Raw genomic sequence first — 57,671 nt, forward strand, 5'->3', positions numbered from 1 at the left:
GCCTGAGTGGGCCTGGTTCGGGGGTCGTTCGGGCCTGGAACGGGCATGGACGGGACCTTGTGGGGGCTTGTTCGAGAGCCGGAAGAGCCTTCGAATGCACGAGCTTCGTGAAGTTCTTCACAAGGAAAAAAGGCCCGCAGGGTGAAGCGGGGGGCCCTTCGGGGCGCTCGGGGCCCCTGCGGGCCCTTTTTGTGCGAGCGTTCGTGCGATTGTCGGAGGCGCGTGGGGTACCCCGGTAGGTATCCACGAACCCGGTGGTCTACTCCGTTTTCAGCCTGAGAGGCCAGTTCAGGACGGGTGAACAACGACTCCCGTTACACGGTGGTTCCCGTTCGGCGCCATGACATGGGTCACGTGGGCGGCGCAGTGTAGCAGAGGGTCCCCAGCACCTTGTGAAGGGGCTCACGAGCGTCACCCCCGGGGGTGCTGGATACTCGTTCCATGAGCACCACGGAGCGTCCCAGGATCCTCGTTGTAGGAGGTGGGTACGTAGGCCTGTACGCAGCCAAGCGCATCATGAAGAAGATGCGCTACGGCGAGGCGACCGTCACGGTTGTCGACCCGCGCTCGTACATGACCTACCAGCCCTTCCTCCCCGAAGTGGCCGCAGGCAGCATCTCGCCTCGGCACGTCGTCGTCCCGCTGCGACGCGTGCTGCCCAAGGCAGAGGTTCTCACCGGCCGGGTCACCAGCATCGACCAGGACCGTAAGGTCGCCGTCGTCACGCCGCTGGTCGGCGAGGCGTACGAGCTGCCCTTCGACTACCTGGTGATCGCGCTCGGCGCCGTCTCCCGCACCTTCCCGATCCCCGGCCTCGCCGAACAGGGCATCGGTATGAAGGGCGTCGAAGAGGGCATCGGCCTGCGCAACCACGTACTCGAGCAGCTCGACAAGGCCGAGTCCACGACGGACGAGAACGTCCGCCGCAAGGCCCTCACCTTCGTCTTCGTCGGCGGCGGCTTCGCCGGCGCGGAGACCATCGGCGAGGTCGAGGACATGGCCCGCGACGCGGCCAAGTACTACTCCAGCATCAAGCGCGAGGACATGCGCTTCATCCTGGTCGACGCGGCCGACAAGATCCTCCCCGAGGTCGGGCCCAAGCTCGGCACCTGGGGCAAGGAGCACCTCGAGTCCCGCGGCATCGAGATCTACCTCAACACCTCCATGGACTCCTGCGTGGACGGCCACGTGGTGCTGAAGAACGGCCTGGAGGTCGACTCCAACACCATCGTCTGGACCGCCGGCGTCAAGCCGAACCCGGTCCTGGCCCGCTACGGCCTCCCGCTGGGCCCGCGCGGCCACGTCGACGCCGCCCCGACCCTCCAGGTCACCGGCACCGACTACATCTGGGCCGCGGGCGACAACGCCCAGGTCCCGGACGTCGCCGCCCGCAAGGCCGGCGTCGAGAACGCCTGGTGCCCGCCGAACGCCCAGCACGCGCTGCGTCAGGCCAAGGTCCTCGGCGACAACGTCATCTCGGGCATGCGGGGCTTCCCGCAGCACGAGTACTCGCACTCCAACAAGGGTGCGGTGGCGGGTCTCGGCCTCCACAAGGGCGTCGCGATGATCGTCATGGGCAAGATGAAGATCAAGCTCAAGGGCCGGCTCGCCTGGTACATGCACCGTGGCTACCACGGCATGGCCATGCCGACCTGGAACCGCAAGATCCGCGTCTTCGCCGACTGGACCCTCGGCATGTTCCTCAAGCGCGAGGTCGTCTCCCTCGGTGCGCTGGAGTCCCCGCGCGAGGAGTTCTACGAGGCCGCCAAGCCGGCGCCGGCCCCGGCCGCCCAGGCCCCGGCCCAGAAGGCCAAGGCCTCCTGACGCGGCGCGAGCCGCATCACGCCTGAGTACGACCAGCACGTCCCCGAAGGGGCCGCCCGCCATCCGTGGTGCGGGCGGTCCCTTCGGTGTTTCCGGGTGCGCCCCTGACGCCCTCCCGCGGGCTCCTCTCGGCGCCTCCGCCCCTCCCTCGGCGCTCCCGTCCCATCCACCCCTTGCGACACGCCGGCGGCCCTTCCCACGGTCTCCTCGTGCCGTCCTCGGGTGTTCCTTGAGCCGCCTCCGTGAAGATCGTCGGGACAGGGCCTAACCGTTGCCGTAAATGGGTAGGCCGTCCGGTCGGAACTTATGGAGGTGCCTGCCATGACCGACGCCGCGCCGCGGCTGGCCGCGCTCACCGAAACCCTGCTGGGCGCCCCCGTGCCCGTGCGCATACGTGCGTGGGACGGCAGCGAGGCCGGCCCGTCCACCGGACCGACCCTGGTCCTCAACCGCCGTCGGGCGCTGCGCCGCATCCTGTGGAAGCCGGGCGAGCTGGGGCTGGCCCGGGCCTGGGTCTCCGGGGACCTGACCGTCGAAGGCGACCTGTTCGAGCTGCTGGACCGGGTGGCCGGACTGCTGTGGGAACGCCCGGCCGCCCCCGCGCCGGCCCCCGCGGCCCCGGTGGCCACCGGAGTCGCCAGACGGGCCGCCCTGCGCTCCGCCCTGCGTTCTTACCTGCCCGCCGCCGCCTCCGGCGCCGCCGTGACGGCCGAGCAACTGCGCGACCCCGGGGTCCGTGCCGCCGTACGCGACCTCATCGCCCTGGCCCGGCCCTGGCCGGCGCCCGCGCCGCCCCCGGAGGAGGCCGTCCGCCGCGGAGGCGCCATCCACAGCAAGGGCCGCGACCGCCAGGCCATCAGCCACCACTACGACGTCGGCAACGCCTTCTACGAGCACGTCCTGGGCCCGTCGATGGTGTACTCCTGCGCGTACTGGAGCCCCGGCGGCACACTGGAGGACGCCCAGCGGGACAAGCTCGACCTGGTCTGCCGCAAGCTCGACCTGACGCCGGGGCAGCGCCTGCTCGACGTGGGCTGCGGCTGGGGCTCCATGGCCCTGCACGCGGCCCGCGAGTACGGGGTCCAGGTCGTCGGCATCACCCTCTCCCAGGAGCAGGCCGTCTACGCCCGCAAGCGGGTCGCCGAGGAAGGTCTGGCCGACCGCGTCGAGATCAGGGTCCAGGACTACCGGGAAGTGAAGGACGGCCCGTACGACGCGATCTCCTCGATCGGCATGGCCGAGCACGTCGGGGCCGTCCGCTACCGGGAGTACGCCCAAACCCTGCACCAACTGCTCCGCCCGGGCGGCCGGTTGCTGAACCACCAGATCGCCCGGCCGCCGGAGCCCGACGAAGAGGCGTACCGGGTCGACGAGTTCATCGACGCCTACGTCTTCCCCGACGGGGAACTCTCCCCGATCGGCACCACCGTCGGCGAACTGGAGCGGGCCGGCTTCGAGGTCCGCGACGTGGAGGCGTTGCGCGAGCACTACGCGCTGACCCTGCGGGCCTGGGTGGCCCGGCTGGAGCGGCACTGGCACGAGGCCGTCCGGCTGACCTCGCCCGGCCGCGCGCGGGTGTGGCTGCTCTACATGGCGGCGTCCGCGCTCGGCTTCGAACACAACCGGCTCGGGGTCAACCAGGTCCTCGCGGTCCGCCCGGGGAACGGCGGGGTTTCCGCGATGCCGCTGCGGGCCCGCGAGTGGGGCGCGCCGCAGGCCCGGTGATCGCGTACGCGTGACGAGCAGCGGGACACGAGACAAGGGAAGGGCCCCGCGACCGGAGTTCGGTCGCGGGGCTCTTCCCTTGCGTGGGGCCGGGGCTACTCGGTCTTGATGGCGGTCAGCATGTTGAGTCGGGCGGCGCTGCGGGCCGGCCACATGGCCGCCAGGGCGCCGACCACACCGGCCAGCAGCAGGAAGATCCCGATTCGGTCGAAGGGGACGACCAGCGCGTAGTGCGGCACCCCGTCCTTGATGGTCTGGCCGACGGCCCAGGCGATGAACGTGCCGAGGGCGACGCCGATGACCGCGCCGAACAGCGAGATCACGATGGCTTCCAGGCGGATCATGTTCTTGACCCGGCCCCGGTCCAGGCCGATGGCGCGCAGCATGCCGATCTCCTGCGTCCGCTCGTAGACGGACATGGCCAGGGTGTTGACCACGCCGAGCACCGAGATGATCAACGCCATGCCCAGCAGGCCGTACATGATGTTCAGCGCGGTGTTGATGGCACCGCCCAGTTCGTTGCGCATGTCCTGCCGGGTGGCGATGTTCATCGCCGGGTTCTTGCCGAGGGCGTCGACGAGGGTCTGCTGGGCCTTGGCCGAGGGGCCGCCGTCCATCTTGACGAAGACCTCGGGCAGGTACGGCTTCTCCTCGTGCGCGGAGAGGATCTTGTAGTCGAGCACGTAGGGGGAGAGCATGCCGTCCATCTCCTTGTAGACGGCGCCGACCACCAGATCGGCCTTCTTGTTGTCGTCGAAGGCGGCCTTGAGCACCGAACCGACCTTGAGGCCCCGCGACTTCGCCGTCGTGTCGGCGACCGCGACCTGGCCCTTGCCGAGGCTGTCCAGCGAACCGGTGACGACCTCGATGTTCAGGAGCGATCCGATCGTGGCCGGTTCGACGCCGGAGACGGAGCCGGACTCCTTGCCGCCGTCGAAGCGCACGTAGCCGGCCTGCTGCGGGGAGACCGCCTTGACGCCCGGCGCCTTGGCCAGTGCTCCGATCACGCTCTGGTCGAGGCCGCCGAAGCCGCCGGAGAGCGAGACCTTGTAGTCGGCCTTGAGTTTGTCCGTGGTCATCCGGTCCACTGCCTTGCCCATGGTCATGCCCAGCACCGACAGGGCGGTGACCAGGGTCAGGCCGATGGCCAGCGAGGCCGCGGTGACGGCGGTGCGGCGCGGGTTGCGCACGGCGTTCTGCGCGGCCAGCTTGCCGGCGACGCCGAAGACCTTGGCCAACGCCGGGCGCAGGGCCGCGATGACCGGGCGGGAGAGCGCGGGCAGCAGGACGATGATGCCGATCATCGTCAGGAAGGCGCCCCCGCCGATGATCATCTTGCCGTCCTTGCCGACCAGTGCGCCACCGAGGATGCCGGCCAGGCCGAACAGGGTGAGCGCGCCGCCGATGCTGTTGCGCAGGACCAGGGACTTGGCGGTGGCCGGCAGGTGGGCGCTGCCCATGGCCGCGACCGGGGCGATCTTGGCGGTGCGGCGGGCCGGCAGCCAGGCCGCGAGCAGCGTGACGAGGACGCCGATGACGATCGCGATCGCGATGGTCCCGGGGCTGACGACCAGTGGACCGGCCGGGATCTTCGCCCCGATGGAGTCCATCAGGGAGCGCATGCCGACCGCGAGACCGACGCCGGCCAGCAGACCGACGGCGGAGGAGACCACGCCGACGACGAGGGCCTCGGCCAGGACGGAGCGCTTGACCTGGCCGCGGTTGGCGCCGATGGCGCGCAGCAGGGCCAGCTCCTTCGTGCGCTGAGCGACCAGCATGGTGAAGGTGTTGTAGATCAGGAAGACACCGACGAAGAGCGAGATCAGGGCGAACGTCAGCAGCATCTGGTTGGTGGTGTCCATCTGCCGCTCGATGGACTTGGCCTGCTCGGCGGCCAGTTCGGCGCCGGTCTTGGCCGTGGCGTCCTTGCCGACGAGCGGCTCGACCTCGGCCAGCAGCCTGTCGGCGGTGGTGCCGGGCTTCGCGCCGACCGAGAGCTCGTCGTAGAAGCCGGGTGCCAGGTAGAGCTTCTGGGCGGTGGCGGTGTCGAACAGAACCAGCGAGCCGCCCGCGTTGACCTGGCCGTCCTCGGTGGTGAACACACCGGTCAGGGTGTATTCGGAGGCCAGGCCGTTGGAGGCCACCCGGACCTTGTCGCCGACCTTGTACTCGCCGCGCCGGGCGGTCTCCTTGTCGAGGGCGACCTGGTCGGCCTTGGCGGGGCCGTTGCCTTCGGCGAAGGCGTAGCGCGGGTCCTTGCCCTGGTCGACAGGGGCGAAGTTCGAGCCGCGGTTGGCCCAGCCGCTGCCGATCAGCTTGCCCTGGGGGTCGGCGACACCGGCGAAACCGGAGACGCGGCCGGAGACGGTGTCGACGCCCTGGAGCGCCTTGACCTTGTCGAGGGTCTGCTGGCTGATCCCCGGCTCGCCCTCCTTCGTCCCGTCGTCGTTGCGGGAGGGGCCGTGGGCGGTGACGGAGACGGCGATGCCGTCGAAGCTCTTGGCGGACTGGCCCGACAGGGCCTTGCCGACGGTGTCGGTGAAGACGAGGGTGCCGGAGACGAAGGCCACGCCGAGGACGACGGCGAGCACCGTCATCAACAGCCTGGCCTTGTGCGCGAGGACGTTGCGCAGGGCGGTACGGAACATGGTGGAGGCGTCCAGGGGGTCGGAGGTCAGCGGGGACGGGGAGGGGAAGTCCCTCAGCTGGTGCGGCCCTTGGCGTCGAAGGCCTTCATGCGGTCGAGGACGCCGTCGGCGCTCGGGTTCAGCATCTCGTCGACGATGCGGCCGTCGGCGAGGAAGATGACGCGGTCCGCGTAGGAGGCGGCGACGGGGTCGTGGGTGACCATCACGACGGTCTGGCCCATTTCGCGGACGGAGTTGCGCAGGAAGCCCAGTACCTCCGCGCCGGAGCGGGAGTCGAGGTTGCCGGTGGGCTCGTCACCGAAGATGATCTCCGGCCGGGAGGCGAGGGCGCGGGCCACGGCCACGCGCTGCTGCTGGCCGCCCGACAGCTGCGTGGGGCGGTGGCCGAGGCGGTCGGAGAGGCCGACCATGCGGATCACGGAGTCCAGCCACTGCCGGTCGGGCTTGCGGCCCGCTATGTCCATGGGCAGCGTGATGTTCTCCAGGGCCGTCAGAGTCGGCAGCAGGTTGAAGGCCTGGAAGATGAAGCCGATCTTGTCGCGGCGCAACTGCGTCAGCTGCTTGTCCTTGAGGGAGCCGAGCTCGGTGTCGCCGATGCGCACGGAGCCGCCGGAGAAGGTGTCCAGGCCCGCGACGCAGTGCATCAGGGTGGACTTGCCGGAGCCGGAGGGGCCCATGATCGCGGTGAACCGGCCCTGGGCGAAGTCGACGGAGACGTTGTCCAGCGCGACCACCTGGGTCTCGCCCTGGCCGTACACCTTGGACAGCTGCGTGGCGCGGGCGGCCACCGCCTGGGTGGCGGGGGCGTAGTTCATGGCGGTCACGGGGGACTCCTGTCGAGCGGGGTGCTGCGCTGTGGCGGGACCCTTCCATCCTCCCCGCGCACACCCCCACCCCGGATCAGCCGCGGTGCCGGTTCGGCGGCCCACTGAAGGCTGACCACGGGCGTGGCCGTCTCCTCCTTTGGTATGACTCCGCCCCCGAGGACGACGCCGAGCCCGGGGTGGCGGGTGGGGTGGCGCGGGGAGGCGAAATCCCGTCAATTGCTCGCGAGGGAGATCACCGTCAGCAACGTGCCGACCGCGCGTTATCGCACCTGACGGCTACTCAAGCGTCAATAAAATCAGACAACATCGGACAGACTCCCAGGTGGGGGCGCAGATACTACGGATAAGCTCACCTGTAGCGTTCACGGCTTTTCAACGGGGGCCGCCACGCCCTGCCCGGATGGTGGAATGCAGACACGGCGAGCTTAAACCTCGCTGACCTTCGGGTCGTGCCGGTTCAAGTCCGGCTCCGGGCACCACGCACGCAGGGCAGGGGCGCGCCGGTGACCACGGCCGCCCCGGCGGAACAACACCCTCCGCATCACCGCGAGCCCGTCGGCTTCGTCGTCACCGACTCGATGAACGCAGCCGCCTCGTGTTCGGGGACGGGGGCGTGGTCGGTGTCATCGGACCGAGCGCGTAGAGCCTGGCCGCTTCGTGGTCGTGGACTCGGTGTGGCTGGGGGAGGTAGCCGGACTCGTACTCGATCGGCATGCCGTCGGCGCGGGCGAGGCAGGCGATCGCCAGAGGAGTGATGGCGGTAGCGGTAGAACGTCATGATCGGCGGGTACTACGGCTTGCCCATCGGTCTCCCGACAGATGAGCGCGAGGTAGAAGGCCTGCACCCGGTCCCGGCGTTCAGGTAGAACTGCGGTCCCGTCGTGACCAGTTCCCGCTCCTCCTGGCGGATCTTGCAGTGACCGACTCCCGGTCGGTGGCCGTGGCCGCGAACACCGCCGAGTACACCTGCATCGCCGGCAGCCAGGACTCCCAGGTCGCGAGCCTGACCGCGTCGGCATCGCCGACGCCCCGGACGCGGGCCACGTTCAGGGACGTCATGAGCGCTCCGGACCTGGCACCATGCGACGCTTCGATCGACTCCAGAGACCGGGCCAGGGACTTCTCCATCACCGGAACGACCGCTGCCATCGCATCCGTCGGCTAGTCCTGGCGGGACACGCTCGTGACCACTGTGCCTCGCTCGGTCGGTCCGGGCCGCTTGCGGCCAGGCGGCCCTGCGCCTGGCACACGACGGTCAGGTGGGAGGCGGTGAACCGTGGAGCCCGCAAGCCGAGGCGTCCGGGCCGCCCGTCAGATCGGGAATTCGCCGAGCCACCCACGAGTCAGCAGGTGGTGCGGAAGGTAGCCCGATTCGACGTCGATGGGCATTCCGCCGTCGAACGCGTGGCAGGCGAGGGCCAAAGGCGCCAACGCGAGGTGCCCATCGGGCTTTTCGGCCCGCTTCTCGTCGGCCGTCCAGTATGCCTTGTGGAGTTCGAGTGCCTGGACGAGGAACTCGTTGAAGCCGGTGGGGTTGTTGGTGATCAGGAGGTAGAAGAGGTTGATGGGCGGGGCGAGTACGGTCTGGAGCAGGCTGGGTGGGGCGAGGGTGGCGACCTCGGGCTGCGACTTTTCGACGGCGAGGGTGAGCTTCTCCACCAGGTCGGGGCCTTGGAGCCAGTACGTCTGGAGGGCATCCACCCAGTGCTCGACGAAGGCGTCGTAGCCGCTGGATGCGATGCGGGCGAGCGGTACCTCGGCGAGCTGGGTAAGCCGCTGCCGATCGCGGCAGACCAAGGCGAGCCAGAACGTGGTCAGCCAGGTGCCCAGGTCGGCGTAGCTTGCCGGGCCTTCGGCGGGAAGCGTGCGCATCTGCCGGTTGATCCGGCATTCGACGGCTCCCTCGTCGGCGCACACGGTAGCGAAGATGGCCGACCCCAACTGGAGCGTGTTGACCACGGCTTCCCAGGTCTCCAGATTAGCCGCCCGCGGATCGACGGTGCAGCGGGCACCGAGATGCAGAAGCGCGTCGTTGAAGACCGTGGAGAGCGAATCCGGATATGCCTCCAGCTCGTCGATGTCCTGAGCCAGATTATTTCCGAGGTACTCCGCCCACTCCTCTTCCGTGGCGCCGGACGTAAAATGACGGGTCACGATCACGGTCACGGAAGAGTCCCCTTGGAAATGTCGAAGCGCCGATGGTGGTATCCATTGTACGCGTACGCGTTACGGTCGCCCTTGATGACGATGTAGTCCAGATCTCCCTTCTTCAACGCCACCTTCAGCGCTCGCGCGAGGTCTCGTTCGCTCTTGATCGTCTTACCTCGATCCTCCATTTCGCGGATGATGTCGAGGAAGTATTCCCTTGATCCCTGAGAGACCCTGCGTCCGTTGGGGAGATTCCGCCCTCCGAGCCTCGTGTCTACACTGCTTTTTGCCTCGACCACTACATATTTGCCATCCGGTCGACGCCACACCTGGTCAAACTGGTCGTTGCCGTTCTTGGGTCCGTGCAGGGTCTGTTTCACCGACCCGGGGTGGTGCTCCGCTATGTAGTGGTGCTCGGCCACGAATTCGCCGTAGCTCTCGGTCACCTTGACCATCTGCGTGTGGGATTCTTTGTACGCGCCACGGCTCTCCGACCAGAGGCCAAGTGATTCATCCGTCCCGTGGACCTTGTGGTGGGCTTCCGCGTCCTTCTTGAGCGAATCGGCGAGCTTGTCCCACTCGATCGTGAAGTAGCGGTTCCGGGTCGCTTCCTTGAGCTTTTCCAGGCGGGACGCGTCCGACACCGTGTTCGCACCCTCGTGGATGAGCGCGGAATCGATGTAGTGCGGCTTCGGAGGCTCGGGAGCGTCCTTCGCCTGCATCCAGGGGGAGCCTTCGTCCACCCTGGTGAGCTGCGGCGGGGTGAAGTTGCTCTCGTCCCTGAATTCGAGTTTCTTTCGGTTTCCGTTGTTCTTGTAGTACTCGTCGAAATATCCGGGTTCCTCGTTGGCCCGGTACACCTGGATCTCCCTGATCTGCTCCTCTGAGAGGTGCCCGGGGGGACCGTAGGGGTTGTCGCCGTGCAACATGAATTCCGGGCGCTTGACCGGCTGGTGGGGTGCCGTAGCCCCACCGGCTGCCGCATTGTCGCCCGCATGCGCCGCGCCCGGGGCGTCGGGGAGGTGGTGGCCGCCTGTGCCCGGGGTGTCCGGGAGGTGGGGGCCGCCCGTGGACGGGCCGTCGGGGTGGGCGCCGCCGGTGCTCGGGCTGTCCGGGTGGTGGCCGGCCGTGGACGGGCTGTCGGGGTGGCCGCCGATGGAGGGGGTGTCGCCGCCCGGGTGGGGGGTTCCAGGGGTGGTGTTGAGGTCGTTGCGCGGCATGCCGTCCGGGGCGTGGCCGCCCGGGGTGTGGTCGCCCGCGTGGCCGGTCGGGGTGTGGTCGCCCACGTGGACGGGGTCGGAGATGTCGGAGCCGAGGCGGATGGCGTTGTCGGCGTTGTGGGCGCCGACACCGACCAGGACGGGGGCTTCCACCTTCGGGGCGTGGGCCGTGGTCGCGCCGGGTTCGACCTTGGCGTCCTCGGCGCGCTGGAAGAGGCTGCCGTCTTCCTTGTAGAGGTTGCCCTCGTGGTCGATGTACTTCGCGGGGCTGTCGTCGAAGGGCAGCTTGACGGTGCCCGGCGGCAGGGTGGCGGTGCCCTCGGGGAGTTTGATGGTGTCGTCGGGGAGCTTGATCGCGCCCTCGGGCACGGCCGTGCCCGACGGGAGGTGAATCGTTCCGTCAGGCAGCATCGACGCCCCGTCGGGCAGCGCGAACGCGCCCTCGGAGATCTTCGGGATCTCGATCTTGCCGATGCCCTTGAGACCGGCCATCACGTCGCCGATCTTCGACAGGCCGGCCCCCGCGCCCTTGAACACGTACGTCATCGGGTCGATGGCCCGCCCGGCCTTGCCCGCGAAGGACAGCGCCTTCGCCGCGATGCCCGCCTTGCCCGCGCCCGAGGCCGCCGCGCCCGCGCCGTCGGTGAAGATCGCGGTGACCACGTTGAAGGTGACCGCGCCGGCCGCCCGCGAGGGGTTCTCGCTCCACTGGTCCCACGCCAGCATGGCCTTGCCCGTCTCCTTCATCGCGGTACGCGAATCACGGAGCCAGGACGGCAGGTACTTGCCCGGCATCGTCATGTACACCGAACCGACGCCCGGGATGATGGCGATGGACACACCGGTGGCCAGCTTCGCCAGACCCGTCCACGCCTGCTTCGTGGCGTCCCAGCCGTCGAAACCGACGAGGGTGCCCAGGCCCTTGATGGTGCCCCACACGCCGTCGACGATGACGCCCTTGCCGAAGTCGTAGGCGTGCTCCCACACCTGCCACCACGGCACCGACTCCTCCACCGCGTCGCCCCACGGCAGCGACTTGGAGTGCTTGAGCGCCTCCGCGTCATAGCCGTACATGTTCGCGCCGTGCGAACCGTCGTCGACCTTCAACGGCGTCCCGCACACCAACGCCACGATCTTGTCGTACGCGGTGCGCTCCGCGGCCTGGAACTGCGACCACACCTCGGCGATGTCGTTGCGCCGGTCGAGGTTCTCCTCGACCAGGTCGCCGTCCTCGTTCCACTTGTGGTCGCCGGAGACCTTCGACTGGAACGAAGCCGCCTCCCCCTTGAGCGTCTCCAACTTCTTCACCAGCGGCCGGATCTCGTTCGCGTACGAACCGAGCGCACCGGCGATCGTGCACATGTCACCGCTGAAGGACATCGTGATGTCCACGACCGGCTTCGTCACCGCGAACAACTGCTCGGCCTCGGGCGCCTTGTAGTACGCCGACAGACCGCCGAACGTGGTGTGCACCGAGGAGCCGGCGTTCGCCAGCGCCCCGCCGTCCCCCGACAGCGCCTTCACCTTCTCGTCCAGCACCGCGAGCTCACCGGTGAACACCGGCACCTCGGCGGGATCGACCGGATTGTTGTTGCTCACTTGCCGCCCCCCGTGGCGTCCCGCAGCTCGTCCAACCGCACGTTCTTCGCCGCGTCCTGGGCGTGCTTGGCCGCGTCCAGGTCACCCTCGATGTACTCGTTCGTCGCCTTCGCCGCACCCAGCACCGCGGCCTGGATCCGGTCCACCATCGCCTTCACGTCCGGCTGACGCTTCTCCAGGTACTGCGACAACGCCGCACCCACCGGACCCATCGTCCCCCGGTGCGCCAACGGCACCTGCCCCGTCGCCACCGGACCCTGCCGCGCCGCGTTCGGCACCGTCGCCGCCGAGCCGGGCACCGCCGTACCCGCCGCGTACGCGGCCTCCGACATGTGACCCATCAGCGCGTTCAGCGCCTTCTCCAGATCACCCGCCCGCTCCCCGGTGAGCTTCAGCTGAGACTGCACACCCTGCGGCTTGATGTCCCACGACGTCATGCTTCCCCCGTAAAACCGTCCGGCCCGACCGGCTCAGCCGATGTTGTCGACCGCGGCCTTCGCCCGCGCGATCGTCTGCGCCGCCGTCGCGTCGTTCTTCTCCAACGTCGACTTCAGCAACCGGATGATGTTCTTCACCTCTTGCGAGGCGTTCTTCCACCGCAGTTCCTTGCCGTGGTACTCATCCGCCACGCCATCGGCCGCGAAGTCCGACATCGCCGCCTTCACCTGCGCGTCCCGCGCCGCGATCACCTGCTCCAACTGCCCGATCACGACCTGGATGTTGCCCTGCGCCTCGGTCGACGCCCCCGTGTCATACGAACGACGGTCCGTGCCACCGGCCATCACACATCACACTCCCCGTGTGGTTGAGAAAACTTCCGAAGATCAGCGATCGGCGATCGGCGATCGCCGATCAGTGGTCAGCGGCCGGCGAAACGGGCCGCGTCGAAGTTCGCCGCGGACATCTGCTGCCGCGCGTTGTCACCCTGCTCGTGGTCACCGGTCCCGAAGGCCTGCTCCATACCCGACTGACCACCCAAGATCGCCGACAGTGCGGCGTTCAACTCCTTCGTGATCCCGTCCGAGTGCTCCTTGAACGAGTCGAACGCGACCTTGCCCTGACCGTTGAACTTGCCCTCCAACGGATGCGCCGCCGCGATCAACTGCCGGATCAACGTGCCCAGATCCGTACTCGACGTCCGCGATCCCGACATCAGGTTCGTCAGAACCTGCGTCCCCATGTCGAACTTCATCCCACACCCCCGTCACGATAGAACGACCATCAGTATGGCCAATTCTCTCAACATACGTCGCTCTTGCAACCTGCAATCTGCCGGTTGTGACCAAAGCCGAACATCTCAACGAGGCCCTTCAGGCGCCCTTCAGATGCCGCATCAGCAGCTCGAAGTCCTGCCAAACCGCCAGGTCCGAGGGGTCCCCGGGCAGCGGGTAGTACAGCGCGGGCCGGGTCTTGGGGCCCAGCGGCACGGGTCGTTCGGCCAAGGGCGTGTTGCGGGCCCGGTCGCCGGGCATGGCGCGGACCTCCTCCGCCCCGAGGACGAAGGCCACCGGCACGCCCGGCCCCTCGAAGCGGGGCGGAACCGCCAGGTCGCGGCGGGCTTTGCGGAGCTGTACGAGCATCGACTGGAGGTGGTGACGGGTGGCGAGCACCTCCGCGGTCCTCGTCAGCGCGTCCAAGGGGGGCTCCTCGCCCGCGCCGTAGCCGAACGCGAGGGTGACCTCCTCCTCGACGCCCGCCTTCGTGCGGCGCACCCGTACGGTGGCGAGGCCGGGGCGCTCGGGGGAACCGACCACCACGAACCAGGTCGGCTCCGGCGCCCGCGCGTAGGCGACGTCGGTCAGTCGGGCCGGGGACCACGGCAGGTTCGCCGGCTCGGCCGTGCCCCACCCGGCCGGCGGCCCGCCCGTCAGCTCCCGCCACACCGCCTCCAGGGCGCCCCCCAGGACGAGCCGTTCGTCGGCGGGGTGGACCGCGCGGAAGGTGACGGCCAACTGCCGCTCGGCGGTCTCCGCGGCCTCCCGGAACGCGGCGGCCACGGGGGTGCGCGGGTCCTCGGGCGTCGCGTCGAGCGCCTCGACCGGGGCGAAGAGCCCGGCCTGCCAGCGCAGGACGGCCCCCGTGAGGCCGTCGTAGTAGCCGTCCCGCTCGTCCTGCACCACCCAGCGCGAGGGCCAACCGCTCAGGTTCTCCCGGACGGCGGGGGAGAGGGTGGTGCCCGGCGGGGTGACGATCTGCAGACCCAGCTCGGCTTCGGCGGCGGCCCGGAAGGCGTCCGAGAGCCAGGCGGTCATGGCCACCACGGGGCGGTCCTGGATCACGACGGCCACCCGGTCGGTGAGCACGTCGACGGCGGCCTGCGCGGCGGCCGGCTCCGACGCCACGCTCACTCCCTCGGTCCGCACCACGGCCAGCGAGCGCCCCGGCTCGCGCGGCCAGGAGGAGCCGCCGGCCAGGGCGGCCAGTCGGGCCGCGAAGGTGCCCGCGAGCCGGGCGGCGTCCGCGACGCCGGTGGTCGCGCGGGCCTCCGTCCACCAGAACGGGACCGGCGGCGCGGTGGCTCCGAGCAGCCGCTCGGCCTCGCCCTCCACCTGGACGAGCAGCGGCGCCTCGATGGAGACCAGCGGGCGGCCCTCCTCGTCGCACAGTTGCACGACGGCCCCCTCGGCCGCCGCGTTCACGAGCTTGTCGGGTCCCCCGGAGAGGAGTCCGGCGAGCACGGTCCACGGGTCGGGCATCCGCTCGGTGAGGGCGACGACGTCCTTCGTCATGTGCTGGTCAGGTCCTTCGGTCGGGAGGCGGGAGGCGGACGCGATGAGTGACGCGTGGGCGCGAGGGCGCTCACCCGGGGGTGTAGACGGTCTGGATCAGGCGGCTCGACTGGCCCCGGCGGACCAGCACCCCCCGCCCTGCGGGCTGCTGGGAGGCGTACACCCCGGGCAGCAACTGGCCCTCGCTGCGGTCGCCCGCCATGACCAGGGCGGAGGCGCCCGACTCGCGCAGCCCCTGCACCAAGGGCTCGTACATGCCGCGCGAGGCGCCGGCGACCCGGCGGGTGAGGACGAAGTGCAGGCCGATGTCGGCGGCCGAGGGCACGTACGGCAGGAACGGCGCCAGCGGGGACTGTCCGGCAGTCGTCAGCACGTCGTAGTCGTCGACGAGTACGACGATCCGCGGCCCGCCGCCCCAACTGCCCGGCTCCAGCTCCTCCAGGGGCACGCTGTCGTCGGGCATCCGCCGCTCAAGCTCGGTGGCGATGCCGGCCGAAAGCCCCGCGCACAGCTTGGCGTTGTAGGCGTACCCGCCGTTGAACTCCTCCGGGACCACCCCGCGCAGACCGCGCCGGGGGTCCATGATGGCGAAGACCAGCTCCTCCTCGCCGTAGCGTTCGACGAGCCCGCCGGCGATGGTCTTGAGCAGGTTCGTCTTCCCGCACTCGCTGTCGCCCAGGACCAGCAGGTGCTGGTCGTGGCGGAACAGGTCGATCAGGACCGGCGCCAGCGCCGTCTGGTCCAGCCCGATCGGCACCCGCTTCGGCTCGGCCGCCGGGCCGGGCAGCAGGTGCGGCTCCAGGACGTGCGGCAGCACCCGTACCGGCTGGGCGGTCTCCCCGCTCCACGTGGCGCGCACCGTACGGGCGGTGCGCTCCAGCACCGAGCCCAGCTCCGAGGCGTCGGCGAGCCCGTCCGTCCGGGGCAACGCGACCTGGGCGAAGAGCTTGCCGTCGGTCAGCACGCGGCCGGGTTCGTCGGGCGAGAGGGTCTCGGCCAGCTTGCGGTCGACGCTGGACTCGCTGGGGTCGTTGAGCCGCAGCTCGACCCGCGTGCCGAAGTTCGACTGGGTGGCGATCCGTACGTCGTTCCAGCGCAACATGCCGGCGACCACGTGGATGCCGTAGCCGCTGCCGCGCTTGAGGATGTCCACGACGGCGTCGTCCAGGCTCTCGAAGTCGTCGCGCAGCGCGCCGAATCCGTCGATGACCAGGATGATCTCGGCGGAGGCGAGCTGCGGCAGCCGGCCCGCCGCGTGCAGCGAGCGCAACTGCTCGACTGAGTCGATGCCGTGCTCGCGGAAGAGGTCCTCGCGCATGGCGAGCATCGTGCGTACTTCCTCGACGGTCCGCGCCGCCCGCTCGCGGTCCGCCCGGCCCGCGATCCCGCCGACGTGCGGCAGCCCGGCCAGGGCCTGGAGGCCGCCGCCGACCAGGTCCAGACCGTAGACGCCGACCTCCTGCGGGGTGTGGGTCAGCGCGAGCGACAGGACCAGGGTGCGCAGCAGGGTGGTCTTGCCGGATTGCGGTCCGCCGATGACGGCGGCGTGGCCGCCCGCGACCGTGAGGTCGAGGAACCACTCGCCCTGCCACTGCTTCGTCGGGTCGTCGAGCACGCCGAGCGGCACCATCAGCCTGCCCCGCCGCTTGGCGAGCTGTATCCCGCGCGGGCCCACGTCGAGCGGGCCCGCGACGGTGTCCAGCGCGACCGCGCCGGGCAGCGGGGGGAGCCAGATCCGGCGTACCGGTGCGGCGGCCCGCTCCAGTTGGCCGACCACGACGCCCAGTTCGGTCGGGCCGGTCTCCCGGCGCCGGGTGGTCTGTTCCTGCGCCTGCGCGTTCTCCGGCTCGGCCAGGGTGTTGAACGCCTCGTACGGCAGGGCGAGGGGACCGGAGTCCTGCTCGTCGGCGCGCTCGACGGGGCCGCGGTAGGCGCCGGAGACGTAGCTGGCCTTGAAGCGTTCGTAGTGGCTGGTGTCCACCTTGAGGTAGCCGAAGCCGGGCAGCGGCGGCAGGTGGAAGGCGTCCGTGGTGTCCAGGACCGTACGGGACTCGTCGGCGGAGAACGTGCGCAGGCCCAGCCGGTACGACAGGTAGGTGTCCAGGCCCTTGAGCTTGCCGCCCTCGATGCGCTGGCTGGACAGCAGCAGGTGTACGCCGATGGAGCGGCCGATCCGGCCGATGGACAGGAACAGGTCGATGAAGTCGGGTTTCGCGGTGAGGAGTTCGCCGAACTCGTCGATGACCACGAACAGGTGCGGCAGCGGGTCCAGATCGGGACGCCGGTCGGCGCGCAGCGCGTTGTAGTCGCCGATGTCGGCGATGTTGCCCGCGTCCTTGAGGACCTGCTGGCGACGCTTGACCTCGCCCGCGAGCGAGGCGTGGACGCGCTCGACCAGACCGGCCTGGTTCTCCAGGTTGGTGATGACACCGGCGACGTGCGGCAGGCCGGCGAACGGCGCGAAGGTCGCACCGCCCTTGTAGTCGACGAGGACGAGGGCGAGGTCCTCCGGCGGATGCGTGGCCACCAGCGCGAGGACGAGGGTGCGCAGCAGCTCCGACTTCCCGGAGCCGGTCGCGCCGACGCACAGGCCGTGCGGCCCCATGCCCAGCTCGGACGACTCCTTCAGGTCGAGCAGCACCGGCTCGTGGGAGTCGCTGATGCCGATGGGCACGCGCAGGAAGGCCCGCTCGCCGCGGGGCGCCCACATGCCGGGGACGTCGAGGTGGGCCACGTCCTCGATGCCGAGCAGGCCGGCGAAGTCCACGGGGCCCGACAGGGGGGCGTCGATCAGCGACTCGGCGGACAGGCGCAGCGGCGCGAGCATCCGGGCCAGCCCCTCGGCGAAGGGAACCCCGACCTCGTCCACCGTGCCGTGGGCGCTGACGGGAGCCTCCTCGCGCAGGTCCTCGATGAGGACGCGGTCACCCTCGACGGTGATACGTACCCCGACGTGGCCGGGCTCCTGGATGCGCTGGTCGAGGAGGTGCAGGACGGTGACGCCCATCTCGCGCAGCCCGACGGCGTCGTCGGGACGCGGGAGTTCGACGGCGTCCTCCCCGTGCCCGTCGGCGACGACGAGCAGCCGGGAGGTCATGGACAGGGCGTCCTTGCCGGACAGTCCCCGGCGTACCTCGGCGGCGTAGGAGGCGCGGCGGCGCAGTTCGGGGCCGAGCAGGCGGGCGAGCTGCGTCGTGGACGGCGCGATCCGGCGGGCGGCGACAGGGCCGTCGAGCTGCTCGGTGTCCAGCAGGTGCGGAAGCCACTTGGCCCACTCCCAGTCCGCGAGCCGGTCACCGGGCACCGCCAGGGCGATGGCCACGTCGTCCGGGGCGTGGGTGGCGGCGGCCTGCACCATCAGCGCTCGGGCCACGCGCAGGCCGTCCTCGCGCGGTCCGATCACGGAGACGTTCCCGACCCGGTCCAGGGGCACGGTCAGCGGGAGTTCGGTGCCGGTGCGGAAACGGGCGGTCAGCGCCGAGGCCTCGTTGAGCATGAAGCGGTCGGGCGGGGTGAGGACGGTGGACCCCTGATCGGCGATCCGCAGGTCGCGGACCGGCATCTCGCCGGTCCCGACGCGCACGCGCAGGAAGTCACCGTCGACGCGGCGGCGCTCCCACAGCCGGGCCGGGTCGCGCACGATGTCGTACAGGGCGCTCGGCGGCGGGTTGAGCACGCCCGCGTGCTCCGCCCGAAGGCGCTCCTCGGCGGCGAGCTCCTCCCGCAGGTCCTCCAGATAGGCGAGGTACGCCTCCCGCTGGGTGCGGCGCGTGCGCTGGGCCTTGCCGCGCTGCGAGAAGACGAGGCCGACCGAGCCGATGACGGTGACGACGAGGATGAGGGCGCCGAGCGCCGCGAACTGGCTGTTGCGGACGACCGTCATCATCACGACCGACGACATCACGCCGGCCACGGGCAGCAGCGACATCGCGATGTTGCCCGCCTTGCCCTCGGGGAGGTTGGGCGGTGCCTCGATGGTGCGGGCCTCGGAGGCGGCCGGGGGCCTGACCGTCCTGGCGGGGCGGTGGATCAGTCGCGTGCTCATCTTCGTCGTCCGTCGTCCGTCGTCGTCGTGGTCGTCCGTCGTCGGCCGTCTCGGCCGTCAGTGGCGCTTCTGGGAGAGCTGGAACGCGTCCGCGGCGATCCGGGTGGCGGCCGTCCTCGTGGCCCGGGCGAGCAGATCGGTACGGATGGGGCCGCCGTCCGCCAGGTGGCGGTCGTGCGGCAGTACGTGGACGCTCGCCCCGGTGGTGCGCAGTGTCCGCACCGCCTCGTCCACGTCGATGCCCGCCTGCGCGGCCTGTTCCGTCAGGACGACGACCGTGCCGGCGATCACGTATGGGGGCAGGCCCTGCATCCACTGGAGCACCGCGTACGTGCTGGCGACGCCGTCCAAGGTCGCGGGCGTGGTCAGGACCCGGGCCTGGGAGGCGGAGAGCGCGACGCGGGCGACCTCGGCGGGCAGCGTCTCGCAGTCGACGACCGTCACGCCGAAGTAGCGGCGCAGGGCGACCATGGCCCGTTCGTAGGAGCGGGTGTCGAGCATGGCGCCGATCTGGCCCTGGCTGCCCGGCAGCAGCCAGGCGTTGTCGCGGAGCTGGACGAGGTAGCCGGTGACGTCGAGCAGCGACATCTGCGGCTCGATGATGTCGGCGACGTCACCGGTGGTCCAGCGCAGGGAGTCGGCGCCGAGCCGGATGGGCAGCGAGCCGAGGGCCGGGTCGGCCTCGACCAAGAGCACCGGGTCTTGGCGGTAGTGCGCGAACGTCGTGCCCAGCAGGGCGGCGACCGTGGACTTGCCCGCGCCGCCGCGGATGGAGGTGACGGCTATCTGGCGGCCGGTCGTCACCGGCTGCTGGAGCAGCTCGGCGGTGCCGGAGGCTTCGGCGACCTCGCGGGCGACGGACGAGGAAACGGTTCGCCAGAGCGCGCCGGCGGCACGGGCCAGGAAGGGCTCACCGTTACGGGGCTTGCGGCGGGCGCCGACCAGACCGGGGTCGACCGCGGGCCGGGAGTCGAGGGCGCGCGCCGGGCGGGGCCCGGCGTCGGCGGGGTGGCCCTGGGGAGGGTACGGGGCTTGGTGCTGCGGGGCCTGGTGTTGCGGCGCGGGGGTCCGGGGCGCGGCGGTCTGCGGGGCCGGGACGTACGGTGCCGGAGCCTGGGCGGGCCGGCCCTGGGCGGGCGGCGTCGGGGTGGCCGGCGTCTGGTACGGGTACCCGTACGCGCCGTCCCCGGCGCCCGTGACGGGCTGCTGCTGGTGGGGGCCGGCCGCGGGCACCGGCCGCGCGGGGTCGTGGCCGTCGGGCGCCGGGAACTCCCCGCCGGGCCCCGGCCCCTGGGCGGGGGTCACGCCCTGCGGGTCGGGCCCGACCGGCCCCTGTCCCTCGGGCAACGGCTGCCCCCCGGCGCCCCTCAGGTCGCGAAGGACATCGCCCTGCCAGTTGTCTCCGCTCGGCATCCCTGCCCCTACCCCTCTTGTACCGACCTGCCGCCCCGCCCGGAGCCGCCTGCGAGTTGACTCAGAACTTGTCGAGCAGCTGCCCGTAGACGCCGAACACCCCGACGGCCAACGGGAACAGCCCCACCACGCCGACGGATTCGACGAAGTCGGCCGTACGCCGCAGCCGCACCTGCACGTGCTCGGGCGGCTGCACGGCGAGCCCGAGCAGCGGCAGCAGCGCGGCCACGCACAGCACGACCAGCGCCCCGGTGCCGCCGCCGTGACCGATCCACAGCAGCACGAGGCGTACGAGGAGGACGGCCGCCGCGGCGAGCAGCGCCACCACCTCCGCGACCAGCGGGAACGCCCGCGCCCGCGACAGCAGCACCACGGCGACGAGCGACGGCAGCAACACGGTCCACACGTTCGGCTCCGCGGCCAGCGTGAGCAACCAGCCCGCGGCGGCGGCCGAGACGGCGGTCGCGATCGTCGCGAGGGCGAGGCCGCGGTGCGTGGCGGCGAGGGCGTTGCCCACCTGGTGGCGGCTTACGGAGGCGCCGCCGGAGCGCGTGTCGTCAAGCGCCGTCAGTCCCGAAGCCATCAGCGCGAGCCGCGGCAGCAGCCCGAGCAGCATCACGGAGAACAGGGCCATGACCGTACCGAGGCGCGCGGGTTCGTCCTGGACGGCGGCGACCGCCTCCCACACGAGCGTGATCCCGGCGACCGCGCCGGCGCCGATGAGTCCGCCGCGGCCGAGCGGGGAGAAGTAGCCGAGCATCACGAGCGTCACGACCAGCGCGCCCGCGACGGCGGCGAGCCGCAGGACCCACGGCCAGTGGTGGGCGTCGGCGGCGGTCCACGCCGTCAGCACGCCGAGGCCCCCGGAGGCGAAGAGAAGCGCGGTGGCCAGGCCCCGGTTGCCCTGCCCGAGTCGTGCGCCGACCGCGCCGGCGGCCAGCAGGACGAGAGTGACGACCAGCAGGGCGCCGGCCAGGGTGTCGAGGGCGACCTCGCGCCGGGCCAGCAGGGCGGCGGTCATCGTGAAGAGCACCGTCGCGACCCCGGCGCTGCCCCGCCGGGCGGCGGGACGCCAGCGCCAGGCCCGCAGGTCGAGGTCGTCGGCCACCAGGTCGGTCACGTCATGGACGACGGGAGCGGGCGGCGCGGAGTGGATCCTGACGAGGCGCAGGACGGCGCCGTCGGCTATGCCGGCCGAGGCCAGCGTGCTGTCCTGCGGGAGCGCCGAGCCGTCCGAGGTCAGCAACTGGCGCGTCATCGGCCGCGATGCCGCCCGGTCGTCGAGCAACTGGAGTATGTCCGGGAGCAACTGCCCGATCGGCGTATCGGAGGGCAGGACCATGTCGGCCCGGCGTCGCTCGCCGACCAGGGTCACCCGGGACAGCTGTGCTCGGGAAGTCGTTGCTGTGCTCACCACTTGCAGGAACCTACCATCGCGGTGTCGCGGGCCTTCGGGGACGAGATCTCGGCGAGGTGCCGGTGGGATGTCTACGAGTGGGATGTCTGCGAGCCGCCCGGCTGGGGCGACTTCGACACCGGCGTGGACGGTGCCTTGGACGGCTTCGGGGATTTCGACGGGTGCCCCGTCGCGGCCGGGGTCGGGCCCTTCGACGGGCCCGGGCCGGCGGCCTTCGACGCGGCCGGCGCGAGCGACGGGTCGGGCTGCTTCGGCGGCTGCCCGAACTGTTGCATCTGGCTCTGCTGTTGCTGCTGTTGTTTCTGCTGCTCTGCCTTCTGCTTCGCCAGCGTCGCCTGGATGAAGGACCAGCCGACGCACCCCGCGCAGAGGACGGCCGCGATCGCGATGCCGGCGAACAGCTTCCCGAGCCGTTCGTCCGCCGTGCGCCGCGCCCGCTGCGCGCCGAACAGCAGCGCGTCACGCATCCTGCGCCGGCGTACCGCCACCGACTCCAGCAGCTGACTGTCGTAGTCCCGTGCCATGTGCCGCCCGCCGCCTCCCCCCGTGTTTTGCCTGTGCAACATAAAGCATTTATCAGCTTTGAACACAGCGTGGCGGCTCGTCCGCGCGCCGCGCTGACACCGTCACGACATCTCCCGCGCGGTTCGCCTCGCCTTCTCCTAAGATCCTCCTCCAGCAGTAGGGTGGTTTCTTTGCGAACGCATTACTCTTGAGGCGACGGCCGCGTCCCGCGGCCACGGAGGAGTGAGATGAGGAGCAGTAACCCGGTCTTCTCGCGACGGGGGTTCAGCCGCGACACCGGCGGCTACGCGGGCTTTGACGCGCAGCAGGCCGGGACCGCGACCAACCCGTACGCGACGAACCCCTACGCGGCGGACCCCGTCACCGGGATGCCGCAGGCGCCGGCGCGCGGCCATGTGATGACCATGGACGACGTGGTGAGCCGTACGGCCATGACGCTCGGCACCGTGGTGCTGACGGCGGTCATCTCCTGGATCGCGCTGCCCGTCGACCCGGCCAACATCAACAAGTCGTACGGCATCGCCATCGGCGCCGCGCTCATCGCGATGGTGCTGGCGCTCGTCCAGTCGTTCAAGCGCAAGCCCGTCCCCGGGCTGATCCTGGGCTACGCGGCCTTCGAGGGCGTGTTCCTCGGCGTCATCAGCTCGGCCACCAGCACCTACTTCGGTGGGGGCGTGGTCATCCAGGCCGTGCTGGGCACGATGTGCGTCTTCGCCGCCGTGCTCTTCGCGTACAAGATGCGCTGGATCCGTGTCACGCGCCGTTTCACCGGCTTCGTGATGGCCGCCGCCATGGGCTTCATGCTGCTCATGGTCGTGAACCTGCTGTTCTCCCTGTTCGGCGGCGGCGACGGCCTCGGCTTCCGCAGCGGCGGTCTGGGCATCCTGTTCGGCGTCGTCGGCGTGATCCTCGGCGCGTGTTTCCTCGCCATGGACTTCAAGCAGGTCGAGGACGGCATCGCGTACGGCGCCCCGCGCGAGGAGTCCTGGCTGGCGGCCTTCGGCCTCACCCTGACCCTGGTGTGGATCTACCTGGAGCTGCTGCGGCTGTTCCAGATCCTCTCCGGTGACGACTAGGTCGTCGGGCCCGGCCGGCAGGTGTCAGGCCGGCAGGTCCGGCGTGGGGAAGGCCCCGCGAGCGATTGCGCTCGCGGGGCCTTCCCGCGTCCTGGAGCGGTACGGATCGGGGTAGGTCGGGGGACTCGGCCGGTCGGGGGACCTCGTGCGGTGCGGACGGGGGCAGGGGCTCAGCCGAGTCTGCGGGCGGCCCTGCGGAGGTCGTACTCGTGGATGATCGCCTTGGCCTGGCCGTACGAGAGATCGTGCGCGCCGCGCAGCCAGCTGACCTTCTCCTCGAACCGGACGAGGGAGGGGCCGTCGTCCACGGTGCGCAGCCAGTCGGACACTTCACGACCGGTGGTCAGGGGAATTCTGTCGATCATGTTGCGGTGTGTCTGCTCCGAGAACTCTACGGACATGGGCGCCTCCGGAGGTATCGCCTTGTTCTCTTCACGACACCGTGCCTCAGCGTTCGCCCGTTGGCAATGCCGCCGGGACGGCGCGTAAGGTCGGCCGGGTGCTTGATACTTCGCCCCTGACCGCCGCCGTCGAACGTTTCGCCGACCGGCTGAGGTCCGCTCCGCAGAGCCGGCTCCAGCGCGGCGCCGCCGCCGAGGCACTGGAACTGGCCCGCGAGCTCGCGGTGCGGGCCCAGCGGCTGGAGGACGCGGCCCGGGACCCGAAGGGGGCGGCTCCGGCGCGCGTCGTGCCGGACGCGGGCGTCTTCGTCGTCGGCGACCAGGTCGCGGTGACCGGTCAGGACCTCGCCGAGGCACTGCGCGCGGCGGCCGCGACGGCCGCACAGGACGGCGGAACGGCCCCGTCCGCCATGCTGGACGAGGCCGTGCGACTGGTGGAGCAGGCGGAACTCAGAGCGATGCGATGACGCGGTCCGCGAGGATGTAGACGTTGCTCTCCGGGTCCTCGGCGTCACCGCAGGAGAAGGTCAGGGCGTACGCGCCGGAGATCCCCGAGCCGCCGAGCAGCACCGGGGCGGTACCCGAGCGCAGGGCCTGCGCCAGGCGCTCCGCCGTCTCCCGGTGGCCCGGGGTCATACACAGCGTCGTGCCGTCGGTGAAGACGTACACGTCCAGGGTGCCCAGCGGGCCGGGGCGGACGTCCGCGAGGGCCGTACGGGCCTCCGCGAGCTCTTCCAGGCGGCTGACGGTGCGCTCGTGGTCCACGCCCGGGTGCGGGGCCTGGACGGGTACGAAATCGGGGTGCGAGGGATGGCGCCTGCGGGCGGCGGCCAGCTCGGCCGAGTCCTCCGGGTAGTCGTCCAGCAGGTCCTCGCCGAGGACCGGCTCCAGACCCACGAGGTCGGCCTGCCGGGGCAGGAACACCGGGCTGTCCTCGCCGAGACCGGGCAGACCGCCCAGCAGCGAGCCCGGGGCCTCCCCGGCGAAGCTGGGAGAGGCGTCGGCGGCGTCGCGGGCCTCCTGCGCGGCCCAGAAGGCCCGCGCTTCGGCCAGCTCCCGCTCCCGCTCCTCCGCGAGGGCTTCGGCGACGGCGGCTCGTATCTCGGCGGCGGGGGACTCCACGGCGCTGCGGGCGTGCGGGACGGCCGCGCCGCGCGGGTGGGCCGGCATCGCCAGCTCGCCGCGCAGGGCCGTGACCTGCTTACGCAGTCCGTGTACGGCGTGCAGCGCAGCGGCGCCCACGGCCGTGGCAGCGGCCGTGGTCAGCAGCAGGGCAAGAGACATGGCGCTCACTGACTAACTCCTGGTTGATTCGATCCCCCGACTTCCTACATCAGCTTGACGTGTGCTGGGAATGGCATGCAGTGCATTACGTCATGAATTGGACAGGTCGTTGGTCCCTCGCTGCCCTCACGCGCTTCCCTGACCTGCGCAAATGCCGATCCCCCAGGACATAGGTCACATCCTGGGGGAGATTCGGTCACAGCTCGGCCGCGACGGGGTTGGAACCGACTACGGAGAGTCGGCGCGGCCGGCGCCCCGTCGGGGCCGCGCCACCGCTGCGGGCAGGTGCGCCCCTCGTTCCTCGGGGCGCCCCTACCCTCCGCTACGGCTCAGCTCAGCCGCTCGATGACCATGGCCATGCCCTGGCCGCCGCCCACGCACATCGTTTCGAGGCCGAACTGCTTGTCGTGGAACTGGAGGCTGTTGATCAGGGTGCCGGTGATGCGCGCACCGGTCATCCCGAACGGGTGACCGACGGCGATGGCCCCGCCGTTGACGTTCAGCTTCTCCAGCGGGATCTCCAGGTCCCGGTAGGACGGGATCACCTGGGCGGCGAACGCCTCGTTGATCTCGAAGAGGTCGATGTCGCCGACCGTCAGGCCGGCCCGCTTCAGGGCCTGCTTGGAGGCCTCGACCGGGCCCAGGCCCATGATCTCGGGGGAGAGGCCGGTCACGCCGGTGGAGACGATCCGGGCCAGCGGGGTCAGGCCCAGCTCCCGCGCCTTCGTGTCGCTCATGATGACCAGCGCGGCGGCGCCGTCGTTCAGCGGGCAGCAGTTGCCCGCCGTGACCAGGCCGTCGGGGCGGAAGACGGGCTTGAGGCCCTGGACGCCCTCCAGGGTGACGCCGGCGCGCGGGCCGTCGTCGGTGGAGACGACGGTGCCGTCGGGGGTGGTGACCGGGGTGATCTCGCGGGCCCAGAACCCGTTCTTGATGGCTTCCTCGGCCAGGTTCTGCGAGCGGACGCCGAACTCGTCCATGTCCTGGCGGGTCACGCCCTTGAGCCGGGCCAGGTTCTCGGCGGTCTGCCCCATCGCGATGTAGGCGTCCGGGATCAGGCCGTCCTCGCGGGGGTCGTGCCAGGACGCGCCCTCGCTCTGCGCCACCGCGGCCGTACGGGCCTCGGCGTCGGCGAAGAGCGGGTTGTGGGTGTCGGGCAGGCCGTCGGAGGAGCCCTTCACCGAGCGGGAGACCATCTCGACGCCCGCCGAGATGAAGACGTCGCCCTCGCCCGCCTTGATGGCGTGCAGGGCCATGCGGGAGGTCTGGAGGGACGAGGAACAGTAACGGGTGATCGTGCAGCCCGGCAGGTGGTCCATGCCCATCTGTACGGCCACGATCCGGCCCAGGTTGTGGCCCTGCTCGCCGCCCGGCAGGCCGCAGCCCAGCATCAGGTCGTCGATGTCGCGCGGGTCCAGCTCGGGGACCTTGGCGAGGGCGGCCTGGATGATCGTCGCGGTCAGGTCGTCCGGGCGGATGTCCTTGAGGGACCCCTTGAAGGCGCGCCCGATGGGCGAGCGGGCGGTGGAAACGATGACTGCTTCGGGCATCGGGGCTCCAAGGGGGTGCGTTGCGGCTCGTACCGGACCAGCATGTGAAGTTACCGGCCCGTACCGTCGAGGTCACCGGCCTCGCGGTGTGATGAGGACCGCACCCGGGCGGCGGGCCGAGGCGCCGGACGCCGGCCGTGCCTGCGGTGACCCACGGTAATCCGCCGCCGGACGGGCCGGGCCGCCGCCGTCAGGGACCGGGTACCGGGGCGTCCGAACTCTCGGCGTTCCCGGCGCTCTCGCCCGTCTCGCCCGTCTCGCCCGTCTCGTCCGCGTCGTGCGCCTCGAACGGCCGGCCGATCGGCTCGGACTCCGGCACCCGACGGCGCCGCCGGTGCTTGAGCAGGGCCCACGGCCCGCGGGCCGGGGTGACCTCGGTGCCCGCCTCGCCGGCCGCGGCGGAGGCGGCCTTCGCCACCGGCAGCAGGTCCTCGTCCCGGGACACGTCGAGGCGGTCCGATCCGGGCCACAGTCCGAGTGTCGCGCACAGGGTCGGCAGGACCGCCATGGCGGCCGTCGCGTACCCCTCGGCGGACGGGTGGTAGGAGTCCGGGCCGAACATCTCGCGGGGATTCGCCGCGAACTCGGGCCCCAGCAGGTCGCCCATCGAGACCGTACGGGCCCCCAGCGCCACCACGCCGATCGTCTGGGCCGCCGCCAACTGGCGCGAGACCCGCCGGGCCAGCATCCGCAGCGGCTGGTAGACCGGTTCGATCGTGCCGAGGTCCGGGCACGTGCCGACGACGACCTCGGAGCCCGCGAGCCGCAGCCTGCGCACCGCCGAGGTGAGCAGCCGGACCGACTGGGTGGGCGGCATGCGGCGGGTCACGTCGTTCGCGCCGATCATGATCACGCAGACGTCCGGCGCCGGGGCGTCCCCGTCCAGCAGCAGGCCCACCTGGCGGTCGAGGTCGTCCGACATCGCCCCCGAAAGGGCTACGTTGCGCAGCTCGACCGGCCGCTCGGCCACCGCCGCCAAGCCGGAGGCGAGCAGGGCGCCCGGCGTCTGCCGCGCCCGCCGGACCCCGAGGCCGGCCGCCGTGGAATCGCCGAGCATGCCCAACCGCAGGAGACCGGGACTAAGCTCGGGACCACCGAACTCGCTCCCGTAGACCCCGTCGGCGCGGGGCGGATCGGGCAGGCCGGTGCCCACCGTGCGCTTGGCGAACTGGACCTCCGCCAGCACCAGTCCCACCGCGGCGACGCCGAGCAGCCCGAGGCCGCCTCCGCCGTACGCCGCGCCCGCCGCGATCCGGCGGGCCGTCCTCGCCCTGGACACCCTCGGGCACCTCGCTTTCCTGCTGCCCCGATGACCTTCCTGCCCCGTAGAGCCGGTCCGTCAATCCCTTAGCGCATACTCTGGCCGGACCTCCCGGAGAACCCGTGGAGTCCCCTCCTTGGAGAACATGGTGCAATTCCACGACTCGATGATCAGCCTCGTCGGCAACACCCCGCTGGTGAAGCTCAACCGTGTGACCGAAGGCCTGCAGGCCACCGTCCTTGCGAAGGTCGAGTACTTCAATCCCGGTGGATCCGTGAAGGACCGGATCGCCGTCCGGATGATCGAGGCCGCCGAGCAGAGCGGTGCCCTCAAGCCCGGCGGCACCATCGTGGAGCCGACCAGTGGCAACACCGGCGTAGGACTCGCCATCGTGGCCCAGCAGAAGGGCTACAAGTGCATCTTCGTCTGCCCTGACAAGGTGTCCCTGGACAAGATCAACGTGCTGCGCGCGTACGGCGCCGACGTGGTCGTCTGCCCGACCGCCGTCGATCCCGAGCACCCGGACTCGTACTACAACGTCTCGGACCGCCTCGTGCGCGAGACGCCCGGCGCCTGGAAGCCCGACCAGTACAGCAACCCGAACAACCCCCGTTCGCACTACGAGACCACCGGTCCCGAGCTGTGGGAGCAGACGGACGGGAAGATCACCCACTTCGTGGCGGGCGTCGGTACCGGCGGCACGATCTCCGGCACCGGCAACTACCTCAAGGAGGTGTCCGGCGGCAAGGTCAAGGTCATCGGCGCCGACCCCGAGGGCTCCGTCTACTCGGGCGGCTCCGGCCGCCCGTACCTGGTCGAGGGCGTCGGCGAGGACTTCTGGCCGACCGCCTACGACCGCAACGTCACGGACGAGATCATCGCGGTGTCCGACAAGGACTCCTTCCAGATGACGCGTCGCCTCGCGAAGGAAGAGGGCCTGCTGGTCGGTGGCTCCTGCGGCATGGCGGTCGTCGCCGCGCTCAAGGCCGCCGAGGGCCTGGGTCCGGACGACGTGGTCGTCGTGCTGCTGCCCGACAGCGGTCGCGGCTACATGAGCAAGATCTTCAGCGACGAGTGGATGGCGGGTCACGGCTTCCTGGAGGAGGCCGGACCGTCGGCGCGCATCGGTGACGTGCTCGGGGACAAGGAGGGCGCCATGCCGTCCCTGGTCCACATGCACCCCGAGGAGACCGTCGGCGAGGCCATCGACGTGCTCCGTGAGTACGGCGTCTCGCAGATGCCGATCGTCAAGCCGGGCGCCGGTCACCCGGACGTGATGGCGGCCGAGGTCATCGGTTCCGTCGTCGAGAAGGAGCTGCTGGCGGCGCTGTTCGCGCAGCGGGCCTCGCTGGGCGACCCGCTGGAGAAGCACATGAGCCCGCCGCTGCCGCAGGTCGGCTCCGGCGAGCCGGTCGCCGAGCTGATGGCGGTGCTGGGCGAGGCCGACGCGGCGATCGTGCTGGTCGAGGGCAAGCCGACGGGTGTCGTCAGCCGCCAGGACCTGCTCGCCTTCCTGGCGAAGTCGGGCAAGTAGCCCGACCGGCCCGGGTCCGTCGGCCGTGTGGTCGGCGGCCGGGCGACGGGTCGACCCGCGCTCTCGTCGGCCTGTCGCCCGATCGGTACGGGCCCGACACGTGACGGCAGCACCGGCTTAACACGGCTCCGGCACAGTGGTGGTTGTCGGCGGGGAGCGGCGCAGGCCCCGACCGGCACCACGGAACGGCGTTGGCGTACTTCCGGAGCGGCTCCCGGACCGCGTGAACGCCACGGACGCGGACGGCCCTGACCCGGCCCGTGTCCTGCGCGGGGACCGCCGTCGTCCCGCCCCCCGGGCAACCGGGGGTGCGGCGGTCCCCGCGCCCGTCCGTCGGTGCTCCGCCCGTTTCTGTTTCTGCTCCGCCGGTGTCGGCTCAGGCCGGGCGGTCGCCGGGGTGGCGGCGCGGGAGGCGCTTGGCGGCGTGGGCGAAGTTCACCGCGACGATCCCGGCCCAGGAGACCAGCAGTCCCGTGAGGTGCGCCTGGGCCGCGGCGATGGCCGTCAGGGGGACCGCCAGCACCAGCGTGACGATGGCGAAGCCGAACCGCTCGCCGAAGTTCCCGTCGTCCGCCGAGTGCCCGGGACGCTCACCGCGGGCCGTCGCCAGCCGTTCCTCCGCCAGTCGGCGTCTGACCTGCGTGTGGATCGTGTCGACGAACGAGTCCACCAGTGCGGGCTCGTACTCCGGACCCAGCTCCCTGCGCGCGCCCAACGTGGCGTCGAGTTCCTTCTTCAGCTCCTGGCGCTCCATGCGCCCACCGTAGGAACCCGCGGCCGCCCGGACACTGGGGCTAACCCCCGTCTCGCGCAGCGATCCGCGGCTTGCCGTCCTGCATAACCACATGCAGAGTGCTCGGTGACTGAATATTCACCGGTATCGGGGACGGAGGGGACGGGATGAGCGACAGCCCGGCCGCGAGGCTGCAGAAGCTGTTCGAGGGGCACCGGTTGACGCCGACCCAGCGGCGGATCGCGCACTGCATGGTGCGGGGCGCCGCGGAAGTGCCCTTCCTGTCGAGCGTGGAGCTCGCGGAACTGGCCGGGGTCAGCCAGCCGTCCGTGACGCGCTTCGCGGTGGCGCTCGGCTTCGACGGATACCCGGCGCTCCGGCGCCACCTGCGCGAGGTGGCGCCGGCCGAGCGGCCGGAGGGCGGGCGGCAGGACCCGTACAACGAGTACCAGCAGGCCGTCCAGGGGGAGATCGAGAACCTGCGCCGGCTCTCGGCCATGCTCGCCGATCCCGCACCCGTCCAGGAGGCGGGTCGGCTGCTGGCCGGGTCCCGCCCGCTGCCGGTGCTGGGGTTGCGCGCGGCGTCCTCGCAGGCGCGGGGCTTCGCGTACTTCGCCGCCAAGGTCCATCCCGACGTCCGGCTGCTCGACGAGGGCGGCTCGATGCTCGCCGACCGGATCGACGCGGCGGTGGCGGCCGGCGCCTCGGCGCTGCTGTGCTTCGCGCTGCCCCGGCACCCGCGGGAGGTCGTGGAGGCCCTGGACCACGGGCGGGCGGCCGGGCTGACGGTGGTGACCGTCGCCGACTCCGCCTTCGCCCCGGTGGCGCGCCACTCGGACCTGTTGATCCCGGCGCCGGTGGGCACGGGGCTGGCCTTCGACACGGCGTGCGCGCCGATGCTGTTGGGCCGGGTCCTGCTGGAGGCCATGGCCGACGCCCTGCCCGACGCGCAGTCCCGCCTTGAGGCCTTCGACGCCCGCGCGGCGTCCCGCGGCCTGTTCGTGGAGTGACGCGGGCGGGCGCGGGCGCATCAGGCCCCGCCGGTGCGCGAGGCGGGGGGCCCGGCGCGGAGCCCCGGTGAGCGCTGCCCGGGCGCCTGTGGCCGACCGCGCACACCGGGACGGGACGACGGGCCGCCGGCGATCGCCGCACTGCGGCTGACGTGGGTCGGCGTCGAACCGCCCACCCTCTGTCGACGGCTTGCCGCCGACCGACGCCCGACAAGCCGGCGGCAGGCCGCCGAACCGGTGCCGACTGCCGTCCCGGGCGCCCCCTCGGCGCGCTCCGCGCCGAGGGGGCCGGAGCCGCGGCAGCCGTCGGACGGGACAGATCGCCACGGGCTGCACCCGTCCCGGTGTGCGCGGCCGGCCACGGGCGGGGTGAGGGGCCGCCGGCGCGGCGGCGCGCGACCGCTACCGGAGCGCGTCCCGGAGGTCGCCGCCCGCCTCGGCGACGATCGAGGCCGGTGACTGCGCCGGGCGGGCCAGGGCGAAGCGGACCTCGCCCGCGGCGGTCACCGTGAAGCCGTGGATCGCCGGCCGCGGGAGGCTGTTGTAGCCGTAGTGGGCGGTGAAGAAGTAGGCGCCGGTGTCGGGGACGCCGATCAGGTCCCCCGCCGAGAGCTCCGGAAGCTCCCGCGCCGTCGCCAGCAGGTCGCCGGCGAAGCACGCCGGGCCCGCGATGTCCTGGGGGAGAGGGGGGCCGGTCAGCGGGGAGCCGTTCGGGTCGTACGGGAGGATGCGCAAGGGCCAGGACGCCGGCGCGTACACCGTGCGCGTGGCCAACTGCACGCCCGCGTGGGTCACCGCGATGCGGCGCCCGCCGGTCGCCTTCGCGTACTCGACCCGCGCGAGGATCAGTCCGTGCTTGGCGAGCAGGGACCGCCCGAACTCGGTGACCAGGCCGTAGCCGCCGTCGAACAGGGCCGGGACGGCCTCCCGCAGGGCCGCCACGTACTGCGCGTACGTCGGGGTGGCCGCGTCGGAGGCGAAGTTCACCGGGAGGCCGCCGCCGATGTCGAGGGTGTCGACCTGGCGGCGTCCGGCCGCCGCGTTGATCTCCTCCGCCAGGGCGTGCAGTTCCCGTACGCCCTGCGCGATCAGCGCCAACGGCACGCCCTGCGAACCGGAGTGGGCGTGCAACCGGGTCAGCCACGGCCGGTCCAGATAGGCCTCCACGAGCCACGCCCGGGCTCCCGGATCGCGCAGCGGGACCCCGAACTTGGAGGTGGCGGTCGCCGTCGAGAGGGCGTCGATCGTGCCGGCGCCGGTCTGCGGGTTGACCCGTACGCCGACCGGCGAGCGGGACGGGCCCGCCGACACCAGGGCGTCCACCCGCTCCAGCTCCTGCCGGTTGTCGACGTTGACGGCGATCCCGAGGGCGAGGGCCTCGCGCAGCTCCGCCGGCGTCTTGGCGGGGGAGTCCAGGACGGTGTCCGCGGGCGCCACCCCGGCCGCCCGGGCCAGTGCCAGCTCCCCGGGGCTCGCCACCTCGCAGCCGATCCCTTCGTCCGCGAGCAGCCGCAGCACCGGGACCAGCGGGGCGGCCTTGACCGCGAAGGCGTGCAGGACGGGGGTGCCCGGCGCGAGCGCCGAGGCGAAGGCGCCGGTCAGGGCCCGGGCGGAGGCGCGGATGCCCGCGGTGTCCAGGAGGCAGACCAGTGGCTCGCCCGACTCCGCCCCGCCCACCAGTCCCTGCGCGACGGCCGCCCTGACGGCAAGGTCCCGTCGGCGGGCGGCGGCCCGCCCTTCCTCGTCGGTCGCCGGGCCCGATGGTCCGGCCGATTTCCCGGCCGCTGCCCGGCCCGCCGTCCCGTCCGCTGTCCTGTCGGAAGCCATGTCCGCCATCCCATCATCCGGCGCGATGGCCCGCAGCTGTTGACTGGATCTATTCATGCAGCGAGGATGTGAATGGATTGACCAACATCGGAGGAGGCACCGCCATGTCAGGACCCCGCCCCGTACGTGCCGCGCGAGGTACCGAGCTCAGCGCCCTGGGATGGCAGCAGGAAGCCGCCCTGCGCATGCTCCAGAACAACCTCGACCCCGAGGTCGCCGAGCACCCGGACAAGCTCGTCGTCTACGGCGGCACCGGCAAGGCCGCCCGCGACTGGCGCTCGTACGACGCGATGGTCCGCACCCTGCGCACGCTGAAGCAGGACGAGACGATGCTCGTCCAGTCCGGCCGCCCGGTCGGCGTGATGCAGACCCACGAGTGGGCGCCGCGCGTCCTGCTCGCCAACTCCAACCTGGTCGGCGACTGGGCCAACTGGGAGGAGTTCCGCCGCCTGGAGCACCTCGGCCTGACCATGTACGGCCAGATGACCGCCGGCTCCTGGATCTACATCGGCACCCAGGGCATCCTCCAGGGCACCTACGAGACCTTCGCCGCCGTCGCCGCCAAGCTGCATTCGATCGGTAAGGGAGGGGTCGGCGGCACCCTCGCCGGCACCATCACCCTCACCGCCGGCCTCGGCGGCATGGGCGGCGCCCAGCCGCTCGCGGTGACGATGAACGACGGCGTCGCGATCTGCATCGACGTCGACCCGCGCGCCATCGAGCGCCGCATCGAGCACCGCTACCTGGACGTGAAGGCCGACAACCTGCGGCACGCGCTCCAGCTCGCGGTCGAGGCGCGCGACGCCCGCAAGCCGCTCTCCATCGGCCTGCTCGGCAACGCGGCGGACCTGCTCCCGCAGATGCTCGCCGAGGGCGCCCCGATCGACATCGTCACGGACCAGACCTCCGCCCACGACCCGCTCGCCTACCTGCCGACCGGCGTCGCCTTCGACGACATGGCCGACTACGCGGCCAAGGACCCGGCGGGCTTCACCACCCGCGCCCGCGAGTCCATGGCCAAGCACGTCGAGGCCATGGTCGGCTTCATGGACGCCGGCGCCGAGGTCTTCGACTACGGCAACTCCATCCGCGGCGAGGCCCGGCTGGCCGGCTACGAACGCGCCTTCGCCTTCCCCGGCTTCGTCCCCGCCTACATCCGGCCGCTGTTCTGCGAAGGCAAGGGCCCCTTCCGCTGGGCGGCGCTGTCCGGCGAGGCCTCGGACATCCACAAGACCGACAAGGCGATGCTCGAACTCTTCCCCGAGAACGAGTCCCTTCACCGCTGGATCAAGATGGCCGGCGAGCGCGTCCACTTCCAGGGCCTGCCCGCGCGGATCTGCTGGCTCGGTTACGGCGAGCGCGACAAGGCCGGCGAGCGCTTCAACGACATGGTCGCCTCCGGCGAACTCGCGGCCCCGCTCGCCATCGGCCGCGACCACCTCGACTGCGGTTCCGTCGCCTCCCCGTACCGCGAGACCGAGGCCATGCTCGACGGCTCCGACGCGATCGCCGACTGGCCGCTGCTCAACGCCATGGTCAACGTCGCCTCCGGCGCGTCCTGGGTCTCCATCCACCACGGCGGCGGCGTCGGCATGGGCCGCTCGATCCACGCGGGCCAGGTCTCGGTCGCCGACGGCACCAAGCTCGCCGGCGAGAAGATCCGCCGCGTCCTGACAAACGACCCGGGCATGGGCGTCATCCGCCACGTCGACGCCGGCTACGACATCGCCGAGACGGTGGCGGACGAGCGCGGCGTGCGCGTCCCGATGCGCGAGGGCGACGACGCGTGACCTCGCACACCCCCGACCACGGCGCCGCCGGAGCCCCGGCCCCGGCGGCGTCCGGCGGCGCCCGCTCCTTCCACGGCATGTGGAGCGATCTCGCCCCCCTCGGCCGCCACACGGACACCGGCGGGTACCGCCGGTACGCGTGGACCGGCGCGGACGCCGAGTGCCGGACCTGGTTCCGGGAGCAGGCGCTGGCCCGCGGGCTCGCGTACGAGACGGACCGCAACGGCAACCAGTGGGCCTGGCTCGGCGACCCCCTCGCGGGCGACGCCGTCGTCACCGGCTCGCACCTGGACTCCGTCCCCGACGGCGGCGCCTTCGACGGCCCCCTCGGCGTGGTGTCCTCCTTCGCGGCCCTGGACGAACTCCGCCACAGGGGTGCGGAGTTCTCCAGGCCGCTGGCCATCACCAACTTCGGTGACGAGGAAGGGGCCCGCTTCGGCCTCGCCTGCGTCGGCTCCCGCCTCACCGCGGGGCAGCTGACCAAGGAGAAGGCGTACGAGCTGCGCGACGCCGACGGCGTGAGCCTGCCCCGGGCGATGGAAGCCGCCGGATACGACCCCGAGGCGATCGGGGCCGATCCCGAACGCCTCGCCCGGATCGGCGCCTTCGTCGAGCTGCACGTCGAACAGGGACGGGCGCTGGACCTCTCCGGCGACCGCGTCGGCATCGCCTCCGCGATCTGGCCCCACGGGCGCTGGCGCTTCGACTTCCGCGGCGAGGCCAACCACGCGGGCACCACCCGTCTCGTGGACCGGCGCGACCCGATGCTCACGTACGCGGCGACCGTCCTGGCCGCCCGGACGGAGGCGGCCCTCGCCGGCGCCGTCGCCACCTTCGGGAAGATCGCGGTCGAGCCCAACGGGGTCAACGCCATCCCCTCGCTCGTACGGGGCTGGCTCGACTCCCGCGCCGCCGACCAGACCACCCTCGACACGGTCGTCACGGCCATCGAGAAGGCCGCCCACGAGCGCGCCGACCAGGACGGCATCGACCTGGCGGTGGTCCGGGAGTCCTTCACCCCGGTCGTGGAGTTCGAGCACGCGCTGCGCGACGAACTGAACCGCATCCTGGGCGGGGCCGTCCCCGTCCTCGGCACCGGGGCGGGACACGACGCCGGAATCCTCTCCGCCGCCGTCCCGACCGCGATGCTGTTCGTACGCAACCCCACCGGCGTCTCCCACTCGCCCCGGGAGTTCGCCGCCGAGGACGACTGCGTCGCCGGAGTCCTCGCCCTCGCCGACGTACTGGAAGGTCTCGCGTGCCGTTGAAGACGTACTGGCTGGAACACGCCTGGCTCGGCGCCCACGTCGAGCCGGGCGTCGCCCTGGAGGTATCCGAGGACGGTCGGATCGCCACACTGACCTCCGGCGTCCACGCCCCGCCGCGCGGCGCGGAGGTCCTGCGCGGCCTCACCGTCCCCGGCCTGGCCAACGCGCACAGCCACGCCTTCCACCGGGCCCTGCGCTCCCTCGTCCAGGTCGGCAGCGGCACCTTCTGGACCTGGCGCGAATTCATGTACCAGGTCGCCCAGAACCTCACCCCCGACACGTACTACGCGCTGGCCCGCGCGGTGTACGCGGAGATGGCCCTGGCCGGCATCACCAACGTCGGAGAGTTCCACTACCTCCACCACGCCCCCGGCGGTGCCCCCTACGCCGACCCCAACGCCATGGGCGAGGCCCTGATCGAGGCCGCCGCGGCGGCGGGCATCCGGATCACCCTCCTCGACACCGCCTACCTCTCCGCCGGATTCGGCCGGGAACCGAACGAGCACCAGCGCCGCTTCTCCGACGGCACCGCCGACGCCTGGGCCGAGCGCGTCGGCGCCCTGCGCCCCCGCGAGCACGCCCTGATCGGCGCCGCCGTCCACTCGGTCCGCGCCGTCCCCGCCGACCAGCTCGCCACCGTGGCCCGCTGGGCCGACGAACAGCGCGCACCGCTGCACGTCCACCTCTCCGAGCAGACCGCGGAGAACGAGGCCTGCCAGGCGGCCCACGGGTGCACCCCCACCGAGCTCCTCGCCGAGAACGGCGTGCTCGGCCCCCGCACCACCGGCGTCCACAACACGCACCTCACCGACCTGGACATCGGCCTCCTCGGCGGAACCCGCACCGGCACCTGTATGTGCCCGACCACCGAACGCGATCTCGCCGACGGCATCGGCCCCGCCCGCCGGCTCCAGCAGGCGGGCAGCCCCCTCTCCCTCGGCAGCGACAGCCACGCGGTGATCGACCTGCTCGAAGAAGCCCGCGCGATGGAGCTGAACGAGCGCCTCAGCAGCCGCACCCGCGGTCACTGGACGGCGAACGCCCTGCTCACCGCCGCCACCGCCGACGGCCACGCCGCCCTCGGTCTCCCCGACGCGGGCCGCCTGGAGACGGGCGCCCTCGCCGACTTCACCACGATCGCCCTGGACTCCGTCAGGACCGCGGGCCCGCTGCCCCGACTGGGCGCCGAGACGGCCGTATTCGCCGCCTCCGCGTCGGACGTGCGCCACACGGTCGTGGGCGGCCGTCACCTCGTACGGGACGGGGCGCACACCCTGGTCCCGGACGTCCCCGCAGCCCTCGCCGAGTCGATCGCGGCCGTACGCGGCTGAAGGAGCCCCTGAACACCATGAGCACCCTGAACACCTCAAGCACCACGGTCATCACCAACATCGCCAACCTGGTCACGAACGACCCCTCCCTCGGCGACGCTTCCCCCCTCGGACTGATCCGGGAAGCGGCGGTCGTCATCGAGGGCGACCGCATCGCCTGGGTCGGTGAAGCCGGCAGAGCCCCCGCCACCGACAACGCCTTCGACGCCGCCGGCCGGGCCGTGATCCCCGGCTTCGTGGACTCGCACTCCCACCTCGTCTTCGCGGGGGACCGCACCGCCGAGTTCAACGCCCGCATGTCGGGCCGCGCCTACTCCGCCGGCGGCATCCGCACCACCGTCGCCGCCACCCGAGCCGCCACCGACGCCCAACTCGAAGCCAACCTGCTGCGCCACCTCGACGAGGCCCGCCGCCAGGGCACCACCACCTTCGAGACCAAGTCCGGCTACGGCCTCACCGTCGAGGACGAGGCCCGCGCGCTGCGCATCGCCGCCGCGCACACCGAGGAGGTCACCTACCTCGGCGCGCACATCGTCTCCCCGGACTACGCCGACGACCCGGCGGCCTACGTCGAGCTCGTCACCGGCGAGATGCTCGCGGCCTGCGCCCCGCACGCACGGTGGGTCGACGTCTTCTGCGAGAAGGGCGCCTTCGACGGCGACCAGGCCCGCGCCATCCTCACCGCCGGCGCCGCCGCCGGACTCATCCCGCGCATCCACGCCAACCAGCTCTCCCACGGCCCCGGCGTCCAGCTCGCCGTCGAACTCGAAGCCGCCTCCGCCGACCACTGCACCCACCTCACCGACGCCGACGTCGACGCCCTCGCCCAGAGCACCAACACCGTCGCGACACTGCTCCCCGGCGCCGAGTTCTCCACCCGGGCCCAGTGGCCCGACGCCCGCCGGCTCCTCGACGCGGGCGCCACCGTCGCCCTGTCCACCGACTGCAACCCCGGCTCCTCCTACACGAGTTCCATGCCGTTCTGCATCGCGCTCGCCGTCCGGGACATGCGGATGACCCCCGACGAGGCCCTGTGGTCGGCCACCGCCGGAGGCGCCCGAGCCCTGCGCCGCACCGACATCGGCGTACTCACCCCCGGTGCCCGCGCGGACCTGGCCCTGCTGGAGGCCCCCAGCCATGTCCACCTCGCCTACCGGCCCGGCGTCCCGCTGGTCTCGGCCGTCTGGCAGCGGGGCGTGCGCGCCGCCTGAAAGCCGGTACGACCCCCCGCCGTAGCCGGCCCGATGCCCCACCCGGAACCGGTCCGACGCCCCGCTTGAACACCCGCGTCCTTTGTCTTCCCTCCATAAGGCCCCGGGCGTACCTTGAGCCACCGATCTGATGTTCCGTCAGTAACTTGTGGTCCGAGGGGAAGACGAAGGTGTCCAACCGGAAACGTTCCACCACGCTCGCACCGGTCCCGGCCCTGCTCTGCGCGGTGGCCGGATCGGCGGCCGCCCTGCTGGCGGCCGCCCCCGCGGCCCACGCCGATGTGGTCGACGTCGCGTACGACTGCCAGACACCCATCGGGGACAAATCGGCGGTCTCGCCCATCGACGTCAAGGCGGTCAAGGACGGGGACGCGTACAAGCTGACGATGTCCTTCCAGAAGGGCGTCTCCTCCAGCCCCATCGAGCTCGGCAAGGGCGCGATGAACCCCAGCGCCGTGCTTCAGACCGACGGCGCCGAGAAGGTGTCCGTGCCCGTCTCCGGAGCGGCGAACTCCGAGGCCGTCCCCGCCGACACCCCCATCAAGATCTCCGACCTCTCGGGCACCTACACCCCGAAGAAGAGCGGCAAGGTCACCTTCACCGCCGGCGTCCTCACCATCAAGGCGATGGGCACCACGACCACCTGCACCCCGGGCAACAACCCCAAGCCGTCCCTGGAAGTCGACGTGACGGCCGCCGGCGGGGGAGAGCGGGAGGACGCCCCCGAAGCCCTCCCGCAGACCGGCCCCGCCGACTCCGCCCCCGCGTTGGGCACCCTCGGCGCCACCGTGCTGCTCTCCGGCGCGGCCGGCGTCCTGTGGCTGACCCGGCGCGGCGAGCGGGCCCGGTCCTGAACGGAGCGGCCCATGCCCGTGCCCCACGCCCCCCGGCCGCACCCGCCCCGGCGCCGCGCCCCCGGTCGGCTCGGCCCCGCCCTCCTGGCGGCGGTCGCGCTCCCGTGCGGTGCGCCCGCGCAGGCCGCCGCCGACAGCCCCGACGGGCCGGGCTGGACCGCCGAGCCCGCCACGGGCCGCGCCGGCGCCGCCGTACGCCCGTACTTCTACCTCTCCGGCGCCCCGGGCGCGGTCCTGGAGGACAGCCTCGCCCTGGCCAATCCCACCGACCGGGAGCACACCGTCACCCTGCGCGGAGCCGACGCCTACAACACCGCCGACGGGTCCCCCGCCGTTCGGCCCCCGGCCGGACCCGGCCTCGGACCCGCCCCCGGAACCGGCCCCGGCTCCTGGATCGACTTCGGCCGCAGCGCGACCGTCCGGCTGCCGGCCCACACGCGCGCGGTGGTGCCCTTCACCGTCACCCTGCCGGCCGCCTCCACCCCCGGCGACCATCCGGCCGCCGTCGTCGCCACCGAAGCCGGGCACGAAGCGGGCGTACGGGTCCACCTGCGCGTCAGCGGCCCGACGGTGGCGGCGCTCACCGTCGAGGACGTGGCCGTACGGGGCCGGGGTGGCGCGGCGGTCATCGCGTACACCCTGGTCAACCGGGGCAACGTCGCCCTCGCCCCCACCCTCGCCGTCCGCGCCGACGGCCTCTTCGGCGAGGTCGCCGGGCGCGGCGCCCACGCCCTGCCGGTGGAACTGCTGCCCGGGCAGCGCGTCGAGCTGACCGAACCCTGGCCCGGGGCTCCCGCGTTCGACCGCGTGCGCCTCACGCTCACCGCCACCGCCCCCGGCGCCGCCCGCGCCATGGGCACCGCCCCCGCCGCGTGGTGCCTGCCCCGGTCCCCGATGGGCCTGCTCGGCCTCGGCCTCCTCGTCCTGGGCGGTCTCGGCGGGGCCGCGCTGTTCCTCGTACGCACCCGCCGGCCGCAGGACCCGCACGAGGAACAGGAACAGGAACAGGAACGGGAACGGGGACGGGGACACGCGCCGGGGGGCCGACAGCGCACGGAAAGAGACGAGTTGACAGGGGCATCGAGGTGAACGCCAACACCACCGCGCGGACGGCCCGCGCGCGGATCTGGGCCCTGCTCACGGCCGGACTCGCGGTGTGCGCGCTGGCGTTGCTCCCCGCCGCCCCGGCCGCCGCCGACGAGGGGAAACCCACCGCCGCGCTCTCACTCCGGGAGGTGGCCAAGGGCACCGGCATCACCGTCACCGGCGCCGGCTGGCGCGCCAAGACCCTGGTGATGTTGCTGGTCTGCGGACAGAACATGATCGGCGGCACCAACAGCTGCGCCAACGCCGACGGTGTCGCCGTCGCGGTCGGCGACGACGGGCACTTCACCGCCGGGCTGCCCGTGGTCGGGCCACCCAAACCGTGCCCCTGCGTGGTGGACGTGGCCTCCGTCAACGGGGACCAGTCCACCGTCGCCCTGCCGATCAAGATCACCGACCACCCCGTGGCCGAGCTGCCCGCCGAGTCCGGCGCCGGCCGCCTCGCGCTGCTCACCGGGGTCCGGTTGGAGGGCGACGACGGGATTCTGACCTGGTTCGGGGCCCCGCCCACGCGGAGGTTCACGGTCACGGTCGGCAACCTCGGCCCGGCCCCGGTCCGCGACCCGGTCTTCCGGCTCGGCACCTCGCACGGGGTGTACGCGCCCCAGTGGGAGGAAGCCCGCTGGAAGGGCACCATCGCGCCCGGCGGCAAGGCGGAGGTCCGGCTGGACGTGACGCTGGCCGCGGGCGCCCACGGGGACTATACGGTCTCGCTCGAGTACGGGGACAAGGTGGTGGCCACGCAGCCGTGGGGCGTGGGGCGCCCGTACGGCGTGCTGCTGTTCTGGGCCCTGCTGCTGGTGGTGATCCCGACCGCCGTCTTCCGCCTCGGCATGGCCGTCGTCGACCGCGTCCGCCCGCGCCCCGCGTCCGCCCCGCCCGCGGCGGACCCCGAAGCCCCCACGGCGGTACTGCCGTGGTTCACCCCGGACACCGCGCCGGAACCCGACGCACCACCCGCATCAACCGCACCAGATGCACCGCAGACATCCGCACCGTCTGAGAACCGTCCGACGACGAAGGGACATTCGTGAAAACCCAACGGAGGGTGAGCGCGGCCGCTGTCGCGCTGCTGTTCGGCGGCGCGGGCATCCTGCTGGCGGCCGCCCCCGCCCAGGCGGCCGACGTCTCCTACAAGGTGGAGTGCATCCCGCCGGCGGGAGGTGGCGGCCCGGTCCAGGGCACCACCACCGTCTCCATCACCGCGCCCGCCACGGCGAAGGTCGGCGACGAGGTCGAGGTGGTCTGGAAGACCGTCAAACCGGCCTCGAACAACACCGACCTGATGGACCTGGGCAAGGACACCGTCAAGCCCACCGGTTACGTCAAGCTCGGCGGCGCGCTCGGTTCCGAGGTCAAGCTGGAGGGGGAGCGGAAGAACCCGCCCATCCCGAAGAAGGCCCCCATGGTCATGTCCGACATGAAGGGCAAGGTGAAGCTGACCAAGGCGGGCGACGTCACCATCACGCCGGGCAAGTACGACGTGGACTTCAGCGGCTTCATCACGAAGTGCTCCCCGCAGGAGACGGTCGGGGTCGGCGCCACCATCAAGGTCACCGAGGGCGGCGGCACCACGGGAGGCTCGACCACCGGCGGTTCGACCACCGGCGGTTCGACCACCGGCGGTTCGACCACCGGCGGGACCACGACCGGTGGCACCACCGGCGGGACCACGACGGGCGGCACCACGGGAGGCTCGACCACCGGCGGCACCGGCGGTCAGACCGACTTCCCCGGCAAGCCGATCGAGGTCGCCTACGACTGCGGGGCCGTCGTCCCGGGCGGCATCAAGACCCCCGTCACCATCAACGCGAAGAAGAACGGCGGCGGCTACGACCTCACGGTCAAGACCGCCAAGGGCGCCATGGCCAGCCCCATGGCCCTCCCCGCGGGGGCCCTCAAGCCCTCGATGGACATCAAGCTCGGTGGCGCCGACAGCGGCACGGTCAAGGTCACCGGACCGGCCAACGCGGAGCCGATCCCGGACAAGGCCCCGGTCAGCCTCAGTGACATGACCGGCACCTACAAGCCCGGCAAGACCGGCAAGGTGACGCTCACCCCGGACCAGCTGACGATCGACGTCACGATGACCCCCGGCGCCACACCGATCAACGTCCCCTGCAAGGCCACCAGCAGTGGCGTCTCGCTGGAGCTGGACACCACCGCCCAGCCGGGCGGCTCCGGCTCGCCGTCCTCCACCGGCAGCACCACCAGTGGCACCACCGGCGGCTCCGCCGCGTCCGGCGGCCTCGCCGAGACCGGCGCCGAGGACGGCGGCGGCCTCAAGGCCCTGGGCCTCGTCGCCGGCACGGTCATCCTGCTCGGCGCCGCGGTCTTCACCTTCACCCCCTGGCGCCGCCTGCGCGGCGAGCGCTGACGCCGCTGTCCGCCCTTCGTGTCATGCCCGACGGAATCCCTTGGGGGTGATCGTTCCTGCTTGCTAGCGTCCGGTTCGGCGGATATGCGGTTTTCATCCGCCGGACCGGCGAACGAGGGGCAACTCATGACATTCACGTCCGTGCTCGTGGCAGTGGCCGCCGCTTCCGCGTTCGGCATCGCCGGCGCCGCGCCGGCGGTCGCCGCGCCGGCCGGCGCGGCCAAGGGCACCTGCAAGGCGACTGCCGACATGGACCGCTGGGGCCGTCCGAACGTCACCTCGGCCTGTTCGGGACGGCTGCCTTCCGGCGCCCGGCACCGCGCCGTGATCATCTGTGACACGGTCCAGGGCGTCCGCGAGCACGTCGTCCGCCGCACATATCACAGTCACTGGACCCCGACGGGAAGCAAGGCCAAGGTGGGTTGCGGGTTCAAGTCGTTCCTCGTGGGCTTCAAGTCCGAGACGCGGGGCGCCTGAGCGTCGAAGCGGCCCGGGGAAGCCGAAGGGCCCGGCACACCTTCCGGTGTGCCGGGCCCCACACGTGCGCGGGAGGGTGCGTCAGTGCACGTCGCCCATGAGTTCCTTGACATTCTTGCGGTACATGAAGACCGCGAGGGCGGCCAGAGTGGCCAAGGTGGCCTCGATCGCCACGGCACCGGTGCCGTTGAGGTCCACACCGAAGACGGACGGGTCCGACAGGAGGCTGGTGATCGAGTCACCCGCCGTCACCGCCAGGAACCAGACACCCATCATCTGCGACGCGTACTTGCGCGGGGCCATCTTCGTGGTGACCGACAGGCCGACGGGAGAGATGCACAGCTCGCCGACCGTCTGGATCAGGTAGATGCCCACGAGCCACATCGGGCTGACCAGCTGGCCGTTCGAGGACATGGCGACCGGAAGCAGGAAGAAGAAGAACGAAACACCGATGAAGAACAGGCCGGCGGCGAACTTCCCGACGGTGGTGGGCTCCTTGCCCTTGCGGTTCAGCCACAGCCAGATCCAGGCGAAGACCGGGGCCAGCGCCATGATGAAGACCGGGTTCAGCGACTGGTACCAGGAGGAGGGGAACTCGAAGCCGAGCAGCGAGCCGGAAGCTTTGGTCTCGCCGAACGCCTGGACCGTCGAAGCGCCCTGGTCGTAGATCATCCAGAAGGCCGCGGCAGCCACGAAGAACCAGATGTAGCCGGTCATCTTCGACTGCTCGCCGCGGTCGAGTTCCTTGTCCCGCTTGATACGCACGAGCACCGCGGTCGGGACGATCAGACCGATCAGGGTGAGCGGGATGGTCGCCCACGCCTTGGTGAACATGCCGGCGACGCCGATGACGGTGTAGAAGACCGCCACGACGGCGACCGAGACGGCGACCTTGCGCAACCACGAGGCGCGCTCTTCGGCGGACAGCGGCTTCGGGACGACCGAGCTGACGGGGTTCAGGTGCTTGGTGCCCAGCAGGAAGACGACCAGGCCGATGCCCATACCGACGGCCGCCATCGCGAAGCCCAGGTGCCAGTTGACCTTCTGGCCAACGGTGCCGATGGCCAGCGGGGCGAAGAAGGCACCCGCGTTGATGCCCATGTAGAAGATCGTGAAGCCACCGTCACGGCGCGGGTCGTCCGCGTCCTTGTACAGCTGACCGACCATGGTGGAGATGTTGGCCTTGAGCAGGCCCGAGCCGATCGCGACGAGCGCGAGACCGACATAGAAGGTCGCCTGCCCGGGAAGTGCCAGGATCACGTGGCCGGACATGATCGTCACGGCGGCGACCGTCACGGTCTTGCGCGGGCCCCAGACGCGGTCGCCCAGCCATCCGCCCGGCATGGCGAGCAGATAGACCATGGAGACGTAGATGGAGAAGACGGCGATCGCCGTGCCCTCGTCCATGCCGATGCCGCCGCCCAGGCTGCCCTTCTTGGCATCCGGGCCACCCGAGATCAGGTAAACGAGAAGAAGGGCCTTCATGCCGTAGAAGCTGAAGCGCTCCCACATCTCGGTCATGAACAGAGTGGCCAGGCCACGGGGGTGGCCGAAGAAGGTCTTCTCGGCGGCAGGAGCCGCCGGTTCCTTCGTCAGGCTGGAAGCCATGGTCGATCCTTGCTTGATCGGGACGCTTCGCTTCGTGAGCGGGACAGCGCCCTGTGGGGGGTGGCCGGCACCGGCGACGGGCCGTCCACCCCACGCCTCGGGGTCTCGCCCCACGGGTGAGGGCGAAGGAAGGTCCGTAACCGGGATCCACGCCCTCCGCGCAGCTTCGCGCGCAGGGCCCGGCCCCTAGGTCATTCACTTCATCCGGGGCGGACGGGGCAGCCCTTGACACGTGTACGTATCAAGGCGCCGATCCGCCCGGAGCAGAAGGAGAGACCCTTGGCTCGTTTTTCGGCACAAAGGTCCCCTGGGTAGTGCATCAGGCGTCTCGCCACCATACGACACGACACTGCGGCATATGGAAGGACTTGAGATATGGATCACAGGCGCCCAGGGAACCGTTCGACCTTATTCGAAGGCGGGTAGTGGTCCATAAGCCCAGATCGGCAGGGGTATGCGGGCTGGCCCACGATTCGGTCGCCGCGGACTACCATCACCCACATGACGCGTGTACTGCTCGCCGAGGACGACGCATCCATCTCGGAGCCCCTGGCCCGCGCCCTGCGCCGGGAGGGGTACGAGGTCGAGGTCCGGGAGGACGGCCCCACCGCTCTGGCCGCGGGACTGCAAGGCGGCGTCGACCTCGTCGTCCTGGACCTGGGCCTGCCCGGGATGGACGGCCTGGAAGTGGCCCGACGACTGCGCGCGGAGGGGCACGGCTTCCCGATCCTGGTGCTGACCGCCCGGGCGGACGAGGTCGACACGGTCGTCGGCCTGGACGCCGGCGCCGACGACTACGTGACGAAGCCGTTCCGGCTCGCCGAACTGCTGGCCCGCGTCCGGGCCCTGCTGCGGCGCGGTGCGAACGAGGCCTCGCAGGCGCCGGCCACCCACGGGGTGCGGATCGACGTCGAGTCGCACCGCGCCTGGATGGGGGAGGAGGAGCTCCAGCTCACCGCCAAGGAGTTCGACCTGCTGCGGGTCCTCGTCCGGGACGCGGGTCGGGTCGTGACCCGCGATCAGCTGATGCGCGAGGTCTGGGACACCACCTGGTGGTCCTCCACCAAGACCCTCGACATGCACATCTCCTGGCTCCGCAAGAAGCTGGGCGACGACGCCGCGAACCCCCGCTACATCGCGACCGTGCGGGGCGTCGGCTTCCGTTTCGAGAAGAGCTAGCGAAGAACCGGGTGAACGACCGGGTGGACGACGGGATGAGGAACCGAGTGCGGACCGAGCCGTGCGCCGCCGACTGATCAACTCCACGCTCGCCGTGGTGCTCGTCGTGATCGCCGTGTTCGGGGTCTCCCTCGTCATCGTCGAGACGCGGACCATCACCAGCAGCGCCCAGGACCGGATCGGGTCCGAGGCGCTGCGGCTGGTGGGCGCCGTCGAGACGGACGTGCTGGAGGGCAAGCCGGTCGACCCGTTCGCGCTGGGCGAGCAACTGGACGAGGGGCGGTACGCCCGCATCACCGTCCCCGGCCGGCCGGCCGTCGAAGTGGGCGACCGCATCCCGGGCAGCGTCATCCGTGGCACCGCCCGCGGGGAGCAGGGCGAGATGGTGGTGGTCGAGGAGTCCCGCTCCACGGTCACCAAGGAGGTCGGACGGACCCTCGTCGTGGTCGGCGCGGTGGCGCTGCTGGCCGTCGTGGCGGCCGTACTGCTCGCCGTACGCCAGGCGAACCGGCTGGCCTCGCCGCTCACCGACCTCGCCGAGACGGCGGAACGCCTCGGTTCGGGTGACCCGCGCCCCCGCCACAAGCGCTACGGGGTCCCCGAGCTGGACCGGGTGGCGGACGTACTGGACTCCAGCGCGGAGCGGATCGGCCGGATGCTCACTGCCGAGCGGCGCCTCGCCGCCGACGCCTCGCACCAGCTGCGGACCCCGCTGACGGCCCTGTCGATGCGGCTGGAGGAGATCACGGTGACCGACGACCTGGAGACCGTACGGGAGGAGGCGAGCATCGCCCTGACCCAGGTGGAGCGGCTCACGGACGTGGTGCAGCGGCTCCTGACGAACTCGCGCGACCCCCGGACCGGCTCGGCGGTCCCCTTCGACCTGGACGAGGTCGTCAAGCAGCAGGTGGAGGAGTGGCGGCCGGCCTACCGCAGTGCCGGTCGGGCCATCGTGCGCTCGGGCCGGACGGGCATGCGGGCCGTGGGAACACCGGGGGCGGTCTCGCAGGTGCTCGCCACCCTCGTGGAGAACGCCCTGATGCACGGTGGCGGCACGGTCGCGCTGCGTACGCGGGTCACCGGCAACCAGGCGGTGCTGGAGGTCACGGACGAGGGCCCCGGCGTTCCGCCCGACCTCGGCAACCGGATCTTCGAGCGGGCCATCAGCGGCCGCAACTCGACGGGCATCGGCCTCGCCGTCGCCCGCGACCTCGCGGAGGCGGACGGCGGCCGGCTGGAGCTGCTCCAGACGCAGCCGCCGGTCTTCGCCTTGTTCCTCAGCCGGACGGCGCCCGATCCGACGGAGCCGGAGCGCCCCGTCCGCTAGCGGGCCGGGGTCGCGGCCGGCTCGGGGGCCAGGGGCGCGGCGGCGGGGCTCTGCCCGTCGCGCTGCTCGACTACCAGCGACGGGGCGGCGGGCGCGGGCAGCGCCTTGAAGACCCACGTCCGATAGGACCAGAAGCGGAAGATCGTGGCGATGCCGATGCCGGCGAACTTGAAGAAGTTCGTCGCGAGGGAGCCGTCCCAGCCGAGCCCGTAGGTCGCGGTGTACAGCACGCCGTTCTCGATGACCAGGCCGATCACGCTGAAGGCGGCGAACAGCACCAGCTCACGGCTGCGGGTGTGGCTGCTGTTGTTGGCGCGGTCCCGGTAGGCGAAGTAGCGAAACCCGATGTAGTTCGACGCGATGGCCACCACGGTCGCTATGACGCTCGCGCGCACCACCTGGAGGTCGGTCGTGCTGCGGATCAGGTTGAACACACCCATGTTCACCAGCACGCCCAGCCCGCCGACCGCCCCGAACTTGGCGACCTCCCGTGCCATGCCGCGTATGCGTTCGAGGGCGGATACGTTCTTCGGCGTGCTCATGTGATGGCTCAGTCCCTGTCCGTCGTCGTCGCCCCCGATCCGGGAGGCGTCACTCGTCGTCGACGACCCATGTCTCGGCGCACACGTCTTCCGCGTCACACGTATCCGTCAACCGAATCTCGTCGCCCCTCCATGGTAAGTGTCGCTCCGGGCGTCCGTCTGCGCCCGGTACCCCGTGCGACACACGGCACACGGCGCGCCCGGCGAGTCCTCGCCAGGGCTGCGTCCGGATGGCGGAATACCGACGGATACCCTGGAGAGGTGACGTTCCCGGTAGTCGGCATGGTCGGCGGCGGACAGCTCGCCCGCATGACCCACGAGGCGGGTATCCCCCTCGGCATCAGATTCAAGCTCCTCAGTGACACCCCACAGGACTCGGCGGCCCAGGTCGTGAACGATGTCGTCATCGGCGACTATCGCGACCTGGAGACGTTGCGCGCGTTCGCGCGCGGCTGTGACGTGATCACTTTCGACCACGAGCATGTACCCATCGAACACCTGCGGGCCCTGGAAGCGGACGGCATCCCCGTCCGCCCGGGGCCCGACGCGTTGATGCATGCCGCCGACAAGGGGGTGATGCGCGCCCGGCTCGACCGGATCGGCGCGCCCAGCCCCCGCCACCGGATCGTCCGCGATCCGGCGGACGCGGCGGCCTTCGCGGAGGAGGTCGGCGGGTTCCCCGTCATCCTCAAGACGGTGCGCGGCGGCTACGACGGCAAGGGTGTCTGGTTCGTCCGCACCCCCGAGGACGCGGCGGCCCCCTTCAAGGCGGGCGTCCCCGTCCTGGCCGAGGAGAAGGTGGACTACGTCCGCGAACTCGCGGCCAACATCGTCCGCTCCCCGCACGGCCAGGCGGTGGCCTACCCCGTCGTCGAGTCCATCCAGGTCGACGGCGTCTGCGACACGGTCATCGCGCCCGCCCCGAACCTGTCCGAGGAGTTGGCCGGCGAGGCCCAGGCCCTGGCCCTGCGCATCGCGCAGGAGCTCGGCGTGACCGGCCACCTGGCCGTCGAACTCTTCGAGACCACCGACGGCCGCATCCTGGTCAACGAACTGGCCATGCGCCCGCACAACAGCGGCCACTGGACCCAGGACGGCGCGATCACCTCCCAGTTCGCCAACCATGTCCGGGCGGTCCTGGACCTGCCGCTGGGCGACCCGCGCCCGCGCGCCCGCTGGACGGTCATGGCCAACGTCCTGGGCGGTGACTACCCCGACATGTACGCGGCCTACCTGCACTGCATGGCCCACGACCCGCAGCTCAAGATCCACATGTACGGCAAGGACGTGAAACACGGCCGCAAGGTCGGCCACGTCAACACCTACGGCGACGACCTGGACGATGTGCTGGAGCGCGCACGTCACGCAGCCGGCTACCTCAGAGGGACGATCACCGAATGAGCACCAGCTCTACCGCACGCCCCACGGGCCCCGTCATCGGCATCGTCATGGGCTCCGACTCGGACTGGCCGGTCATGGAGGCCGCCGCCCAGGCGCTGGACGAGTTCGAGATCCCCTACGAGGTCGACGTCGTCTCCGCGCACCGGATGCCGCGCGAGATGATCGCGTACGGGGAGCAGGCCGACGCCCGCGGCCTCAAGGCGATCATCGCGGGCGCCGGCGGAGCCGCCCACCTTCCCGGCATGCTCGCGTCGGTCACCCCGCTGCCCGTCATCGGCGTCCCGGTCCCGCTCAGGTACCTCGACGGCATGGACTCCCTGCTGTCGATCGTGCAGATGCCCGCCGGCGTTCCCGTCGCCACCGTCTCCGTCGCCGGGGCGCGCAACGCGGGCCTGCTGGCCGTCCGGATGCTGGCCGCGCACGACACGGAGCTGCTGGCCCGGATGCGCGACTTCCAGCAGGAACTGAACGACCAGGCCACCGAGAAGGGCAAGCGGCTGCGTACGAAGGTCGCCGGCACGGAATCGTTCGGATTCGCCAAGTGAGCGCCGACCAGCGCCTGGCCGAGGCGCGCGAGCTGCTGGCCGAGCACCCCGTGGTGGACGGGCACAACGACCTGCCCTGGGCGCTGCGCGAGCAGGCCCGCTACGACCTCGACCGGCTGGACGTCGGCGCCGACCAGCGCGGCACCCTGCACACCGACATCCCCCGGCTGCGCGCCGGCGGGGTCGGCGCGCAGTTCTGGTCCGTCTTCGTACGGTCGGACTACGCGGGCGACACGGCGGTCAGCGCCACCCTCGAACAGATCGACGGCGTGGACCAGCTGATCGCCCGTTACCCGCAGGCCTTCGCCCGGGCGCTGACGGCGGACGACATGGAGGCGGCCCGCACCGACGGCCGGATCGCCTCCCTGATGGGCGCCGAGGGCGGCCACTCCATCAACAACTCGCTCGCCACCCTGCGCGCACTGCACCGGCTCGGCGTGCGGTACATGACGCTCACGCACAACGACACCATCGACTGGGCGGACTCGGCGACCGACGAACCCCGGCACGGCGGCCTCACCGACTTCGGCCGCGAGGTCGTGCGCGAGATGAACCGAATCGGCATGCTCGTCGACCTCTCGCACGTCGCCGAGACGACGATGCGGGACGCCATCGAGGTGTCCACCGCGCCGGTGATCTTCTCGCACTCCTCCGCGCGCGCCGTGTGCGACCACCCGCGCAACGTCCCGGACGACGTACTGGCCCTGCTCCCGGCCAACGGCGGGGTGGCCATGGCCACCTTCGTGCCCAAGTTCATCCTCCCCGCCGCCGTCGAATGGACGCTGGCCGCCGACGAGAACCTGCGCGCCCACGGCTTCCACCACCTCGACACCACCCCCGAGGCGATGGCCCTGCACCGGGCCTTCGAGGCGGGGCGCCCGCGCCCGGTGGCCACGGCGGCCACCGTCGCGGACCACCTCGACCACATGCGCGAGGTGGCGGGCGTCGACCACATCGGCATCGGCGGCGACTACGACGGCACGGCCTTCACCCCGTCCGGGCTGGACGACGTGTCGGGCTACCCGAACCTGATCGCGGAGCTGCTGACGCGCGGCTGGTCGCGCGCCGACCTGGCCAAGCTGACCTGGTCCAACGCGGTCCGCGCGCTGCGCGACGCCGAGGCGGTGGCCCGCGACCTCTCGGCCTCCCGCGGCCCCTCCAACGCGGTGATCTAGCGGCTGCGGCCCTTCGGCGTTCGGGTGTCCGCCCCACGGCGACACCCGAACGCCACACCCGCCGTGAACCCGCGCGCCCCGCGTGTCACCGTGGCCAGACGAACCCCGCTTCTCTCCCTGCTGCGCCGAGACCGGAGCGAACGCCATGGCCGACTTGCAGGACGAACCCCTCCCGAGCCCCGGCACCGACGTGGGACCGGGCTGCCTGGGATCCGAAGACCCCACCCCGGGTGTCGCTCCCGGAGCCCTGGACCGGGCCATGGAGCTGCTGTCCGAACACCCCGTGGCCGACGGGTGCAACACCCTGGTCTGGACACTGCGCCAGAGCCCGTACCACGACATCGACACCCCCGACCTCGGTGTGGACACCGACATCCCGAGACTGCGCGCCGGCGGGGTCGGCGCCCAGTTCTGGTCCCTGCTCACGCCGAGCGAGGCACCGGCCGTCGACCAGGTGGTCTCCGACACCCTGGAGCAGATCGACGTGGCGCTGTCCCTCGTGCGCCGCTACCCCGACAGCCTGTGCCTCGCGCTCACCCCGGACGACATGGCGGACGCCCGCAACCGGGGCCGTATCGCCGCGTTCCTCGGCCCGGTGCCCGGCCGCACACTGAGCGGCTCCCTGGGGGCGCTGCGCGCCTTCCACGCGCTGGGCGTGCGCATCCTCGCGCCCGCCGGGGCGCCCTGGGCGCGTGAGGGCCTCACGGTCTTCGGCCACGAGGTGGTCAAGGAGATGAACCGCCTCGGCATGTTGCTCGACCTGGCCGGCTGCCCGTCGGCGGTGGCCTGTCAGCTGGCGGGCGCGTCCAAGGCGCCGGTCATCATCTCCAACACCGGGGCCGCCGCCCTCAACCCGCATCCGGGGAACGTGACCGACGAGGTGCTGCTCGCGCTGCGCGCGGCCGGCGGCGTGGCGATGGTCACCTTCGACACCGAGCGGACCGGGGACTCGCTGCACGCGGTGGCGGACCACGTGGACCACGTGAGGGCGCTCGCGGGCCCCGACGGCGTCGGTCTCGGCGCCGCGTTCGGAGCCGAACCCGGCAGCCCCCGCCCGGCCGGCCTGACCGACCCCTCCGGATACCCGAGGCTGGTCGCGGAACTTCTCGAACGGGGCTGGACGGAGCCCGATCTGGCACTGCTCACCTGGGGCAACGCCCAACGGGTGCTGCGCGACGCGGAGTTCACCTCCCGCGCCGCCCAACACCGTCGTACGGTCTAGGCGCGCGCGGCCCGGGTGCCCTCGGCCGTCGCCGCCGCGGCGCTCTCGGCGTCCGCGGCCGAGCGGGTGACGGTCGCCCGCCAGAGCCGGACGCCGGACCAGACGGTGGCGTAGAGCAACACGCCGTTGCGGGCGCACAGCAGGATCGTGCCGAACCACGTGTTCTGCAGCACGTCGCCGTACCAGACCGGGAAGACCAGCGAGGTGAGCAGCGTGGCGGCGGCCAGCAGCCACGCGATCGGGCGCTGGGTGGTGTGCCTGGAGGTCAGGCAGACGGCCGCCAGACCGAGCAGCCAGATCATGTACTGCGGGCTGATGACGCGGCTGGTCACCGTGAACACCATGATCGCGCAGAGCGCGGCGTCCGCCGGCGTCGCGGTCGTCCAGCGACGGGCCCGCACGCGCCACAGGACCAGCAGCACGAAGCCGATCACGGTGAGGGTGATCGAGGCCCGCGCGATGGCCGGGACGTAGGGGCCGACGTACTCGAAGGCGCCGTACTGGAAGGTGATCCGGCCCGGCCAGATCCCCGTCCGCATCGCGAGCATCAGCGCCGACCCGCCGACGGACTCGACCTGGACGCCCCGGTCGCCCTGGTTGCCGAGGAAGCCCAGTGAGTCCCGGAAGAGCGCCGCGAAGAGGGCCAGCAGCGCGACGCAGGACAGCGCCGCCGCGATCACGGCCTCCCGCGTCGACTTGCCGCGCGGAGCACCGAACAGGGCGAGGAGCGGCCACACCTTGACCATCGCGCCGATCCCGGCGATCACCCCGGCGAGCCTCGGGCGGTGGCGCAGGCACAGCAGAGAACCGACCGCGAGCAGCGTCACCTGGACGTCGTAGCGCGCGAACGGCGTCGCCATCAGCAGCGGCAGCGTGAGCAGCCAGAACAGGGCGCCGGCCCGGCTCCCGTCACGGCGGCGGGCGGCCCGGAGCAGACCGACGAGGATCACGGCGTCGCAGAGCACCGTCAGCGCGACGAAGGCCTGGAAGTAGGTGAGGAACGGCAGCAGGTCGGGCGAGAGGAAGATCGCCGCGGCGGCGGGCGGGTACTGCCAGGTGATGTCGTCATGCGGCATCGACCAGGTCACCAGGATGTCGTACCAGTTGTGGTAGGTCCCGCTGACATCCACCCGCACGAGGTTCGAGCTGTGGAAGTCGTGCACGAGCATCCAGAGCATCAGTGCCCGGCTCGCCGCCCACAGAGCGGCTGTGGCCGGCAGCGCGCCGCGTCCCCGCACGGCTGTCGCGAAGGCTCCCCGGCCGCGTGCGGCGGGCGCCGTCGCGGAGGGGGTGGGGGCGCTCGGTGGGCTGCTGGTGGCGGTCATCGGCCGCCACTCTACCGATCCGCTTCCGGCGGACGCGGCGGTCGCGGACGCGGGCGGCTCGCGCCCCTCCCGGCGGGGGCGCGGCCCGTCGGGCGCGTACGGGACTTCGTCAGGCGGGGGGCGACCCGTTACGCGCGGGGGCGGCCCATCGCGCGGTAGGTCCAGCCGGCGCCCCGCCACAGGTCGGGGTCGAGGGCGTTGCGGCCGTCCAGGACCAGGCGGTCGGTGACGACCTCGCCCAGCGCCGCCGGGTCCAGCTCGCGGAACTCCCGCCACTCGGTGAGGTGCAGCACGACCTCCGCGCCCCGGGCCGCCTCGACGGCGGAGTCCGCGTACCCGAGGGTCGGGAAGACGCGTCGCGCGTTCTCCATGCCCTTGGGGTCGTAGACGGTGACCTGGCCGCCCTGGAGGTGGATCTGCCCGGCCACGTTCAGCGCGGGGGAGTCCCGCACGTCGTCGGAGTCCGGCTTGAAGGTGGCGCCGAGCACCGCGACGCGCTTGCCGAGGAACGAGCCGCCGACCGCCTCGCGCGCCAGCTCCACCATGTGCCCGCGGCGGCGCATGTTGATGGAGTCGACCTCCCGCAGGAACGTCAGCGCCTGGTCCGCGCCCAGCTCGCCCGCCCGCGCCATGAACGCCCGGATGTCCTTGGGCAGGCAGCCGCCCCCGAAGCCGATCCCGGCCCGCAGGAACTTCGAGCCGATCCGCTCGTCGTAACCGATCGCCTCCGCCAGCTTCACCACGTCACCGCCGGCCGCCTCGCACACCTCGGCCATCGCGTTGATGAACGAGATCTTCGTCGCGAGGAAGGAATTGGCGGCCGTCTTGACCAGCTCCGCCGTCGGGAAGTCCGTCACCACCAGCGGCGTGCCCTCCGACATCGGCGTCTCGTAGACCTCCCGCAGCACCTTCTCGCCGCGGTCGCCCCGGACGCCGATCACGATCCGGTCCGGGTGCAGGGTGTCCCGCACCGCGAAGCCCTCGCGCAGGAACTCCGGGTTCCACGCCAGCTCCGCGTCCGCGCCGGCCGGGGCCAGGGCCGCCAGCTTCGCCGCGAGGCGCTCCGCCGAACCGACCGGCACCGTGGACTTGCCGACGACCAGCACGGGCCGGGTCAGGTGCGGGGCCAGCGACTCCAGCGCGGAGTCGACGTACGACATGTCGCAGGCGTACTCGCCGTGCTTCTGCGGCGTGTTCACGCACAGGAAGTGGACGTCGCCGAAGGCGCCGACCTCCTCCCAGGAGTGGGTGAAGCGCAGCCGCCCGGAGGAGCCCGGCAGCCCGGCCACGTGCGCGCCCAGCAGCTCCTCCAGCCCCGGCTCGTACATCGGCACCCGGCCCGCCGCCAGCATCTCGATCTTCTCCGGCACCACGTCCAGACCCAACACCTCGAAGCCCAGCTCCGCCATGGCGGCGGCGTGCGTCGCACCGAGGTAACCGGTGCCGATCACGGTGATCTTGAGGGGGGCCATGGGTGCTCCAGAGGTGCGGGGCCGTTTGCGGCCACTGAGCATAGTCGGGCGCGCCCCGGGGGACGCTCCCCGTGCGCGCACCGCGTGGCTCCGCTGTCACGCAGCTCACGTACGCCTTACATATCGCTGCCCGGACGCCGGAGACTAAGCTTCGGGTTACTTAACGGTAGTTAGCATCACGGATCGCGCGCCGCCATCACGCGGCGCGCACCACGCATCACACCTGGGGAGTGAGAGATCTTGGCGGGTTCTGCCGACTTCGACCTGTACCGCCCGGCCGAGGAGCACGACATGCTCCGCGAGTCCGTCCGCTCGCTCGCCGAGGCGAAGATCCTGCCGTTTGCCGCGGCGGTCGACGAGGAGTCGCGCTTCCCGCAGGAGGCCCTCGACGCGCTGGTCGCCAACGACCTGCACGCCGTCCACGTGCCCGAGACGTACGGCGGCGCCGGCGCGGACGCGCTCGCCACCGTGATCGTGATCGAGGAAGTGGCCCGGGTCTGCGCCTCCTCCTCCCTCATCCCGGCCGTGAACAAGCTCGGCTCGCTCCCGGTGATCCTCTCCGGTTCCGAGGAGCTCAAGGCCAAGTACCTCGGCCCGCTGGCCAAGGGCGACGCGATGTTCTCGTACGCCCTCTCCGAGCCCGACGCGGGCTCCGACGCGGCCGGCATGAAGACCCGCGCGGTGCGCGACGGCGACTTCTGGGTCCTCAACGGCGTCAAGCGCTGGATCACCAACGCGGGCGTCTCCGAGTACTACACGGTCATGGCCGTGACCGACCCGGAGAAGCGCTCCAAGGGCATCTCGGCCTTCGTCGTCGAGAAGTCCGACGAGGGCGTCTCCTTCGGCGCCCCGGAGAAGAAGCTCGGCATCAAGGGCTCCCCGACCCGCGAGGTCTACCTCGACAACGTCCGCATCCCCGCGGACCGCATGATCGGCGCCGAGGGCACCGGCTTCGCCACCGCCATGAAGACGCTGGACCACACCCGCATCACCATCGCCGCCCAGGCCCTCGGCATCGCCCAGGGCGCCCTGGACTACGCCAAGGGGTACGTCCAGGAGCGCAAGCAGTTCGGCAAGCCGATCAGCGACTTCCAGGGCGTGCAGTTCATGCTCGCGGACATGGCCATGAAGATCGAGGCCGCCCGCCAGCTCACGTACTCGGCCGCGGCCAAGTCCGAACGCGTCGACGGCGACCTGACGTTCTTCGGCGCCGCCGCCAAGTGCTTCGCCTCCGACGTGGCCATGGAGGTCACCACGGACGCGGTCCAGCTCCTCGGCGGCTACGGCTACACCCGCGACTACCCGGTCGAGCGCATGATGCGCGACGCCAAGATCACGCAGATCTACGAGGGCACGAACCAGGTCCAGCGCATCGTCATGGCGCGCAACCTGCCCTGATTCGTTTGCGCAACAGGCAGAGCCCGGCCGGGATTTCCCCGGCCGGGCTTTTCCGTGGTGCGGCCGGCGGGATTGACTTATTGTTTGAAAATCACCAAGATCAAAGAATCTTCCGTCCTTGAAAGGACCCAGCCCGGTGTTCTCCCGTGTGCGTCAACCCGTCATAGCAGCCCTGGCAGTCACCTCGCTCTGCGCCTTCGGCGCTTACGCGGCGGCTGCTGACGGGAAGGGCACCTCCTCCGTGGCGGGTCCGGCGGCACCTGCGAAGCCCTCGGCTTCGGCATCGGTGTCCGCGTCGACTTCCCCGACGGCTTCGGCCTCGGTGTCCGCGTCGGCTTCCCCGACGGCCTCGGCCTCCGCGTCACCCTCGGCCTCGGTGTCCGCGTCGCCGTCGCCCTCGGCTCCCGTTACGGCCGTGGAATCCCCCTACCCGAATTCCGCCGCGATCCTGGCGAAGGAAGGAATCAAGCTGGTCCGCGGAGACGGCGGAATCACCCTCGCCGAATGCGGAATCAGTGCTTCCCAGGTTCGGGTGTACAGCTACGAGGACTCCGCCACTAAGCGGAAGCCTATGTACTGCTTTAACGTCGGTTCGCAGACCGGCCGGGTCACCTTCGAATTGGACCGGGTCTTCGCCCTCGACGCGGGTGCGCACCCCGTGAGCGCCAAGCTCGTCTCCAGCGCTGCCACCACGACCGTCGACGTCGGCAAGAACAGGTACGCGAGCGTCGCCGAAGAGCCGCTGGGGGCCACGGGCCACGTCGTCGTCGAGCTCCGCGCGACCGGCTGACCCTGCCGCGGCCAACGGGTTTCTCCGGGTTCTGTCAAACCGCTGGTTTCCCCGGTCTCCCAGCCGCGCGCTCCGCCCTGTCATGCGAAGACGCCCCCGTCGCAGCTCCTCTCCACCGAAGGCCCCAGACCCGTGATGAAGCGCACCGCGCCCCTCCTCAGCCTTGCCCTGCTCGCAGGAACCGCCCTCATCGGACTCGGCGCCACCCCGGCCGCCGCAGCCCCAGTGCCCTCCCCGCCGCTCCTCCACATCATGCCGCTCGGTGACTCCATAACCGAGGGTGTGGGCAGCCCCGGCAACAACCTCGGATACCGGCCGCCCCTGTGGAACCTCATGTCGGGTCAGTCCCGCTACCTCCCCGACTTCGTCGGTGGCCGGTCTCTCGGCAACTTCGCCGACCCCGACAACGAGGGGCACAGCGGATGGAGAATCGATCAGGTTCAGCCACTGATCGACCAGTGGCAGTCCACCGCCAACCC

General features: G+C 71.6%; 47 protein-coding genes, 1 tRNA gene and 1 pseudogene (2 of these 49 cut by a window edge). 26 read left to right on the forward strand and 23 right to left on the reverse strand.

Going from position 1 to position 57,671, the window contains the following annotated elements; translation table 11 throughout:
* The 3 genes from E6R62_RS13375 to E6R62_RS13385 all read left to right on the forward strand — a co-directional run.
* A protein-coding gene (locus tag E6R62_RS13375) for a Ppx/GppA phosphatase family protein (protein ID WP_136213603.1) crosses the window boundary here: on the forward strand, positions 1–6 show its final stretch. It extends 936 nt beyond the left edge of the window; the window shows 6 of its 942 coding nt (coding positions 937–942); its start codon lies beyond the left edge, outside the window; its stop codon occupies positions 4–6.
* 435 nt (positions 7–441) lie between these two features.
* The gene (locus tag E6R62_RS13380; protein WP_136213604.1) at positions 442–1,824 is read left to right on the forward strand and encodes an NAD(P)/FAD-dependent oxidoreductase; all 1,383 of its coding nucleotides are present in this window, start codon (positions 442–444) and stop codon (positions 1,822–1,824) included.
* Positions 1,825–2,145: 321 nt separating this feature from the next.
* Complete coding sequence (locus E6R62_RS13385) at positions 2,146–3,549, forward strand: cyclopropane-fatty-acyl-phospholipid synthase family protein (protein WP_136213605.1); 1,404 nt, start codon at positions 2,146–2,148, stop codon at positions 3,547–3,549.
* Positions 3,550–3,644: 95 nt separating this feature from the next.
* Here the strand turns inward: E6R62_RS13385 and E6R62_RS13390 are convergent, their stop codons facing one another.
* Together E6R62_RS13390 and E6R62_RS13395 are read right to left on the reverse strand one after the other, a co-directional pair.
* On the reverse strand, positions 3,645–6,197 hold the full coding sequence (locus E6R62_RS13390) for an ABC transporter permease (protein WP_136213606.1): 2,553 nt from the start codon (positions 6,195–6,197) through the stop codon (positions 3,645–3,647).
* 53 nt (positions 6,198–6,250) lie between these two features.
* Positions 6,251–7,012 (reverse strand): ABC transporter ATP-binding protein, encoded by a 762-nt coding sequence (locus tag E6R62_RS13395; RefSeq protein WP_136213667.1) that lies wholly within the window; start codon positions 7,010–7,012, stop codon positions 6,251–6,253.
* 406 nt (positions 7,013–7,418) lie between these two features.
* Here E6R62_RS13395 and E6R62_RS13400 point away from each other — a divergent pair.
* Positions 7,419–7,503: transfer RNA gene (locus tag E6R62_RS13400), tRNA-Leu, on the forward strand.
* Positions 7,504–7,882: 379 nt separating this feature from the next.
* Here the strand turns inward: E6R62_RS13400 and E6R62_RS40820 are convergent.
* From E6R62_RS40820 to E6R62_RS13455, 11 genes and pseudogenes are all read right to left on the reverse strand, one after another.
* The gene (locus tag E6R62_RS40820; RefSeq protein ID WP_240801647.1) at positions 7,883–8,083 is read right to left on the reverse strand and encodes a hypothetical protein; all 201 of its coding nucleotides are present in this window, start codon (positions 8,081–8,083) and stop codon (positions 7,883–7,885) included.
* Between the two features lie 252 nt (positions 8,084–8,335).
* On the reverse strand, positions 8,336–9,190 hold the full coding sequence (locus E6R62_RS13410) for an immunity 49 family protein (protein WP_136213607.1): 855 nt from the start codon (positions 9,188–9,190) through the stop codon (positions 8,336–8,338).
* Positions 9,187–11,991, reverse strand: coding sequence for a hypothetical protein (locus E6R62_RS13415; protein ID WP_136213608.1), 2,805 nt, complete (start codon positions 11,989–11,991; stop codon positions 9,187–9,189). Before E6R62_RS13415 ends, E6R62_RS13410 begins: the two co-directional genes overlap by 4 nt.
* Positions 11,988–12,428, reverse strand: coding sequence for a DUF6507 family protein (locus E6R62_RS13420; RefSeq protein WP_136213609.1), 441 nt, complete (start codon positions 12,426–12,428; stop codon positions 11,988–11,990). Before E6R62_RS13420 ends, E6R62_RS13415 begins: the two co-directional genes overlap by 4 nt.
* 33 nt (positions 12,429–12,461) lie before the next feature.
* Positions 12,462–12,773: a pore-forming ESAT-6 family protein gene (locus E6R62_RS13425; RefSeq protein WP_136213610.1), complete on the reverse strand. Its 312-nt coding sequence runs from the start codon at positions 12,771–12,773 to the stop codon at positions 12,462–12,464.
* 77 nt (positions 12,774–12,850) lie between these two features.
* Positions 12,851–13,183 (reverse strand): hypothetical protein, encoded by a 333-nt coding sequence (locus E6R62_RS13430; protein WP_136213611.1) that lies wholly within the window; start codon positions 13,181–13,183, stop codon positions 12,851–12,853.
* Between the two features lie 118 nt (positions 13,184–13,301).
* Complete coding sequence (locus E6R62_RS13435) at positions 13,302–14,720, reverse strand: DUF6177 family protein (protein WP_136213612.1); 1,419 nt, start codon at positions 14,718–14,720, stop codon at positions 13,302–13,304.
* A 70-nt stretch (positions 14,721–14,790) separates the two neighbouring features.
* A complete protein-coding gene (eccCa, locus tag E6R62_RS13440) occupies positions 14,791–18,765 on the reverse strand; it encodes a type VII secretion protein EccCa (RefSeq protein WP_136213613.1) in 3,975 nt (1,324 codons plus the stop codon).
* Between the two features lie 57 nt (positions 18,766–18,822).
* Positions 18,823–20,178: a MinD/ParA family protein gene (locus tag E6R62_RS13445; protein ID WP_136213614.1), complete on the reverse strand. Its 1,356-nt coding sequence runs from the start codon at positions 20,176–20,178 to the stop codon at positions 18,823–18,825.
* A gap of 61 nt (positions 20,179–20,239) precedes the next feature.
* Positions 20,240–21,595: a type VII secretion integral membrane protein EccD gene (gene eccD / locus E6R62_RS13450; RefSeq protein WP_136213615.1), complete on the reverse strand. Its 1,356-nt coding sequence runs from the start codon at positions 21,593–21,595 to the stop codon at positions 20,240–20,242.
* Positions 21,596–21,876: 281 nt separating this feature from the next.
* Positions 21,877–22,119, reverse strand: a pseudogene (locus tag E6R62_RS13455) (hypothetical protein); the annotation flags it as partial.
* Positions 22,120–22,347: 228 nt separating this feature from the next.
* Here E6R62_RS13455 and E6R62_RS13460 point away from each other — a divergent pair.
* Entirely contained in the window at positions 22,348–23,196 is an 849-nt protein-coding gene (locus tag E6R62_RS13460; protein ID WP_136213616.1) for a Bax inhibitor-1/YccA family protein, read from the forward strand.
* Between the two features lie 170 nt (positions 23,197–23,366).
* Here E6R62_RS13460 and E6R62_RS13465 read toward each other — a convergent pair whose 3' ends face one another.
* Positions 23,367–23,597 (reverse strand): DUF4287 domain-containing protein, encoded by a 231-nt coding sequence (locus tag E6R62_RS13465; protein ID WP_136213617.1) that lies wholly within the window; start codon positions 23,595–23,597, stop codon positions 23,367–23,369.
* Positions 23,598–23,695: 98 nt separating this feature from the next.
* Here E6R62_RS13465 and E6R62_RS13470 point away from each other — a divergent pair, with 98 nt between their 5' ends.
* A complete protein-coding gene (locus tag E6R62_RS13470; RefSeq protein ID WP_136213618.1) occupies positions 23,696–24,064 on the forward strand; it encodes a hypothetical protein in 369 nt (122 codons plus the stop codon).
* On the opposite strand, the gene E6R62_RS13475 is transcribed toward E6R62_RS13470, so the two are convergent.
* The 3 genes from E6R62_RS13475 to E6R62_RS13485 all read right to left on the reverse strand — a co-directional run bounded on the left by E6R62_RS13475 (position 24,048) and on the right by E6R62_RS13485 (position 27,710).
* On the reverse strand, positions 24,048–24,881 hold the full coding sequence (locus tag E6R62_RS13475; protein WP_206308720.1) for a hypothetical protein: 834 nt from the start codon (positions 24,879–24,881) through the stop codon (positions 24,048–24,050). The two genes, E6R62_RS13470 and E6R62_RS13475, sit on opposite strands and share 17 nt — an antisense overlap.
* A gap of 329 nt (positions 24,882–25,210) precedes the next feature.
* On the reverse strand, positions 25,211–26,431 hold the full coding sequence (locus tag E6R62_RS13480) for an acetyl-CoA C-acetyltransferase (RefSeq protein ID WP_136213620.1): 1,221 nt from the start codon (positions 26,429–26,431) through the stop codon (positions 25,211–25,213).
* Between the two features lie 190 nt (positions 26,432–26,621).
* Positions 26,622–27,710 (reverse strand): SGNH/GDSL hydrolase family protein, encoded by a 1,089-nt coding sequence (locus tag E6R62_RS13485; RefSeq protein ID WP_240801648.1) that lies wholly within the window; start codon positions 27,708–27,710, stop codon positions 26,622–26,624.
* 130 nt (positions 27,711–27,840) lie between these two features.
* Between E6R62_RS13485 and E6R62_RS13490 the strand changes: the two genes are divergently transcribed.
* Entirely contained in the window at positions 27,841–29,226 is a 1,386-nt protein-coding gene (locus E6R62_RS13490) for a cystathionine beta-synthase (protein WP_136213668.1), read from the forward strand.
* A gap of 376 nt (positions 29,227–29,602) precedes the next feature.
* Here E6R62_RS13490 and E6R62_RS13495 read toward each other — a convergent pair whose 3' ends face one another.
* A complete protein-coding gene (locus E6R62_RS13495) occupies positions 29,603–29,980 on the reverse strand; it encodes a hypothetical protein (RefSeq protein ID WP_136213621.1) in 378 nt (125 codons plus the stop codon).
* Positions 29,981–30,126: 146 nt separating this feature from the next.
* Between E6R62_RS13495 and E6R62_RS13500 the strand changes: the two genes are divergently transcribed.
* A complete protein-coding gene (locus tag E6R62_RS13500; protein WP_136213622.1) occupies positions 30,127–30,969 on the forward strand; it encodes a MurR/RpiR family transcriptional regulator in 843 nt (280 codons plus the stop codon).
* Between the two features lie 402 nt (positions 30,970–31,371).
* On the opposite strand, the gene E6R62_RS13505 is transcribed toward E6R62_RS13500, so the two are convergent.
* Positions 31,372–32,796 (reverse strand): diaminopimelate decarboxylase, encoded by a 1,425-nt coding sequence (locus tag E6R62_RS13505; RefSeq protein ID WP_136213623.1) that lies wholly within the window; start codon positions 32,794–32,796, stop codon positions 31,372–31,374.
* Between the two features lie 104 nt (positions 32,797–32,900).
* Here E6R62_RS13505 and hutU point away from each other — a divergent pair, with 104 nt between their 5' ends.
* From hutU to E6R62_RS13550, 9 genes are all read left to right on the forward strand, one after another.
* Positions 32,901–34,586 (forward strand): urocanate hydratase, encoded by a 1,686-nt coding sequence (gene hutU, locus E6R62_RS13510; protein WP_136213624.1) that lies wholly within the window; start codon positions 32,901–32,903, stop codon positions 34,584–34,586.
* Between the two features lie 77 nt (positions 34,587–34,663).
* Positions 34,664–35,854, forward strand: a complete 1,191-nt coding sequence (locus E6R62_RS13515) for an allantoate amidohydrolase (RefSeq protein ID WP_136213669.1) — start codon at positions 34,664–34,666, stop codon at positions 35,852–35,854.
* Positions 35,845–37,185: a formimidoylglutamate deiminase gene (locus E6R62_RS13520; protein WP_136213625.1), complete on the forward strand. Its 1,341-nt coding sequence runs from the start codon at positions 35,845–35,847 to the stop codon at positions 37,183–37,185. Before E6R62_RS13515 ends, E6R62_RS13520 begins: the two co-directional genes overlap by 10 nt.
* A 17-nt stretch (positions 37,186–37,202) precedes the next feature.
* Positions 37,203–38,396 (forward strand): imidazolonepropionase, encoded by a 1,194-nt coding sequence (gene hutI, locus E6R62_RS13525; RefSeq protein ID WP_136213626.1) that lies wholly within the window; start codon positions 37,203–37,205, stop codon positions 38,394–38,396.
* Between the two features lie 170 nt (positions 38,397–38,566).
* Positions 38,567–39,250, forward strand: a complete 684-nt coding sequence (locus tag E6R62_RS13530) for an LPXTG cell wall anchor domain-containing protein (protein WP_136213627.1) — start codon at positions 38,567–38,569, stop codon at positions 39,248–39,250.
* Between the two features lie 12 nt (positions 39,251–39,262).
* Entirely contained in the window at positions 39,263–40,339 is a 1,077-nt protein-coding gene (locus E6R62_RS13535) for a hypothetical protein (protein WP_136213628.1), read from the forward strand.
* The gene (locus E6R62_RS13540; RefSeq protein ID WP_240801649.1) at positions 40,336–41,388 is read left to right on the forward strand and encodes a hypothetical protein; all 1,053 of its coding nucleotides are present in this window, start codon (positions 40,336–40,338) and stop codon (positions 41,386–41,388) included. The genes E6R62_RS13535 and E6R62_RS13540 overlap by 4 nt, the downstream gene beginning before the upstream one ends.
* 14 nt (positions 41,389–41,402) lie before the next feature.
* Complete coding sequence (locus E6R62_RS39495) at positions 41,403–42,731, forward strand: hypothetical protein (RefSeq protein ID WP_168714040.1); 1,329 nt, start codon at positions 41,403–41,405, stop codon at positions 42,729–42,731.
* 126 nt (positions 42,732–42,857) lie between these two features.
* Entirely contained in the window at positions 42,858–43,208 is a 351-nt protein-coding gene (locus tag E6R62_RS13550) for a hypothetical protein (RefSeq protein ID WP_136213629.1), read from the forward strand.
* A gap of 81 nt (positions 43,209–43,289) precedes the next feature.
* Here E6R62_RS13550 and E6R62_RS13555 read toward each other — a convergent pair whose 3' ends face one another.
* Positions 43,290–44,816: a peptide MFS transporter gene (locus E6R62_RS13555; protein WP_136213630.1), complete on the reverse strand. Its 1,527-nt coding sequence runs from the start codon at positions 44,814–44,816 to the stop codon at positions 43,290–43,292.
* 501 nt (positions 44,817–45,317) lie between these two features.
* Between E6R62_RS13555 and E6R62_RS13560 the strand changes: the two genes are divergently transcribed.
* Positions 45,318–45,995 carry a response regulator transcription factor gene (locus tag E6R62_RS13560; protein WP_136213631.1) on the forward strand — a complete coding sequence of 226 codons (678 nt, stop codon included), beginning with the start codon at positions 45,318–45,320 and terminating at the stop codon, positions 45,993–45,995.
* 61 nt (positions 45,996–46,056) lie between these two features.
* Positions 46,057–47,322, forward strand: coding sequence for an ATP-binding protein (locus E6R62_RS13565; RefSeq protein WP_136213632.1), 1,266 nt, complete (start codon positions 46,057–46,059; stop codon positions 47,320–47,322).
* Here E6R62_RS13565 and E6R62_RS13570 read toward each other — a convergent pair.
* A complete protein-coding gene (locus E6R62_RS13570; protein WP_136213633.1) occupies positions 47,319–47,864 on the reverse strand; it encodes a GtrA family protein in 546 nt (181 codons plus the stop codon). The two genes, E6R62_RS13565 and E6R62_RS13570, sit on opposite strands and share 4 nt — an antisense overlap.
* A 261-nt stretch (positions 47,865–48,125) precedes the next feature.
* Between E6R62_RS13570 and E6R62_RS13575 the strand changes: the two genes are divergently transcribed.
* The 4 genes from E6R62_RS13575 to E6R62_RS13590 all read left to right on the forward strand — a co-directional run bounded on the left by E6R62_RS13575 (position 48,126) and on the right by E6R62_RS13590 (position 52,207).
* Positions 48,126–49,265, forward strand: a complete 1,140-nt coding sequence (locus E6R62_RS13575) for a 5-(carboxyamino)imidazole ribonucleotide synthase (protein ID WP_168714041.1) — start codon at positions 48,126–48,128, stop codon at positions 49,263–49,265.
* Positions 49,262–49,810, forward strand: coding sequence for a 5-(carboxyamino)imidazole ribonucleotide mutase (gene purE, locus E6R62_RS13580; RefSeq protein ID WP_136213634.1), 549 nt, complete (start codon positions 49,262–49,264; stop codon positions 49,808–49,810). The genes E6R62_RS13575 and purE overlap by 4 nt, the downstream gene beginning before the upstream one ends.
* Entirely contained in the window at positions 49,807–50,985 is a 1,179-nt protein-coding gene (locus E6R62_RS13585; protein WP_136213635.1) for a dipeptidase, read from the forward strand. The genes purE and E6R62_RS13585 overlap by 4 nt, the downstream gene beginning before the upstream one ends.
* Positions 50,986–51,130: 145 nt before the next feature.
* Complete coding sequence (locus E6R62_RS13590) at positions 51,131–52,207, forward strand: dipeptidase (protein WP_136213636.1); 1,077 nt, start codon at positions 51,131–51,133, stop codon at positions 52,205–52,207.
* Here the strand turns inward: E6R62_RS13590 and E6R62_RS13595 are convergent.
* Both E6R62_RS13595 and E6R62_RS13600 read right to left on the reverse strand, forming a co-directional pair.
* Positions 52,204–53,532 (reverse strand): glycosyltransferase family 87 protein, encoded by a 1,329-nt coding sequence (locus E6R62_RS13595; protein ID WP_136213637.1) that lies wholly within the window; start codon positions 53,530–53,532, stop codon positions 52,204–52,206. The two genes, E6R62_RS13590 and E6R62_RS13595, sit on opposite strands and share 4 nt — an antisense overlap.
* 128 nt (positions 53,533–53,660) lie before the next feature.
* Positions 53,661–55,004, reverse strand: coding sequence for a UDP-glucose/GDP-mannose dehydrogenase family protein (locus E6R62_RS13600; RefSeq protein WP_136213638.1), 1,344 nt, complete (start codon positions 55,002–55,004; stop codon positions 53,661–53,663).
* 240 nt (positions 55,005–55,244) lie between these two features.
* Between E6R62_RS13600 and E6R62_RS13605 the strand changes: the two genes are divergently transcribed.
* The 3 genes from E6R62_RS13605 to E6R62_RS13615 all read left to right on the forward strand — a co-directional run.
* Positions 55,245–56,402, forward strand: a complete 1,158-nt coding sequence (locus tag E6R62_RS13605) for an acyl-CoA dehydrogenase family protein (protein ID WP_136213639.1) — start codon at positions 55,245–55,247, stop codon at positions 56,400–56,402.
* A gap of 415 nt (positions 56,403–56,817) precedes the next feature.
* Complete coding sequence (locus E6R62_RS13610; protein ID WP_136213640.1) at positions 56,818–57,192, forward strand: hypothetical protein; 375 nt, start codon at positions 56,818–56,820, stop codon at positions 57,190–57,192.
* A gap of 135 nt (positions 57,193–57,327) precedes the next feature.
* On the forward strand, positions 57,328–57,671 hold the 5' portion of the coding sequence (locus E6R62_RS13615; protein WP_240801659.1) for an FG-GAP-like repeat-containing protein. Its footprint extends 1,216 nt past the window's final position; the window shows 344 of its 1,560 coding nt (coding positions 1–344); the start codon lies at positions 57,328–57,330; the stop codon falls past the right edge of the window.

The organism is Streptomyces sp. A1136, assembly GCF_004795055.1.
Classification (GTDB): Bacteria; Actinomycetota; Actinomycetes; order Streptomycetales; family Streptomycetaceae; genus Streptomyces.

What these genes read in the sequence shown, in the direction of transcription:
- E6R62_RS13390 (WP_136213606.1), bottom strand. Translation starts at nt 6,197, where the DNA reads ATGTTCCGTACCGCCCTGCGCAACGTCCTCGCGCACAAGGCCAGGCTG.
- E6R62_RS13595 (WP_136213637.1), bottom strand. Translation starts at nt 53,532, where the DNA reads ATGACCGCCACCAGCAGCCCACCGAGCGCCCCCACCCCCTCCGCGACG.
- E6R62_RS13505 (WP_136213623.1), bottom strand. Translation starts at nt 32,796, where the DNA reads ATGGCTTCCGACAGGACAGCGGACGGGACGGCGGGCCGGGCAGCGGCC.
- E6R62_RS13600 (WP_136213638.1), bottom strand. Translation starts at nt 55,004, where the DNA reads ATGGCCCCCCTCAAGATCACCGTGATCGGCACCGGTTACCTCGGTGCG.
- E6R62_RS13515 (WP_136213669.1), top strand. Translation starts at nt 34,664, where the DNA reads ATGTGGAGCGATCTCGCCCCCCTCGGCCGCCACACGGACACCGGCGGG.
- E6R62_RS13560 (WP_136213631.1), top strand. Translation starts at nt 45,318, where the DNA reads ATGACGCGTGTACTGCTCGCCGAGGACGACGCATCCATCTCGGAGCCC.
- E6R62_RS13380 (WP_136213604.1), top strand. Translation starts at nt 442, where the DNA reads ATGAGCACCACGGAGCGTCCCAGGATCCTCGTTGTAGGAGGTGGGTAC.
- purE (WP_136213634.1), top strand. Translation starts at nt 49,262, where the DNA reads ATGAGCACCAGCTCTACCGCACGCCCCACGGGCCCCGTCATCGGCATC.
- E6R62_RS13460 (WP_136213616.1), top strand. Translation starts at nt 22,348, where the DNA reads ATGAGGAGCAGTAACCCGGTCTTCTCGCGACGGGGGTTCAGCCGCGAC.
- hutU (WP_136213624.1), top strand. Translation starts at nt 32,901, where the DNA reads ATGTCAGGACCCCGCCCCGTACGTGCCGCGCGAGGTACCGAGCTCAGC.
- E6R62_RS13495 (WP_136213621.1), bottom strand. Translation starts at nt 29,980, where the DNA reads ATGGAGCGCCAGGAGCTGAAGAAGGAACTCGACGCCACGTTGGGCGCG.
- E6R62_RS13550 (WP_136213629.1), top strand. Translation starts at nt 42,858, where the DNA reads ATGACATTCACGTCCGTGCTCGTGGCAGTGGCCGCCGCTTCCGCGTTC.
- E6R62_RS13445 (WP_136213614.1), bottom strand. Translation starts at nt 20,178, where the DNA reads ATGCCGAGCGGAGACAACTGGCAGGGCGATGTCCTTCGCGACCTGAGG.
- E6R62_RS13535 (WP_136213628.1), top strand. Translation starts at nt 39,263, where the DNA reads ATGCCCGTGCCCCACGCCCCCCGGCCGCACCCGCCCCGGCGCCGCGCC.
- eccCa (WP_136213613.1), bottom strand. Translation starts at nt 18,765, where the DNA reads ATGAGCACGCGACTGATCCACCGCCCCGCCAGGACGGTCAGGCCCCCG.
- hutI (WP_136213626.1), top strand. Translation starts at nt 37,203, where the DNA reads ATGAGCACCCTGAACACCTCAAGCACCACGGTCATCACCAACATCGCC.
- E6R62_RS13465 (WP_136213617.1), bottom strand. Translation starts at nt 23,597, where the DNA reads ATGTCCGTAGAGTTCTCGGAGCAGACACACCGCAACATGATCGACAGA.
- E6R62_RS40820 (WP_240801647.1), bottom strand. Translation starts at nt 8,083, where the DNA reads ATGACGTCCCTGAACGTGGCCCGCGTCCGGGGCGTCGGCGATGCCGAC.
- E6R62_RS13475 (WP_206308720.1), bottom strand. Translation starts at nt 24,881, where the DNA reads ATGTCTCTTGCCCTGCTGCTGACCACGGCCGCTGCCACGGCCGTGGGC.
- E6R62_RS13555 (WP_136213630.1), bottom strand. Translation starts at nt 44,816, where the DNA reads ATGGCTTCCAGCCTGACGAAGGAACCGGCGGCTCCTGCCGCCGAGAAG.
- E6R62_RS13570 (WP_136213633.1), bottom strand. Translation starts at nt 47,864, where the DNA reads ATGAGCACGCCGAAGAACGTATCCGCCCTCGAACGCATACGCGGCATG.
- E6R62_RS13430 (WP_136213611.1), bottom strand. Translation starts at nt 13,183, where the DNA reads ATGAAGTTCGACATGGGGACGCAGGTTCTGACGAACCTGATGTCGGGA.
- E6R62_RS13480 (WP_136213620.1), bottom strand. Translation starts at nt 26,431, where the DNA reads ATGCCCGAAGCAGTCATCGTTTCCACCGCCCGCTCGCCCATCGGGCGC.
- E6R62_RS13385 (WP_136213605.1), top strand. Translation starts at nt 2,146, where the DNA reads ATGACCGACGCCGCGCCGCGGCTGGCCGCGCTCACCGAAACCCTGCTG.
- E6R62_RS13425 (WP_136213610.1), bottom strand. Translation starts at nt 12,773, where the DNA reads ATGGCCGGTGGCACGGACCGTCGTTCGTATGACACGGGGGCGTCGACC.
- E6R62_RS13395 (WP_136213667.1), bottom strand. Translation starts at nt 7,012, where the DNA reads ATGAACTACGCCCCCGCCACCCAGGCGGTGGCCGCCCGCGCCACGCAG.
- E6R62_RS13590 (WP_136213636.1), top strand. Translation starts at nt 51,131, where the DNA reads ATGGCCGACTTGCAGGACGAACCCCTCCCGAGCCCCGGCACCGACGTG.
- E6R62_RS13435 (WP_136213612.1), bottom strand. Translation starts at nt 14,720, where the DNA reads ATGACGAAGGACGTCGTCGCCCTCACCGAGCGGATGCCCGACCCGTGG.
- E6R62_RS13500 (WP_136213622.1), top strand. Translation starts at nt 30,127, where the DNA reads ATGAGCGACAGCCCGGCCGCGAGGCTGCAGAAGCTGTTCGAGGGGCAC.
- E6R62_RS13420 (WP_136213609.1), bottom strand. Translation starts at nt 12,428, where the DNA reads ATGACGTCGTGGGACATCAAGCCGCAGGGTGTGCAGTCTCAGCTGAAG.